This window comes from Hymenobacter glaciei, assembly GCF_039539585.1.
GTDB lineage: Bacteria > Bacteroidota > Bacteroidia > Cytophagales > Hymenobacteraceae > Hymenobacter > Hymenobacter glaciei.
In genome coordinates this window covers 400517-458187 of the sequence record NZ_BAABDK010000017.1, presented here as the reverse complement: position 1 = coordinate 458187, position 57671 = coordinate 400517, and the positions used below count along the sequence as shown (strand labels likewise).

The 57671-nt window shown below is 60.7% G+C and carries 54 protein-coding genes (2 of these 54 running past the window's edge); 32 read left to right on the top strand and 22 right to left on the bottom strand.

All coding sequences use genetic code 11. The annotated features are described in order from the left end of the window. Positions 1-370 carry the 5' portion of a 3-hydroxyacyl-CoA dehydrogenase family protein gene (locus tag ABD837_RS12645; protein WP_345054949.1) on the bottom strand. The gene continues 23 nt to the left of window position 1, outside the view, so only the first 370 of its 393 coding nucleotides appear in the window; it begins with the start codon at positions 368-370; the stop codon falls past the left edge of the window. A 373-nt stretch (positions 371-743) separates the two neighbouring features. Here ABD837_RS12645 and ABD837_RS12640 point away from each other — a divergent pair, with 373 nt between their 5' ends. The 5 genes from ABD837_RS12640 to ABD837_RS12620 all read left to right on the top strand — a co-directional run bounded on the left by ABD837_RS12640 (position 744) and on the right by ABD837_RS12620 (position 6244). Next, complete coding sequence (locus ABD837_RS12640) at positions 744-1127, top strand: RidA family protein (RefSeq protein ID WP_241936650.1); 384 nt, start codon at positions 744-746, stop codon at positions 1125-1127. A 60-nt stretch (positions 1128-1187) separates the two neighbouring features. Continuing rightward, complete coding sequence (locus ABD837_RS12635; protein ID WP_345054944.1) at positions 1188-1379, top strand: hypothetical protein; 192 nt, start codon at positions 1188-1190, stop codon at positions 1377-1379. 190 nt (positions 1380-1569) lie between these two features. Then, positions 1570-3117: a glutamate--tRNA ligase gene (gltX, locus tag ABD837_RS12630; RefSeq protein ID WP_345054941.1), complete on the top strand. Its 1548-nt coding sequence runs from the start codon at positions 1570-1572 to the stop codon at positions 3115-3117. A gap of 335 nt (positions 3118-3452) precedes the next feature. Next, positions 3453-5522: a tetratricopeptide repeat-containing sensor histidine kinase gene (locus tag ABD837_RS12625; protein ID WP_345054939.1), complete on the top strand. Its 2070-nt coding sequence runs from the start codon at positions 3453-3455 to the stop codon at positions 5520-5522. Positions 5523-5857: 335 nt separating this feature from the next. Further along, a complete protein-coding gene (locus ABD837_RS12620; RefSeq protein WP_345054936.1) occupies positions 5858-6244 on the top strand; it encodes a hypothetical protein in 387 nt (128 codons plus the stop codon). A gap of 50 nt (positions 6245-6294) precedes the next feature. Here ABD837_RS12620 and ABD837_RS12615 read toward each other — a convergent pair whose 3' ends face one another. After that, entirely contained in the window at positions 6295-6903 is a 609-nt protein-coding gene (locus ABD837_RS12615) for a toxin-antitoxin system YwqK family antitoxin (RefSeq protein WP_345054934.1), read from the bottom strand. 154 nt (positions 6904-7057) lie between these two features. Between ABD837_RS12615 and ABD837_RS12610 the strand changes: the two genes are divergently transcribed. Further along, on the top strand, positions 7058-7840 hold the full coding sequence (locus tag ABD837_RS12610) for a TIGR00266 family protein (RefSeq protein ID WP_345054932.1): 783 nt from the start codon (positions 7058-7060) through the stop codon (positions 7838-7840). Between the two features lie 12 nt (positions 7841-7852). Here ABD837_RS12610 and ABD837_RS12605 read toward each other — a convergent pair whose 3' ends face one another. From ABD837_RS12605 to lptB, 3 genes are all read right to left on the bottom strand, one after another. Next, positions 7853-8089 carry a hypothetical protein gene (locus ABD837_RS12605; RefSeq protein ID WP_345054928.1) on the bottom strand — a complete coding sequence of 79 codons (237 nt, stop codon included), beginning with the start codon at positions 8087-8089 and terminating at the stop codon, positions 7853-7855. Positions 8090-8243: 154 nt separating this feature from the next. Further along, positions 8244-9791, bottom strand: a complete 1548-nt coding sequence (locus tag ABD837_RS12600; RefSeq protein ID WP_345054925.1) for a GH3 auxin-responsive promoter family protein — start codon at positions 9789-9791, stop codon at positions 8244-8246. A 174-nt stretch (positions 9792-9965) separates the two neighbouring features. Further along, positions 9966-10697, bottom strand: coding sequence for an LPS export ABC transporter ATP-binding protein (gene lptB / locus ABD837_RS12595; protein ID WP_345054921.1), 732 nt, complete (start codon positions 10695-10697; stop codon positions 9966-9968). 153 nt (positions 10698-10850) lie between these two features. On the opposite strand from lptB, the gene ABD837_RS12590 reads away from it, so the two are divergent. Continuing rightward, positions 10851-12224 (top strand): OmpP1/FadL family transporter, encoded by a 1374-nt coding sequence (locus ABD837_RS12590; RefSeq protein ID WP_345054918.1) that lies wholly within the window; start codon positions 10851-10853, stop codon positions 12222-12224. A 37-nt stretch (positions 12225-12261) separates the two neighbouring features. After that, complete coding sequence (locus ABD837_RS12585; RefSeq protein WP_345054916.1) at positions 12262-13713, top strand: SGNH/GDSL hydrolase family protein; 1452 nt, start codon at positions 12262-12264, stop codon at positions 13711-13713. 84 nt (positions 13714-13797) lie between these two features. Here ABD837_RS12585 and ABD837_RS12580 read toward each other — a convergent pair whose 3' ends face one another. After that, on the bottom strand, positions 13798-14775 hold the full coding sequence (locus ABD837_RS12580; RefSeq protein ID WP_345054913.1) for a YpdA family putative bacillithiol disulfide reductase: 978 nt from the start codon (positions 14773-14775) through the stop codon (positions 13798-13800). Positions 14776-14890: 115 nt separating this feature from the next. Between ABD837_RS12580 and ABD837_RS12575 the strand changes: the two genes are divergently transcribed. Next, positions 14891-15805, top strand: coding sequence for a class I SAM-dependent methyltransferase (locus ABD837_RS12575; RefSeq protein WP_345054910.1), 915 nt, complete (start codon positions 14891-14893; stop codon positions 15803-15805). 12 nt (positions 15806-15817) lie between these two features. Here the strand turns inward: ABD837_RS12575 and ABD837_RS12570 are convergent, their stop codons facing one another. The 4 genes from ABD837_RS12570 to ABD837_RS12555 all read right to left on the bottom strand — a co-directional run bounded on the left by ABD837_RS12570 (position 15818) and on the right by ABD837_RS12555 (position 20566). Further along, entirely contained in the window at positions 15818-17464 is a 1647-nt protein-coding gene (locus ABD837_RS12570; protein ID WP_345054908.1) for a carboxylesterase/lipase family protein, read from the bottom strand. 137 nt (positions 17465-17601) lie between these two features. Then, complete coding sequence (gene htpG, locus ABD837_RS12565; RefSeq protein ID WP_345054905.1) at positions 17602-19419, bottom strand: molecular chaperone HtpG; 1818 nt, start codon at positions 19417-19419, stop codon at positions 17602-17604. Positions 19420-19588: 169 nt separating this feature from the next. Then, positions 19589-20062, bottom strand: coding sequence for a hypothetical protein (locus ABD837_RS12560; protein WP_345054903.1), 474 nt, complete (start codon positions 20060-20062; stop codon positions 19589-19591). 15 nt (positions 20063-20077) lie between these two features. Then, positions 20078-20566 carry a hypothetical protein gene (locus ABD837_RS12555; RefSeq protein WP_345054900.1) on the bottom strand — a complete coding sequence of 163 codons (489 nt, stop codon included), beginning with the start codon at positions 20564-20566 and terminating at the stop codon, positions 20078-20080. A gap of 174 nt (positions 20567-20740) precedes the next feature. Here ABD837_RS12555 and ABD837_RS12550 point away from each other — a divergent pair, with 174 nt between their 5' ends. From ABD837_RS12550 to ABD837_RS12500, 11 genes are all read left to right on the top strand, one after another. Beyond that, complete coding sequence (locus tag ABD837_RS12550) at positions 20741-21091, top strand: hypothetical protein (protein WP_345054897.1); 351 nt, start codon at positions 20741-20743, stop codon at positions 21089-21091. 98 nt (positions 21092-21189) lie between these two features. Then, on the top strand, positions 21190-23652 hold the full coding sequence (locus ABD837_RS12545) for a TonB-dependent receptor (protein ID WP_345054894.1): 2463 nt from the start codon (positions 21190-21192) through the stop codon (positions 23650-23652). 121 nt (positions 23653-23773) lie between these two features. Further along, positions 23774-24349, top strand: a complete 576-nt coding sequence (locus tag ABD837_RS12540; protein ID WP_345054891.1) for an RNA polymerase sigma factor — start codon at positions 23774-23776, stop codon at positions 24347-24349. Between the two features lie 3 nt (positions 24350-24352). Then, positions 24353-24616 (top strand): hypothetical protein, encoded by a 264-nt coding sequence (locus ABD837_RS12535; RefSeq protein WP_345054889.1) that lies wholly within the window; start codon positions 24353-24355, stop codon positions 24614-24616. Positions 24617-24798: 182 nt separating this feature from the next. Continuing rightward, complete coding sequence (locus ABD837_RS12530; RefSeq protein ID WP_345054886.1) at positions 24799-25494, top strand: ClpP family protease; 696 nt, start codon at positions 24799-24801, stop codon at positions 25492-25494. Between the two features lie 61 nt (positions 25495-25555). Next, on the top strand, positions 25556-26533 hold the full coding sequence (locus ABD837_RS12525; protein WP_345054884.1) for a cation diffusion facilitator family transporter: 978 nt from the start codon (positions 25556-25558) through the stop codon (positions 26531-26533). 353 nt (positions 26534-26886) lie between these two features. Continuing rightward, positions 26887-28140, top strand: coding sequence for an MFS transporter (locus ABD837_RS12520; RefSeq protein ID WP_345054881.1), 1254 nt, complete (start codon positions 26887-26889; stop codon positions 28138-28140). 114 nt (positions 28141-28254) lie between these two features. Then, on the top strand, positions 28255-28659 hold the full coding sequence (locus ABD837_RS12515; protein ID WP_345054879.1) for a hypothetical protein: 405 nt from the start codon (positions 28255-28257) through the stop codon (positions 28657-28659). 112 nt (positions 28660-28771) lie between these two features. Beyond that, a complete protein-coding gene (locus tag ABD837_RS12510; protein WP_345054876.1) occupies positions 28772-29218 on the top strand; it encodes a DUF6526 family protein in 447 nt (148 codons plus the stop codon). A gap of 109 nt (positions 29219-29327) precedes the next feature. After that, positions 29328-29630, top strand: a complete 303-nt coding sequence (locus ABD837_RS12505) for a DUF4286 family protein (protein ID WP_345054873.1) — start codon at positions 29328-29330, stop codon at positions 29628-29630. A gap of 120 nt (positions 29631-29750) precedes the next feature. After that, complete coding sequence (locus ABD837_RS12500) at positions 29751-30323, top strand: arylesterase (RefSeq protein ID WP_345054871.1); 573 nt, start codon at positions 29751-29753, stop codon at positions 30321-30323. A 119-nt stretch (positions 30324-30442) separates the two neighbouring features. On the opposite strand, the gene ABD837_RS12495 is transcribed toward ABD837_RS12500, so the two are convergent. Then, the gene (locus ABD837_RS12495) at positions 30443-31366 is read right to left on the bottom strand and encodes a DUF72 domain-containing protein (protein ID WP_345054868.1); all 924 of its coding nucleotides are present in this window, start codon (positions 31364-31366) and stop codon (positions 30443-30445) included. Between the two features lie 92 nt (positions 31367-31458). Further along, positions 31459-32046, bottom strand: a complete 588-nt coding sequence (locus ABD837_RS12490; RefSeq protein ID WP_345054865.1) for an LURP-one-related family protein — start codon at positions 32044-32046, stop codon at positions 31459-31461. 417 nt (positions 32047-32463) lie between these two features. On the opposite strand from ABD837_RS12490, the gene ABD837_RS12485 reads away from it, so the two are divergent. The 6 genes from ABD837_RS12485 to ABD837_RS12465 all read left to right on the top strand — a co-directional run bounded on the left by ABD837_RS12485 (position 32464) and on the right by ABD837_RS12465 (position 38526). Continuing rightward, complete coding sequence (locus ABD837_RS12485) at positions 32464-33327, top strand: septal ring lytic transglycosylase RlpA family protein (protein ID WP_345054863.1); 864 nt, start codon at positions 32464-32466, stop codon at positions 33325-33327. 198 nt (positions 33328-33525) lie between these two features. Continuing rightward, entirely contained in the window at positions 33526-35979 is a 2454-nt protein-coding gene (locus ABD837_RS12480; protein WP_345054860.1) for a penicillin acylase family protein, read from the top strand. A 304-nt stretch (positions 35980-36283) separates the two neighbouring features. Then, positions 36284-36520 carry an energy transducer TonB gene (locus ABD837_RS24995; protein WP_425554343.1) on the top strand — a complete coding sequence of 79 codons (237 nt, stop codon included), beginning with the start codon at positions 36284-36286 and terminating at the stop codon, positions 36518-36520. Continuing rightward, positions 36454-36852, top strand: a complete 399-nt coding sequence (locus ABD837_RS12475; protein WP_345054858.1) for an energy transducer TonB — start codon at positions 36454-36456, stop codon at positions 36850-36852. The genes ABD837_RS24995 and ABD837_RS12475 overlap by 67 nt, the downstream gene beginning before the upstream one ends. 138 nt (positions 36853-36990) lie before the next feature. Then, the gene (locus ABD837_RS12470) at positions 36991-37347 is read left to right on the top strand and encodes a hypothetical protein (protein WP_345054856.1); all 357 of its coding nucleotides are present in this window, start codon (positions 36991-36993) and stop codon (positions 37345-37347) included. Positions 37348-37452: 105 nt separating this feature from the next. Next, a complete protein-coding gene (locus ABD837_RS12465) occupies positions 37453-38526 on the top strand; it encodes a TonB family protein (protein WP_345054853.1) in 1074 nt (357 codons plus the stop codon). 98 nt (positions 38527-38624) lie between these two features. On the opposite strand, the gene ABD837_RS12460 is transcribed toward ABD837_RS12465, so the two are convergent. The 4 genes from ABD837_RS12460 to ABD837_RS12445 form a co-directional block, all read right to left on the bottom strand. Continuing rightward, positions 38625-38864, bottom strand: a complete 240-nt coding sequence (locus tag ABD837_RS12460; protein ID WP_345054851.1) for a hypothetical protein — start codon at positions 38862-38864, stop codon at positions 38625-38627. 184 nt (positions 38865-39048) lie between these two features. Beyond that, on the bottom strand, positions 39049-40626 hold the full coding sequence (locus ABD837_RS12455; RefSeq protein WP_345054848.1) for a DUF1501 domain-containing protein: 1578 nt from the start codon (positions 40624-40626) through the stop codon (positions 39049-39051). A 101-nt stretch (positions 40627-40727) separates the two neighbouring features. Next, entirely contained in the window at positions 40728-42452 is a 1725-nt protein-coding gene (locus ABD837_RS12450) for a DUF1800 domain-containing protein (RefSeq protein ID WP_345054845.1), read from the bottom strand. A gap of 236 nt (positions 42453-42688) precedes the next feature. Beyond that, positions 42689-43402, bottom strand: coding sequence for a C40 family peptidase (locus ABD837_RS12445; protein ID WP_345054843.1), 714 nt, complete (start codon positions 43400-43402; stop codon positions 42689-42691). Positions 43403-43736: 334 nt separating this feature from the next. Between ABD837_RS12445 and ABD837_RS12440 the strand changes: the two genes are divergently transcribed. Beyond that, entirely contained in the window at positions 43737-44087 is a 351-nt protein-coding gene (locus ABD837_RS12440; RefSeq protein WP_345054840.1) for an eCIS core domain-containing protein, read from the top strand. 352 nt (positions 44088-44439) lie between these two features. Further along, positions 44440-45255 carry a hypothetical protein gene (locus ABD837_RS12435; RefSeq protein WP_345054837.1) on the top strand — a complete coding sequence of 272 codons (816 nt, stop codon included), beginning with the start codon at positions 44440-44442 and terminating at the stop codon, positions 45253-45255. 90 nt (positions 45256-45345) lie between these two features. Here ABD837_RS12435 and ABD837_RS12430 read toward each other — a convergent pair whose 3' ends face one another. The 6 genes from ABD837_RS12430 to ABD837_RS12405 form a co-directional block, all read right to left on the bottom strand. Then, positions 45346-46272: a helix-turn-helix domain-containing protein gene (locus ABD837_RS12430; RefSeq protein ID WP_345054834.1), complete on the bottom strand. Its 927-nt coding sequence runs from the start codon at positions 46270-46272 to the stop codon at positions 45346-45348. Between the two features lie 158 nt (positions 46273-46430). Further along, positions 46431-47591, bottom strand: coding sequence for an acyl-CoA dehydrogenase (locus tag ABD837_RS12425; RefSeq protein WP_345054832.1), 1161 nt, complete (start codon positions 47589-47591; stop codon positions 46431-46433). 196 nt (positions 47592-47787) lie between these two features. Next, positions 47788-48813 (bottom strand): hypothetical protein, encoded by a 1026-nt coding sequence (locus ABD837_RS12420; RefSeq protein WP_345054830.1) that lies wholly within the window; start codon positions 48811-48813, stop codon positions 47788-47790. Between the two features lie 76 nt (positions 48814-48889). Continuing rightward, positions 48890-49756 (bottom strand): class I SAM-dependent methyltransferase, encoded by an 867-nt coding sequence (locus tag ABD837_RS12415; RefSeq protein WP_345054827.1) that lies wholly within the window; start codon positions 49754-49756, stop codon positions 48890-48892. 216 nt (positions 49757-49972) lie between these two features. Then, the gene (locus ABD837_RS12410) at positions 49973-51340 is read right to left on the bottom strand and encodes a TonB family protein (RefSeq protein ID WP_345054825.1); all 1368 of its coding nucleotides are present in this window, start codon (positions 51338-51340) and stop codon (positions 49973-49975) included. Next, a complete protein-coding gene (locus ABD837_RS12405; protein WP_345054823.1) occupies positions 51318-51725 on the bottom strand; it encodes a BlaI/MecI/CopY family transcriptional regulator in 408 nt (135 codons plus the stop codon). Before ABD837_RS12405 ends, ABD837_RS12410 begins: the two co-directional genes overlap by 23 nt. Before the next feature lie 295 nt (positions 51726-52020). On the opposite strand from ABD837_RS12405, the gene treF reads away from it, so the two are divergent. The 4 genes from treF to ABD837_RS12385 all read left to right on the top strand — a co-directional run. Continuing rightward, entirely contained in the window at positions 52021-53577 is a 1557-nt protein-coding gene (gene treF, locus ABD837_RS12400) for an alpha,alpha-trehalase TreF (protein ID WP_345054820.1), read from the top strand. A 137-nt stretch (positions 53578-53714) separates the two neighbouring features. Beyond that, positions 53715-54269: an RNA polymerase sigma factor gene (locus ABD837_RS12395; RefSeq protein WP_345054818.1), complete on the top strand. Its 555-nt coding sequence runs from the start codon at positions 53715-53717 to the stop codon at positions 54267-54269. Between the two features lie 503 nt (positions 54270-54772). Continuing rightward, on the top strand, positions 54773-55984 hold the full coding sequence (locus ABD837_RS12390; RefSeq protein ID WP_345054816.1) for a hypothetical protein: 1212 nt from the start codon (positions 54773-54775) through the stop codon (positions 55982-55984). Positions 55985-56678: 694 nt separating this feature from the next. Beyond that, positions 56679-57671: the beginning of a T9SS type A sorting domain-containing protein gene (locus ABD837_RS12385; RefSeq protein WP_345054815.1), read on the top strand. It continues 1272 nt past the right edge of the window; 993 of the gene's 2265 nt are visible here — the first part of the coding sequence; it begins with the start codon at positions 56679-56681; its stop codon lies beyond the right edge, outside the window.

Here is a 57671-nt window from a genome sequence, read left to right as displayed (position 1 = left end):
GCAGGGCCTGCCGTTTGAGTAGCGGGCAGACTTTGTAGCGTTCGTCGTGGGTATCCTGCCACAGAGCCTCAAGCACAGCATACACGCGCTCGACCCCGATGGCGTTGGCCCAGGCGAAGGGGCCTTTGGGGTAGTTGGTGCCCAGCTTCATGCCGAGGTCGACGTCCTGCATGGTGGCGGTACCTTCCTGTACGGTGAAGCAGGCTTCGTTGATAATCTGGCAGATGACGCGGGGCGTAACCAAACCCACGCGGTCGGCTACCACACGGTAGTCGGTGCCAAGGGCGGAGCAGGTTTCGGCCAGCTTCTCGCGGTTAGCTTCATCGTAAAGGCTCACTTCGAGCAGCCGGCGGTTGAGGAGCGTAGGCAAGCCGCAGAAGCCAAAAAGCATTTGGGTTGGCTGCCCATTTAAACCTTCATGATGAGCATCTGCTAAAAACTCCCTAAGGATTTCGATAAAAATTGGACACTTGGTGTCCTTGAGCAGATAATATTGACTTCTACTGGAAAGAGCATCACAAAAGCAAAACGCTACGTTAGCCGTGATGATTGCAAGATTAAGTGCTTGCTGAATAGGAGCCCATTGAGCATCACTCTCGTAATCTGCTTCGATGAAGCTGTACTCGTGCGTCGGCCCGAACTTCTCGCGGAATTCCGCTTCTACGTGGTGGCCGTCAATAACCAGAATGTGCATGGTTTCGGTAGTTACTTTGGGCCAAAGATACCCTAACCGACTCCGCATTATGGCCCACCAGATTATCCTCACCGACCAGGCTCCGGCCCCCATTGGCCCCTACTCGCAAGCCGTGAAGGCGGGCAACACCGTCTACGTATCGGGCCAAATTCCCTTCGACGCCTCCGGGCAGCTGGTGCCCGGCGACATCACGGCCCAGACGCACCAGGTACTGAAGAACCTGACCGCCATTCTCGCCGCTGCCGGCCTCACGCTAGCCGATGTGGTGAAGTGCAGCATCTTCGTAAAAGACCTCGGCGACTTCGCCACCATCAACCAAGTATACGGCTCGTACTTCGACGAAGCCACGGCCCCGGCCCGCGAAACGGTGGAAGTAGCCCGCCTACCGCGCGACGTGCAAGTGGAGATTTCCTGCATTGCCGTCGGCGCATAATATCCAGCCGCCGCAGGCGTTGGGAGTAATTCATTTCCAACCTCTAACTCGACTCATCGCATGAAAGAACTTGGACTCGGCCTGCTCATTATTGGGCTTATTTCGCTGGTACTACCGCTGATTAACCCCAACGCGCACTACGTTTTCCTGAAATGGATTGACAACTGGGGCCCGACGATGGCCTGGGTCATCCGTGGCGGCATCACGCTGCTGGGGCTTGCCCTGTGGCTGGGTTTCAAGAACCGGGACTAATAAAGGCCCGAGTCATCCTCATCTGGCGGCCACGCGGTGAAGGACCTTATTACGTTCGCATCGTTTGGATTATTGCGAATCGCGCGGGCGCGACAAGGTGCTTTACCGCGTGGCCGCCAGATGAGGATGACTCGCGACAAGCCTTACCTTTGCAGCGCGTTCCGAACTCCGGGGCGCGCTTTTTTCCGTTATGACTGAAAGAGAAGTTCGGGTGCGTTTCGCCCCCTCCCCCACCGGCCCGCTGCACATTGGCGGCGTGCGCACGGCCCTCTACAATTACCTGCTGGCCCGCAAGTTGGGCGGCAAGATGCTGCTGCGCATCGAAGACACCGACCAGAACCGCTTTGTGCCCGGTGCCGAACAGTACATTCTGGAAGCGCTGGCCTGGTGCGGCATCGTGATTGACGAAGGCCAGGGTGTAGGCGGCCCCCACGGCCCCTACAAGCAGAGCGAGCGCAAGCCCATGTACAAGCAGTACGCCGACCAGCTCATCGCAGCCGGCCACGCCTACTACGCTTTCGATACGGCTGAAGAACTCGATGCCATGCGCGCGCGCCTGCAGGCCGCCAAGGTGCCTAATCCCCAGTACAACTCCATCACCCGCGCGCAGATGCGCAACTCCCTCACCCTGCCCGAGGACGAGGTGAAGGCTCTGCTCGACGGCGGCGCGCAGTACGTGGTTCGCCTGAAAGTGCCCCGTAAGGAAGAAATTCGCTTCCAGGACTTGATTCGGGGCTGGGTGGTGGTGCATTCCTCCGCCGTGGACGACAAGGTGCTGATGAAGTCGGACGGCATGCCGACCTATCACCTGGCCAACATCGTGGACGACCACCTGATGGAAATCTCGCACGTAATCCGGGGCGAGGAGTGGCTGCCGAGCGCACCGCTGCACGTGCTGCTTTACCGCTACTTGGGCTGGGAAAGCACCATGCCGCAGTTTGCCCACCTGCCGCTGCTGCTAAAGCCCGACGGCACCGGCAAGCTGAGCAAGCGTGACGGCGACCGCCTGGGCTTCCCGGTGTTCCCGCTCGAGTGGCACGGCACCGACGCCGAAACCGGCGAGGCAACCGTGAGCCGCGGCTACCGCGAAGATGGCTACCTGCCCGAGGCGCTGGTGAACTTCCTGGCTTTCTTGGGCTGGAACCCCGGCACGCAGCAGGAGATTTTCTCGATGGACGAGCTGATTCAGGCCTTTTCGATTGAGCGCGTGAGCAAGTCGCCGGCCAAGTTCGACCAGAACAAGGTGAAGTGGTTCAACGAGCACTACCTGCGCGCCAAGTCCAACGCCGAGCTAGCCCCCTACCTGCTCACGGCCCTGCACGAACACGCCATTGTGTGCTCACAGGAGAAAGCCGAGCAGATTGTGGGCGTGATGAAGGAGCGGGTGAGCTTCCCGAACGACTTCTGGCAGGAAGCCAAATACTTCTTCCAGGCCCCAACCGAGTACGACGAAGCCGTGGTAAGCAAGAAGTGGAACGCCCCCGTAGCCACTGCCCTCACGGCTTACGCTCAAGCCTTACCCACCGCCCCTGAGGTTACGGCCGAAGGCCTGAAAACCCTGTTCAACGATACCATGGCGGCCCAGGGCCTCAAGCCCGGCCAGGTGCTACAGGCTCTGCGCGTGGCGGTTACTGGTGCTGCTGCTGGCCCCGACTTGTTCGAGACGCTCGTGATTCTGGGCGTGCCCGAGGTAGCCGAGCGCCTGCACACCGCCGTGGCCACACTACCCACTGCATAACGCGCGGCAAGCTGCCGCAGGGTGGAACTGCCCTCCGATAACAGACGGGCCCGGGCTCCTGTTGATTTAATCAGCAGAAATCCGGGCCCGTCTGTTATCGGAGGGCAGCATGGTTTATACTGACTGCCAAGCGCATGTAACTGCGAAAGGGGAAGTAGTGCAGCACTGTTCGAGCCGGCAGTGCCGGCCGGCCATACACCCAAGCCGCAGCAGTGCAGCTTCGTTAATAGCGCCTTTACTTTACCTTTAGCTCGTTCGGTAACTACTGGGACTCATCACCCATATTTATTAGCAATGCCCGGCTTATTGGCTGGGCCGGCATTCAGGTAACGTCATTGGCGCGACTAGTTTCTTCTCTGCAGGTATTTAAACGCTGGCGGGTGGTCGGAGCGGTATGGGCCCTGCTGCTCGGGCTGGAGCCAGTTGCAGGCCAAGCGCTGCTAAGCGACTCGGTTCGGCCCGACCGGGCATGGCACCGGGGCGCGGCGCCGCTGGTGCGCACCTCGAGACTCAGCCAGCCCCAGCGCGTCGACAGCGTACGGGCGCTGCTGGCAGCCCACCCCCGCCCCGATACTATACGGCTTGTGCTGCTCACCCAGCTGGCTGCTGAAATTACGGTGATGGACGTGCGCGCCGCTGGTTCCACCCGCCGGGCGGCCAGCGCGCTGGCCCGCCGTGTTGGCAACCTCGATTTTTTGGATGAGGTGCTGCTGGACCTTGCGGACTACCACATAGCCCTGGCCGAGTACGACTCGGCACAGCCCCTGTTGCGCGAGGCTCAGCGCATATTCACCCGCCAGCACGACCTGGGCGGACAAATGCGCTGCCTGGGCCGCCGTGCCCGCATAGCGGACCAGCAAGGCGACTTAGCCCAAGCCCTCGACCACTGCCTGCAAGCCATGGCAATGAGTTCGACCGGCGACCAACGGCGCTTTCATATCAGCCTTAAGATTCATGCAGCCAGCCTCTACACCCGCTTGGGCGAGTACGCTACGGCCAATACGTATCTGCGCGAGGCCCTCGCCGTTTCCCGACACTACGAATACCCCGACCGCATCAATCTGATAATGGGCGAACTGGGCGAGTTGGCCCGCCGCCAGGGTCAGTGGGCCAGGGCCCGGTACTACTACAACCTGAGCATTGCCGTTAGCCGCCAGATTGTGGTAACCGACCAAGCCACGGTGCGCACCGTCCGCTTCCATCTGGCCGACGTGACCGAACGCCTGGGCCGGCGAACCGAAGCACTCGCTGAGGGGATGGCGGCCCTGCACGATGCCGCGGCCGCCCACGATGTGCTGCTGCTGCCACAGCTCCAGGCCCTGCTGGGCCGAACCTGGCTGCATCTGCATCGGCCCGATAGCGCCCTGGCCTACGCCGAACGCGCCCGTCAAACCAGCCAGCAAATGCATTCGCTGGAAGGCCTGCGCGCCGCCTACGAAGTACTGGCGCAGGCGCAGGCCCAACGCCATGATTGGGCAGCAGCCTACCAGAGCCAGCTTCGCTTCGATGCGTACGACGACAGCCTGACCGGTACCGACGTGAGCCGGCGCACGGCGGCCCTCCGTTTCAACCATGAAGTGGCACAGCACCGCGTCGACCTCAAGCTGTTGGCCCAGGGCCGGGAGTTGGACCACTTACGCCACCAACGCCTAGTGGTGGGCTTGCTGCTGGTGGCTGTGCTGTCCGCCCTGGGTGGCACAGCCCTGCTGTGGCGCTACCGTCAGCGCCAACGTCAGCGTGAAATTGCCCTGCGCAACCGCATTGCCGCCGACCTGCACGACGACGTAGGCACGTTGCTGAGCCAGATAGCCATGCAAAGCGGCCTGTTACAGGAGGGGCTGGCTGATGCGGCCGGACAACGCCTGCAATTGGGCGAAATAACCGAAGCCAGCCGTGCAGCCGTGCGCCAGCTGAATGACGTGGTGTGGAGCCTTGATACCCAGAACGACCACCTGCCCGACCTGCTCGACCGCATGCGCGACTACGCCTCTGAGGTATTGGGCGTAGCCGGCATAGAGGCTACCTTCGACTTTCCAACGGGGTTGCCCGACCAGCGCCTGTCGGCGCTGCTGCGCCGTAACCTCTACCTCATTTACAAAAAGGCCCTGCACAACGTGCTTCAGCACGCACCCAGTGCCACACTCGTAGTCGTGAGCCTGCGCTGCGTGGCTGGCAGCCTGCCTCAACTTGTATTAGAAGTGCGCGACAACGGGCAGGATGGCACCGCCCCCAATTCCGAGCACGGCCAGCGTACAGGTCAGGGCCTGCGCAGCATGGCCACGCGGGCCGAGGCCATGGGAGGGGCAGCTACTGCCGGCCCAGTACCCGGTGGAGGCTTCCGGGTACAGGTGGCTGTACCGCTGGCCAGCCCCCGCCGGTCGTTTGGACTGAAAATCGGCTCCTGACAAACGGCAGGAAATGCGGCCATTTGAAGCAGTAAGGCATTTTATTATGATAAATTCGGCTTCGTCATGGTAGAATAATAGCCTGCCACCTACGACGTATTACAGAATGGCGCGCGGCCTGAATTTGCAGGCGAGGCATAGCCGCTCGGTTGCAGGGTTGGCCGCGCATTTACGGCATCCGGCGAAGCTACGCTAGCTGCAACGCGGAACTATTGGTGAGGGGCCGACACGCATGGTAGCGGGCCCCAACCGTTTTTTGGAATCTCGGTATTACCCAAGTGGCCGGTTTTCGCGTAGAGTAGTGCAGTATTTCTCCTGCTTTCGCGTTCCGCATCATGGCCAAGAAACCCGTTAAACCCAAAAAAACCGCCGCCGACCCTGCTAAGAAAGCCCGCGTGCACAAAGAGCTCGAAGGCTTCGAGATTGGGGTAAACCCCTTAGGCGAAATCACTTCTAATTACAGCATTGAGCAGATTAACCAGTTTCTGGGCCGCCACGTGCGCGACAAGAAGCTGGTTGACCGCGCCGGGCAGTTTGGCGAGAAGCCTGGCGAGGGCGATGCCGATGAAGATTTTCCCATTGAAGATGGCCACCAGGAGGTTGAAGAGTCTGATGAGGACTTTATTAAGCGCACCAGCCGCGAGGCCAAGCGCAAGAAAATCGTGGACGACCCCGAGAAAGAAGCGGCCGAAACCCGCAGCGAGTTGCCGCAAGACGACTAACATGCAATGGTTGACGACTAAGCACTAACCGTTAATCATCAACCACTACTTTACAGCGTACTCGTCGTTCCTACGCGCAAGCCCTTATCGAAGGATTCTACTTTGATGAGTTGGCCGTTGGAATAAGTTTCGACCCGGCTGCGCTTGTCGTGCTCAAACAACTCTACTTGTGTGAGCTGGCCCTGCTCGTACGTTTCGGCCCGTGTGATATTGCCATCGACGTAGGTTTGCACCGCAGCTATCTGGCCACCGGGCTCGTAGCTCGTCCAAGTGCCATACCAGTAGAACCGTGGGGACTTGCCCGGGCCGGTGACCCACTGAGCGGGACCACGGCGGGCCAACTGGCCGTCGGGGTGCCAATAGCTCACTTCACAGTAGCCTTCTTTGCTGTACGTCTCCGTGCGGTCGAGCCTACCAGTGGGGTCGTAGTACTGAAACGTTTTCACGGGCCGGCCGTGGCGGTAGCGCCCGGCCGTGTAGGGGCGGTGGCGGCCATCGTCGTAGTAGGTACGCCAGCGGCCGGTTTCGAGGCCGTGCCGGTCGAATCGGTTACTTTTCCAGAAGGCCCATGCGGGCGGGGTAGTGGCGAAACGCGAGCCCGCGCAGCTTCCGAGCACAGCACTGAACGCGAGCAGCAATAACAGTTGAAAAGCACGCATAGACGAAACAGAAGAGGGTTGAACTATAAAGTTAGTTGAAAGACCCTTCTTCAACGCATCGCCCCCGAAATATTGTTCGACGCACTCACCAAGCCCACAAAATAACTGCCTACCTATATCTTTGGTCGTACCAACTTTCTTACCGGCTTCTGCTATGACCTCGCACGACGTTGATTATCGCATTCTGGGCTCCGATATTCAGGTTCTTGAAATTGAGCTTGACCCCAACGAAACCGTGATTGCCGAGGCCGGCGCCATGGTATACATGGAAGAGGCCATTGCTTTCGAAACCAAAATGGGCGACGGCTCCGAACCCGAGCAGGGCTTTATGGGCAAGCTGTTTTCGGCCGGCACCCGACTGATTACCGGCGAGTCGCTGTTTCTAACGCACTTCACGCACCGGGGCAGCTATGGCAAAAGCAAGGTGGCTTTTTCGGCCCCTTACCCGGGCACCATCATCCCGGTTAACCTGCGCGAAATGCCCCAGGGCCTCATCGTACAGAAAGACGGGTTTCTGGCAGCCGCGCGGGGCACCAAAATCAGCCTGCACTTCAACCAGAAATTCGGGGCCGGCTTTTTCGGGGGCGAGGGCTTCATTTTACAAAAGCTCACCGGCGACGGCAAAGCATTTGTGCACGCCGGTGGCACCATTATCGAAAAGCGCCTCAACAACGAACTGCTGCGGGTAGATACCGGCTGCGTGGTGGCTTTCGAGCCGGGTATCGACTTCAGCGTGGCCCGGGCGGGCGGCCTCAAGTCGATGATATTCGGGGGTGAGGGGCTGCTGCTGGCCACGCTGCGCGGCACTGGCCGGGTGTGGCTGCAATCAATGCCCGTTAAAAAGCTTATTCAGGCGCTATCGCCGATGGGCGGCAATGCCCAGAAAGAAAGCGGTGGGGTACTCGGGGGCCTGCTTGGCGGCATGCTCGACGAGTAATAGCGGGCGCGGCTAGTGCATTGCTTCCGTCATGGACGGAGGCGTAGTGGTATCGGAAGACCCTTTCATGGCGATGCCCAGTGCAACCAACAGGACCAACCCTACCACCACAGCTACCCGAATCAGGAACTTCTGGTCGCTGTTTTCGTCGTGCTTGCGCCGAGCTAGTTCGCGGCGTTGGCTACGGGTTTTGTAGGGCCGTTGATACGCTGATTTATGGCTGGCCGAAACTTCAGTTGTCGAAGACATACAATTGATTGCGGGTGGGGTGCAATAAGGACAGTAGTATTATTACGGTAATATTACCTCTTAAGATGGCATTGTTTATAATAAATCTATCGACGGCGCAAATAACTAGCCCAATGTGCCACTGTGGTCGCCAAATGGCGAAATTTGTTTTGGGCTAACGATTGTGCAGCCCGCGCGCAGCCGTTTGCAGCACCGCCTCCAATACCTCGCGCGAATTGAGCAAGCGCGGCACCTTGTGCTGCCCGCCCAGCTTGCCCTGCCGGGCCAGCCACGCCTCGAAAGTACCGGCCGGCACCGCGTGCAGGCGCGGGGCAGCCAGCGCCAAACCCCGGTGGCGCTTGGCGGCGTAGTCCGAATTTAATTCGCCCAGCGTAGCATCGAGCACCGCTCCGAAACGGGCCAGGTCGGGCACTGTGTTGCCTACAAATTCTACGGCCCACTCGTGGCCGCCACGCGAAGCCGCGTTGTCGGCGGCGAACCACACCGGGGCAGCCGTGAAATCGCGCACCGCCGCGTGGGTGGCACGGCAGGCGGCGGCCATGGCCGCCTCGGCGTTTTCAATCACCACTTCTTCGCCAAAGGCATTGAGGAAGTGTTTGGTGCGCCCCGTGATGCGTACCCGATACGGCGCCAGCGAGGTAAAACGCACGGTATCGCCCACCAGATAGCGCCACAGCCCGGCGTTGGTACTGATGACCAGCGCATACGGCTGGCCCAACTTCACCTCAGCCAAGGGCACGGCTTGGGGTTCGGGCACGACCCACTGGTCGGCGGGCAGAAATTCGTAGTAGATGCCGTGGTCGAGCAGCAGCAATAAGTCCTCATTTCCGGGCTGGTCCTGCAGGGCAAAGTAGCCTTCCGAAGCGTTATATATTTCGAGGTAGTGCATGCGCGCATCCGGAATGAGCTGGCCAAACAACTCGCGGTAGGGCCCAAACGCCACTGCCCCGTGCAGAAACAGCCGCAGCTGTGGCCATACCTGCAGAATATTGTCGGCTCCGGCCAGCGCTACCACACGGCGCAGCAGCACGACCATCCACGTGGGCACGCCGGCCAGCACGCGCACATCCTGCCGCAGTACGTGGTGGGCAATGCGCTCGATTTTTTCCTCCCATTCGCTCAGTAGCGCTAAATGCAGCGGCGGCGTACGCAGGGTTTCGGCCCACCCCGGCAACTGCGCCATGATGACGGCTGACACATCGCCCACCCGCGACGCCGGCTCCTGGGGCCGGAAGGGGTTGGGCCCCAGCGCCCCACCCAGCGAGAGGGTTTTGCCGGCCAGCAGCCGCTCACGGGGATAGAGGTGGGTACTCAGGGCCAGCATATCACGGCCGGCGCGGTAGTGGCTATGGTGCAGGGCTTCCTTCGTGACGGGGATAAACTTGCTGCGCGCGTTGGTGGTGCCGCTGCTTTTGGCGAACCACTGCGGCCGACCGGGCCATAGCACGTCGGCACGGCCCTGCAGGGTCTTTTCCAGCTCGGGGTAAAGTTGCTCGTAGGTGCTCACGGGCACGCGTCGGGCAAACTCGGCTGTACTCAACCGCTCGCCGTAGCCGTAGCGCTGCCCCCACTCGGTATGCTGCGCCCTGACAAGCAACCCGTGCAACAGCTGCGCCTGCGCTTCGTGCGGCTGCGCCCGAATGCGCGCCAGCCGGGGCAGGCTACCGAGCTGCACGGTGCGGGCGATGAGCTGGTCGAGCATTTTTGTTAGATGTGGAAATATACTGATGTAGGAATGTAAGAATGCCTAAACGGTCCAGCAAGCCTGGCGCTGTATAGAAATTTTGGCACCGCAATAATCAAATAATGAACTACAGACAAGCCGATTAGGCTCGTTCGGCCACTTTTCACATTCGACACATTTTCAAATTAAAAACTACACATTGCGCTTGAGCTCGAAATTCTTGCCCAAGTACACGCGGCGCACGGTTTCATCGCCGGCCAACTCTTCGGCGGTGCCGGCTTTCAGCAGCTTGCCTTCGAAGAGGAGGTAAGCCCGGTCGACAATGCTGAGGGTAGAGTTAACGTCGTGGTCGGTGATGAGCACGCCAATGCCACGGTGCTTGAGCTTGGCCACAATGCCTTGGATTTCCTCGGTAGCAATGGGGTCTACCCCCGCAAACGGCTCGTCGAGCAGCACAAACTTGGGGTCGACGGCTAAAGCGCGGGCAATTTCGGTGCGGCGGCGTTCGCCCCCGCTCAGCACTTTGCCCAGGTTTTTTCGCACGTGGCCCAGGCTAAATTCTTCGAGCAGTTCCTCAACTTTGGCCTGGCGGGCCTCCTTTTTCATGCTGGTCATTTCGAGCACCGCCATGATATTTTCCTCCACGCTCAAGTCGCGAAACACGCTGGCCTCCTGGGCCAGGTAGCCAACGCCCAGCCGTGCCCGCTGGTAGATGGGCATGGTAGTAATTTCCGTATCATCGAGGTATATCTTACCACTGTTGGGCTTTACCATCCCCACCATCATATAAAAACAGGTGGTTTTGCCGGCCCCGTTGGGCCCAAGCAGGCCCACGATTTCGCCCTGCCCCACGGTCACCGACATGTCGTTGACGACGGTACGAGCTTTGTATTTCTTAACAAGATGGTCGGCGCGAAGAATCATGTGGGCAAAGGTAAGCGGCAACCCGGAGGCAGGCTGCGGCGAAAGCGAACGCAAACGGAAGCATATTTATTCGGCACGCCGAGTAGTTGGCTTGAATTTTTCCGCTACTTTTAAGGCTCAAAACCAACCACCCACCTCCACACTTTTTTAATTATGACAGTAAAACGACTACTCCTCGCGGGGGGCGCGCTGCTAGCCAGTGCGTCGGCTGCTTCTGCCAGCGGCTTTCAGGTGTATTTGCCGGGCCACAAAAGCAATGGTATGGGTGGCGTCGGCGTTGGCTTGTCGCTCGACCAGTCGGCGATGTTCCTCAACCCTGGTGCCTTGGCCATGGTGCGGGCCAACGGGGTAGTACTCGGAGCGAACGCCACGTTTGCGCGGGTAGCCTTCCGTTCCGAAAACGGCGGTCCCCAGCGTGACCTGCAGCCCACAGTGACCACGCCGTTTAACTTTTACGCCTCCTTTGGGCCGAAAGACGGCAAGTTTAAGGCAGGCATCGCCGTGTACACGCCCGCCGGCTCGAAACTGGTGTATGCCGACGGCTGGGAAGGGCGGGCGGCACTCACTCAAATCGACCTGAAGTCGGTATTCGTACAGCCCACCCTGAGCTACGCCATCACGCCGCAACTGAGCGTGGGTGCGGGCCTCACCATTCTGGCCCTGGGCTCGGTGAACCTGCAACGCGACATTTCAGCGCTACCCTACCCCGGGGCTACAATTGAGCTGGATGGCAAAACCAAAACCCAGTTCGGGGTCAACGCCGGCATCATGTTCAAGCCCAGCGAAAAGCTGAGCGTGGGCATCAGCTACACTTCCAAAGTGAATGCGATGGTGGAGGACGGTACCGTAACCGTTAAAGGGTTGCCCGATGCCACGCCCGGCAGCCCCAGCTATTCGGCCTCGCGCCGCATCAACCCCGGCTTCACGGCCACCAATTTTGCTGCGTCGCTGCCCATTCCGGCGCACGCGGCCATTGGCATTGGCCTGATGCCGACCGAAAAGCTCACCATTGGCCTCGATGTGGTGTGGACGCAGTGGAGCGCTTACCGGGAGCTGCGCTTCGATTTCAGCGGCAACAATGGCAACGGCGACTACGCTGCCGTGGGCACGCCGGGCCAACCCGGCTCTTTTCCGGCCAGCACCGGCACCCCCGGCCTAGTGGGCGGCAACAACACGTCCATCTCGAAGCGCAACTACCAGGACGTGCTGGCTTTTCGGTTAGGTGCCCAGTATAAAGTAACCGAAGCGCTGACCGTGCGCGGCGGCGTGGTTTACGACCAGAGCCCCGTGCGCGACGGCTACGTGACGCCCGAAACCCCCGACAATGACCGCCTAGCCCTCACCACCGGCTTGAGCTACGATGTGTCGGAGAAGTTCGGCATCGATGCCTCTTACCAGTTTATCCAGATTCTGAAGCGTACCCAAACGCAGTCGCAGTTGCTCGACAACGGCACCACCGACCGTGTGGCCGGCACCTACAACTCCTTCATTCATGTGCCGGGCGTAGGTGTGCATTACAACTTTTAAGCGTTTCATTTCCCATCGACTTTAGCTCATCGCCGACATGAACTCATTTTTTAAGTACACCGCGCCCGCCCTTGCCCTGCTGGGCTTGAGCCTGGGCGGCTGCAAGCCCGACTTGGAGGACAGCCCCAAATCGAGCAACGGACAGGCTGATTTTTCGCGCTACATCGCCGTGGGCAACTCGCTCACGGCCGGCTACGGCGACAACGGCTTGTACCTGGAGGGGCAGCTGAATTCTTACCCCAGTATCCTGGCTCAGCAGTTTGCCAAGGTGGGCGGGGGTCCGTTTGCACAGCCCCTGTTCCCGGCGGCCAATGCCAACGGCAGCGGCTATCTGACCCTGGGCGGCTTCAACAGCGCCGGCTCGCCCATACTCGTGCCCGTGCCGGGCAATGCGGGTTCGGCGGGCTCGCCCCTGCTCACGCGCTACACCGCCCCCGACAACCAGAACCTGGGCGTGTCGGGCATTCGCGTGGCCGATGTAACGACGGCTGACTACGGACGCCTGACTTCCAGCAGCAATGCCGGTAACTTCAACCCCTTCTTCGAACGCCTACTTTCGGGTGCGGCTTCGACCACTTATTTGGATTACGTGAAAGAGCGGGTGGCCACCATTAGGCCTACGTTCTTCACCAACTGGCTGGGCAACAATGACGTGCTGGGGTATGCCACCTCGGGCGGCACCGGGGCTCCGCTTACCGGCGACGCGGAGTTCACGACCAAGTACACGGTCGTAACCGACGCTCTGACGGCGAACGGGGCCAGCGGCTTGTTGGCTACCATTCCGAACGTGGTGAACGTGCCGTATTTCACGACGGTGCCGACGGCTGGCATCATTGCTCAGATTAGCGCGGCACCCGTGCCGGATGCCACCAAGACCCAGCTCACAGTTGGTCTGCAGCTCACGCCGGCCCAAGCGGCCACCATCCGCTTCGGGCTTTTCGTGCAGGCGCTTAACGCGGCCGGCACGGCTACCGTGACGCGCGAAGCGACAGCGGCTGATTTTCTCTTGCTGCCCGCCAGCTCGGTCATCAATACGCCTTCCACTACCACTAATCCCACGCCCCGGGGCTTGGGCATTGTCATCTCGGGCTTGAACGCAGCGCAAACCGTTGGACTGGCGGCCGCGGCTCCGCCGAATCCGCTGCCCAGCTCGCTGGTGCTCGACGCCGTTGAAGCCGGCCTGGTGCAAACCCGTACCACGGCGCTGAACGCCATCATTGCCAACGTTGCGCAGCAGAAAGGCCTGGCGTTGTTCGACGCCAACACGTTCTTCAACGGCGTGGCCCGCACTGGTATCATCGTGAATGGGGTGAGCAACACGGCGGCCTTCATTTCCGGCAACCTGTTCTCGCTCGACGGCGTGCACCCCACTCCCCGCGGCTATGCCGTGGTAGCCAATGAGATGATTCGGGCCATCAACGCCAAGTATGGCTCGACAGTACCCGGCGTAGACCCCACCACTTACCGTGGCGTGAAGTTTCCTAAATAAGGAAAACACCATCGTCCCGCACCAAAAAAGCGCCTTTCCTTTGGGGAGGGCGCTTTTTTATTTCAGACATCTACCGCTTGCCCGCTATGCGGGCCAATGAACAGCCGGCTTCGCCAGGTGCGCGGCAATGAGCTGGGCGTGGTGCCGGCCGTTCTCAATAAACCAACGGCTGGTGGCGCGGCCGCCGCACACGGTACCGGCCACAAACAGGCCGGGCCGCGTGGTTTCGTGGGTGGCGGGGTCGAAGAGGGGCGCACGGGCTTCGTCGGCTGTGTCGGGCTCCACCCCAAGGCGGCCGAGCAGGGCCTCATCGGGGTGGTAGCCGGTGAGGGCGTAGACAAAATCGGTAGGAATACGCAGCGGGCCGTCGGGCGTGAGGACTTCGATGGCTTCGGGCGTGATGGCCGTGACGGTGGCATTGAAATGCGCCGTGATACGCCCCTCGGCAATGCGATTGATGAGGTCGGGGCGAATCCAGTATTTCACGGAATTGCTGATTTCGGGGCCGCGCACGATGAGCGTGACCTTGGCTCCGGCGCGGGTCATTTGCAGCGCGGCCTTGGCCGAGGAGTTTTTGGCCCCGATGACCACGACGTGCTGCATCACGTGCTGGTAAGGCTCTTTGTAATAGTGGCTGACATGGGGCAGGTCTTCGCCGGGCACATTGAGCGGGTTGGGCAGGTCGTAGAAGCCGGTAGCCACAACGACATTGCGGGTCGGGATTTCGCCTTTGTTGGTGCTGATGGTGAAATTGCCCTGCTCGCCATCCAGCTTCAGCACCTTTTGGTGCAGCCGGATGTCCAGCTTTTCGTCGCGGGCCACGCGCTGGTAATAGTCCAGGGCGTCTTCGCGCAGGGGCTTGTAGTGGGCCGTGGGAAAGGGGTAGCCCCCAATTTCGAGCAGCTCGGGCGTGGAGAAAAACTCCATGTTGGTGGGATAACCGACCAGGGAATTAACCAACGCACCTTTTTCTACGATGGCCACTTTGAGGCCTTTGCGCTGGGTTTCGAGGGCGCAGGCCAGGCCCACGGGGCCGGCACCAATGATGAGAACGTCGAGCATAATGGTGTAGGGGCGGGGCTTGCCACCGCCCGTCGTTGAACGATAAGCGTTGATATAACGAGGGACCTGGACCAAACGTCCGGGCGAGGACAAGCCCCGCCCCTACCTTTGCGCCATGCGTACCTGCGACTTGTGCGGCAGCACCACTTTCAAGAAGCTGCCCTTTTACTACGAATTTGAAGGCCAGCGGCTGCAAGGCACCCAATGCCGCAGCTGCGACCTCATGTTTCTGGACCCTCAGCCTACGCCCGCGCAACTGGAACGGCTCTACGGCAAGGATTATTTCACCGAGCGCCCCAACTACGACCGGACCCAGCAGGAAGTCGTGTTCATCGAAGATGGCCAAAAGCAGGCTGCTTTAAACCAGGTTCGGCCCGACAAGTTCACCAACTACATTTTGGCCAAATACCCCGGCCGCCGGTTCTGCTACCTCGATGTGGGCTGCGGCCCCGGCTACACCCTCAAAAGCCTTGAGGCTTTGGGCTGGGAGGCTCATGGCCTCGAAATATCCGAGCACGCCGCCGACTTTGCCCGCCGCGAGCTGCACTTGCCCGTGGTAACCGGCAACATCGAAACCACCGAGGACTTCCACGAAAACCAGTTCGACCTCGCCTACATGGGCGATGTGCTAGAGCACCTGCTATCGCCCAGCGCCACGCTGGCCAAGTTCCACCGCATCCTGGAGCCGGGCGGGCTATTGGTACTGGCCCTGCCGGCCACCCTCAACCTGCCCACCGTGCGGCTGGGTTTTGCGGCCTACGGCGTGCTGGGCAAGGAACGCAAAATGGACATTCCGCCCTATCACCTGTTCGAATTCACGCCGGCCACCATCACCAAAATGCTCAAGCAGCAGGGGTTCGAAGTGGTAGAGCTGCTGAATCCCGTGAAGCCGCCCAAAAACATTCGTCTGGGCGGCAGCGTGGTAGAAAAGGTAAGCAAGCTGGCCGGGCAGTACCCCACGTACTATCTGAACAAGCTAACGGGCCGGTTCGGCGACCGCATGTTTGTGGTGGCCCGCAACGTAAAGTAGCTAACCAGCAGGTTACTTCTGCTCCAGAAACAGGTAGCGCGGCCGGGTTTGGTCGGGCTCCACGCGCGTTTGCACGTCCAGACGCAGCAATTGCCCGCCGGCACCAGCGCTGGTGGCAGGCCAGCTAACCAGGCCTGCGCCATTAGGATTGCCGGTTTTGATGAAGTTGACGAAATAGCGCTGCGTGGTTTTTGACACCTGGTAATCGTCAGGAGTCCAGGCGAATACTTTGTTGGTGGCCAGGTTACCCAAGGCGTATTCTATCTCGGCTGAATGCACAGCGCCACGGGCCGGCGGTACGGGCGCCGCGGCGGCATCACCTTTCACGACGCCGCCGGCCAGACCGGTGGTGGCGTTGCCCATGGCCGGCGTCATGGCCGGGCGGGACCGGGCGTACAGGTAGCGATACACGGACCTGCCGCCGGTTTGGGCCTGCACATCGGCCCACTTCCAGGTGCTGTAGGCTATGAAACGGTCGCTGGCCAGGTCCGTGGCCGACTGTTCGGCTTCGGCATCAGTGGCGGCCGGGTAAAGCTGCAGGGCTTCGGCCGCGCGGTTGCCGTAAAGCTTTTGCACGGCGTAGCGGAAGTTTTCGGCAGTAGGCGCCGAAGGGCCCATCAGAAACTGAGCATTCATTTCCTGCGAGTTCCAGCCCACTAGCAGCGGCACCTTGGCCTGCTGGCCGGCAGCATAAATTTCGGCTGGCTGCCGGGGCAGGAAGTAGCCGTCCACGATGGCCGAAAAGCGCGGGGCATTGGGTTTGCCCGCCGCCTCCAGCAGCTGCTGAGCCGGCAGCGCCCGCAATGCGGCCAACGAGCTGGCGCCGATGGTGGCGGCAAAGTCGGTGCCTACTTTCTCGGCCTCGGCCAGTGCGGGCAGGGGCTGCAAGCCCAGCAGCGAGCCGCTTTCGCCGATTGCGCCCACCATCAGGTCTTTGCCCAGCGGCGAGGCCAGCTGGGCGCTGACCGAGTAGGAGCCCGCCGACTCCCCGGCGATGGTGACGTGCTGGGGGTCGCCACCAAAGGCCCCAATATTTTGCCGCACCCAGCGCAGCGCGGCCTGCTGGTCGAGCAGGCCGTAGTTGCCCGACGCCTGGTTCCGCGATTCCTTAGTCAGTTCGGGGTGGGCCAGAAAGCCAAACACGCCGAGCCGGTAGTTCACCGTCACGGCCACAATGCCGTTGCGGGCCATGCTGGCGCCGTCGTAGCGCGGCTCGGAACCATCGCCGGCCAGAAACCCGCCACCGTAGAAATACACCAACACCGGCAGCCGCTCCCGCGCCGATTTAGCGGGCGTCCACACATTCAGGTACAGGCAGTCTTCGCTCACGCCGTTGGAGCGAAAATTCATGTCGCCAAAAATGGGCTGCTGCATGGCGCGGGGGCCAAACTGCTTGGCTGAGCGCAGGCCTTTCCACGGATGCACCGGCTGCGGGGCCTGCCAGCGGAACTCGCCCACCGGCGGCGCAGCGAAGGGCACTCCTTTAAACATTCGGATTCCGTTAGTCGCCACCGTTCCCACCAGCCGCCCACCGGCCACCTGAGCCTGGTCGGGAGGTAAATGCACGGCTGTTTTTCCCACGGCTTTTTTCACAGTTTGAGCGGTAGCTGAAGTGGCCAGCAGCCCGGCAGAGAGGGCCAGCGCAAAGAATGCTTTCATGGCAGAAAGCTACGAAAAAGCCCCGCTGCCGGGTGAGGCAACGGGGCTTTTTCGTAGGACGCAGCCTTTGCTGCGTCGATTCTATGCGCAGTTAGCGCGTGCCAGCCATCAACGACCGACGCAGCAAAGGCTGCGTCCTACAGCAACTCCGTGCTGCGCTTCACAAAGGCCGTGAGGGCTTCGCCTTTCAGCATGCCCTGGGCCAGCAGGGCAAGGTCGAACGCCTGCTTGGCCAGCTTGTCGCCGCCGTCGGCCAGCACCTTGCTTACCAGCGGGTGGTTGGCGTTCACGGTCACGTCGTACGACTCGGGGAAGGCGCCGAACATCTGCATGCCGCCGCCGCCGCCGGTGCGCTGCATGTCTTTCATGCGGCGCATGAATTCGTTTTGGGTGATGACCACCGGCGCATCCTGCGGCGAGAGGGCCGCCACCTTCACGTGCATGGCCGGGTTAGCAATGGCCGTGCTGAAGGTTGCTTCCAGCTTTTTGGTGTCGTCCTCGCTCAGCACACTTTCGGTGGTTTCGTCCTTCTCGATAAGCTTGCTCACCGTGTCGGCATCCACGCGCTTGAAGCTGGTCTTTTCCAGCTTCTGCTCCAGCTGGCCCACAAAGTGCGGGTCGAGCACCTGGTCGAAGTTCAGCACGTCGTAGCCGCGCTCCTGGGCGGCCGCCACGAAGCTGTGCTGGTGTTCGGCATCGTTGGTGTAAAGCACCACGGTGTTCTCGTTCTTGTCCTGCTGGTTGGCCTGCACGTGCTCGGTGTACTCGCTGAGCGTAAACAGCTTGCCGTCCACGTTCTTCAGCAGCACGAAGTCCTTGCCCTTGTCGTAAAACTTCTCATCACTCAGCATGCCATACTTCACAAACATGCCGATGTCGCCCCACTTCTCCTCGTAGCCGGCGCGGTCCTGCTTGAACAGGCTGCTCAGCTTATCGGCGACTTTCTTGGTGATGTAGGTGTTGATTTTGCGCACCGCCGCGTCGGCCTGCAGGAAGCTGCGCGATACGTTCAGCGGAATATCGGGCGAGTCAATCACGCCGTGCAGCAGCATCAGAAACTCCGGCACCACGTCCTTCACCTCGTCGGTGATGAACACCTGGCGCGAATAGAGCTGGATCTTGTTGCGCGAAAACTGCAGCTCGTCCTTCACTTTCGGGAAGTACAGAATGCCCGTCAGGTTGAATGGATAGTCCACGTTGAGGTGAATCCAGAACAGGGGCTCGTCCATGCTCATCGGATACAGCTCCTGGTAGAATTTCTTGTAGTCCTCGTCGGTCAGCTCCGAGGGCTGCTTGGTCCAAATCGGGGTGGTTTGGTTGATAACCTCACCTTCGAACTCAATCGGGATGGGCAAGAACTTGCAGTACTTGGTGAGGATGGTGCGCAGGCGGGCTTCCTCCAGAAACTCATCCGAATCTTCGGCCACGTTGAGCACCACGTCGGTGCCGCGCTCGGCCTTCTCGGTGGTTTCGAGCGTGAAGGAGGTGCTGCCGTCGCAAGTCCAATGGGCGGCTTCGGTGCCGTCCTGGTGGCTCTGCGAGAAGATTTCAACCTCCTTGGCCACCATAAACGCCGAGTAGAAGCCCAGGCCGAACTGGCCGATAATCTGGTCTTTGGTAGCGGCGTCCTTCTCCTTGTACTGCTCCACAAACTCGGTGGCGCCGGAGAAGGCAATCTGGTTGATGTACTTCTTGATTTCTTCGCCGGTCATGCCCAGGCCGCGGTCCGAAATCGTGATTTTGCGGGCTTCCTTGTCCACCGTGACGCGCACTTTCAGCTCTCCGAGTTCGCCTTTGTACTCGCCCAGTTGGGCCAGGCTTTTCAGCTTTTGGGTGGCATCAACGGCATTGCTGACCAGTTCCCGCAGGAAAATCTCGTGGTCGGAATACAAGAACTTCTTGATGATGGGGAAAATGTTCTCGGTGTGGATGGAGATGGAGCCGGTTTCTTGCATGATATAAAATGGAAACGGTTGATTACAGACGGAATGGCCGGGCGCACAGGCGCCAGCCCCGGCCTGGCGGTTCTTCAAACCATGTTCCAAGGGGTGGGGCGCTGTCAGATTGACAGCGAACAGCGGCGCACCTTAGGCTTCCGCCACCGGGCCCTCCGGCTGCGGGCTACTACCTGCCGGAGGGCCCGTGCAGGCCAAATTTTGCCGATTCCCATTCTGTAACCAGCCGTTTGCCTACGGCAGTATCGCCTTGCGTAAACCAGTCCAGGGCTGCGAGGGCATCTCCAAACACCTGTAACTGGTAACGCATGAGGTGCCGGCCTACCCAGAGCATTGCCTCCACGGCCAGCTGATTGTGCAGCTGGTTGGAGGGATACATGACGGCCACGGCGCGCAGCGGCCGGCGCGACACGCGCGGAAACCAGTGCACTGACATCCAGAGCTCGTCGCGCATCTCAACGGGCGGCATGCCTTGAAAATCGACTAAGACGTAATGGGGGTGTAACTCTTCCACCAAATCGCGGCAGTAGCGCATGCCGGCCCGCAGCAAATGCGCCAGGGGTGCACCAACCCACTGGAAGCGCATAAGGCGCAATTCCGGGTCGTACTGTACCTGAAAGCGGTGCTGTACGGGTAGCATCACGGCTCCTGCAACCTGCTAGATTCCAGGACGACTGAAGCGGGTTACCGATTCAGGGTCTGGGGCATGCACGGCATCCCATTCGGCCATCACCTCGTGCAGGCGGGGCGAGAAGTCGCTGAGCCAGCGCATGCCCGAGCTGGCATTAGGAAAAAACTGAATGTCGAACTTAATAAACGGCCGTACCAGCGCCAGCATCGAGTCGATGGCCAGCTGGTTGTGCACGCGGTGGCGGTTGTTGATGAGCACTACGCGCTCCAAAGGCAATTTCACAATGCCTGGCATCCAGTGCGTGCCCAGCCACAGCTGGTCGTACACGGAGATGTCCGGAAAGGTATTCATGTTGAGCAGCAGGTTGCGCATACCCAACTCCTGGTCGAGGCGCAGTAGTTTCGTGGCGCTGTCCCGTAGATTGCGAGAATCGTCACCAGACGCCCATTCTACGCGCAACAAGCTCAACTCCTCGTCGTATTGTATAGAAAAATCAGAAATTGAGGTAATTATCACGATAATAAAAGGCTAAATCGCCACGGGACGCGAAAGATACAATGCCCGGGCGAAATCTTGCGTTTTTGGAGGGCCATTTCCTCGTAAAAGTTATTTTTTTATTCCCCTCAGATGAATTGCGCCGCTGTCTTCCTTCCTTTTGTACAAGCGACCATTTAGTTGCATCTTTGCATTGTGCAAACACCCCGTATCCTTCTAGCTTGGCTGTTGCTGCTGTGCCTTGTGCGCACGCTGCTGCCCGAGGCGTGGGTGTTGGCGTTGCACCGCCACGAGCACACCACCGTTGAGCCGGCGCAGGCGGCGGCATTCCGGCGCACCGGCAAGGCCCTGCTTAGTGTGCAGCACCAGCACTGCCCGATAGAGCAGTTCTACGATGTGGCCTACCAGGCGGCCACGCCCGTGGCCCTGACCTGCCCCCGTGTAGCTCCGCGCTACATGGCGGCCCCGGCCCTGCCGCCCGTGCGGCCAGCCGCCGGCGAGGCGCTCTTTGCGCGCTCTCTGCGGGGGCCACCGGCTCGCGCCTAAACCCGGCGCTTTTTTCATTTTTTGGTAATAATTCGCCTCACCCGCGGCCAGGCCCCTTTGGGCTGGCTCGCGGGCCGGGCTGTTTTTGAGATATACTCATGTTTTCAACTTTTTTCCGCTCATTTATTTGTGTGGCTTTGGCCAGCGGGCCAGCCGCGGTTGCAGCGCAGGAACTGCCGGCTACTCCGCGCGGCCGGGCCACAGCCCCTCCGCTCACCGGCCGCGTGGTCGACGCCGCAACCGGCGAAGCCCTCCCGGGCTCTACCGTGTTGTTTGAGGACCTAAAACAAGGCACTGCTACCGGGTCCGATGGCTCGTTCCGCTTTGCTAACCTGCCGCGCGGACGCTTCACGGTGCAGGTGCGCTCGCTGGGCTACAACACCGTGACGCAGGCCGTCGACACGGGCAGCGGCCAGCCGCTGGAGTTTAAATTGACAGTCGCAGCCACCGAAATCGGGCAGGTGGTGGTGACGGGCGTATCGCAGGCCACGCAGCTGCGGCGCTCGCCGGTACCCACGGCCGTGGTCGACCGCACGCGGCTGAACCAGACCTCGGGCTCGAACCTGGTGGATGCCATTGCCCACACGCCGGGCGTGGCCCAGATTACGACCGGGGCGGCCATCAGCAAGCCGGTGGTGCGCGGGCTGGGCTACAACCGCGTCATCACCCTGAACAACGGGGCCCGGCAGGAAGGCCAGCAGTGGGGCGACGAGCACGGCATCGAAATTGACGAGTTCAGCGTGGACCGGGCCGAGATTATCAAGGGCCCGGGCTCCCTGCTCTACGGCTCCGACGCCATGGCGGGCGTCATCAACTTCGTGGCCCCCGACCCCATTGCGGAGGGACGCATCAAGGGCACGGCCACGGCCAATTACCAGACGAATAACCACCTGCAAGCCTATTCCTTCGAGAATGCGGGCAACCTCAATGGTTTCAACTGGCTGGCCCGCGGCACCCGCAAGGTGGCCGGCAACTACCAGAACCGTTACGACGGCCGGGTGTATAACTCGGGCTTTAATGAGTGGGACGCCAACGGCTACGTGGGCCTGAACAAAAGCTGGGGGTACTCGCACCTCACCTTCAGTTCTTTCAACCAGCGGCTGGGGCTGACGGAAGGAGCCCGCGACCCGCAAACCGGCCGCTTCCTGAAAGACGTGCCCGATGCCGCCGGTACCGACACCGAAGCTGTGCCCGTGACCGACGCCGACCTGCGCGGCTACGGCCTGGCGGTGCCCCAGCAGCAGGTAAACCACTTGCGCATCGGCACCGACAACAGCTTCATTATGGGCGAGAGTGGCGGCCGGCTGGGCCTGCAGGTGAGCTACCAGCAGAACCTGCGCCGCGAATACGGCAACGTACTCGACCCCAGTGAAACCTCGCTGTACTTCCAGCTGCGCACCGTGGACTACTCACTGCGCTACTTCCTGCCCGAGCACAACGGCTGGAACCTGACCGTGGGCACCAGCGGCCTGCACCAGCAAAACCGCAACCTGGGCGTGGAATTCCTGATTCCGGCGTACCGTGTGAACGAAGCCGGCGTGTTTGGTGTGGCCAAAAAAACCATTGGCTCGCTCGACATCAGCGGCGGGCTGCGGTATGACGTGCGCCAGATTGCGGCCGACCGGCTGCAGCTCGACAGCGACGAACGGCCCAGCACCGACCCCACGGCCGAGATGAAGTTTCCGGGCTTCCGGAGCTCCTTCCGCAACTACAGCGGCAGTTTGGGTGCCGCGTACAATGTGAACGAGAAGCTGACGGTGAAGGCCAACCTGTCGCGCGGTTTCCGAGCGCCCAACATTGCCGAACTGGGTTCGAACGGCCAGCACGAGGGCACCATTCGCTACGAAATTGGCAACGACAACCTGGCCGCCGAAACCAGCCTGCAAGCCGATGCCGGCGTGAGCTACGTGACGGACCACGTGCGCCTGGGCATCGATGCTTTTACCAACAGCATCAGCAACTACATTTTTACGCGGCGCCTGCTGGCGGCCGGCGGGGCCGACTCGCTGCGCGACGGCAACCTGGCCTACAAGTATGCCCAGGGCCAGGCCCGTCTCTACGGTGGCGAGGTCAGCCTCGACTTCCACCCCCACCCGCTCGACTGGCTGCACTTCGAAAACTCGTTCTCGATGGTGCGCGCCCGCCAGTTGAACGTGCCGGCCGAAGAGCAGTACCTGCCCTTCATCCCCGGCGACCGGCTGCAATCGGAGCTGCGGGCTAACTTCCGCCGCTCGGGTAAGCGCATCACCAACCCTTACGCCCGCCTGCAGTTGGAGCACACCTTTGCCCAGAACCGCTACTACTCGGCTTTTGGCACCGAAACGGCCACGCCGGGCTACACACTCGTCAACGCCGGCGTGGGCACCGATGTGGCGTCGGCCGCGGGCCGCACGTTGTTTTCGCTATACCTCACGGCCAACAACCTCTTCGATGTGGGCTACCAGAGCCACCTAAGCCGCTTGAAATACGCCGACTACAACGCGGCCAACGGCCGCACCGGCGTCTTCAACCAGGGCCGCAACGTGAGCGTGCGGCTGGTGGTGCCGCTTTCGTTTAAGTAGCCGCGCTGGCGGTACTGCAGCTATTTGTACTGGCCGCCTTCCTTTGGGAGGCGGCCTTTTTTTGCAGGTGGCAGGTGATAGTCGCGCCGAAAGTGGATTAACTTACTACAGACCTGCTCCAATGACTGCTTCCCTCCTATCCGCGCCGCCTGCCTACACGCTCCGCCAAGCTCTGCTAGCCGACCGCGAGCGCGCCCTTACGCAGCTTTACCGCCGGGCCTTTCCGCCGGTGCGGCGGCTGGTGCAACGGCAGGGCGGTTCGGCCCAGGATGCGCAGGACGTGTTTCAGGATGCGTTGGTTGTTTTTTATGAGCAAGTTGTGGGCAACAAGCTTGTGCTTACGGCGTCGGCCAGCACCTACCTGGTGAGCATTGCCCGCCATCGCTGGCAGCACGAGCTGCGCCGCCGGGCGCGCCTGCCGCACGAAGCCTTGCCTGAAGGGGTGGATATGGCCGCTGAGGAAACAGAGGCCACTTTGGGGCCGGCCTTTGCGGTGCTCGACTACGTGGAGCGCCTGGGCACGAAATGTAAAAACATGCTGCTCAGCTTCTATTACTTCCAGCAGCCGCTGGCCCAGATTGCCGAGGCTAATGGCTACCGCTCGGTGCGCTCGGCCACGGTTCAGAAGTTTAAGTGTCTGGAGCGGCTGCGCGAATCGGTGCGCGCCGCATTCCGGGCCGAAACCATCGAATACTAAGCCATGCGCCCCGCCCTATCACGTCTGCAGCTAATCGAGCAGCAACTCCTGAACAGTCCCGCGGCCCTGCCAGCCGACGAATGGCACCTGCACCAGCTTCTCGACGGCGAGCTGGCGGCTGATGCTGCCGCCCAGCAGCAGCTATACGATGGCCTACGCACAGCAGGCCGCCAGCAGCTACGGGGCGAATTGCGCCAGATTCACGCGCAACTGTACACCGGCCCCTGGGCCTGGCTGCGTAGGCTGTGTGCTATCGGAACGATGTAGAGACGCGACCCATCGCGTCTCGGCGTTGAACGATAGTTGCTGGACGACTGCCAAACGGCACGAATGCCGAGACGCGATGGGTCGCGTCTCTACACATCGAAACCCTCCTTTACGGGCCTGCCTTCCCCATGCTTTTCTGGCAAGGCTGGCCGCGTCATGCCCTTTTCCAACCCACTACTCCTATGCTCAATCAAACCGAATTTCGAAAATTTGCCGTGCACGGCCGCGGCCTCAATGGCCTGGCCATCGACCAGTACCTGCACAAGGCCGAAGGATTGGCCCGGCCGTTTATTACCAACATGACCCGCTCGGTTATTGAGGAACGTCCGCAGAACTTCCGCGAAATTGACGTGTTTTCGCGGCTGATGATGGACCGCATTATATTTCTGGGGCAGGCCGTCGACGACAACATTGCCAACATCATCAACGCCCAGCTGCTGTTCCTCGAATCGGCGGATTCGCGCAAGGACATCCTGCTGTACATCAACTCGCCGGGTGGCTCGGTGTACGCCGGCTTTGGTATGTACGACACCATGCAGTACGTGCGGCCCGACGTTGCTACCATTTGCACGGGGCTGGCGGCCAGCATGGGGGCGTTTTTGCTGTGCGGCGGGGCCATTGGCAAACGCTCGGCCCTGCCCCACGCCCGCATCATGATTCACCAGCCCTCGGGCGGCGTGCAGGGCCCCTCGGCCGACATTGAAATTACGGCCCGCGAAGTGGTGAAAATCCGACAGGAGCTGTACGGCATCTACGCCGAGCGCACCGGCAAAACCTACCAGCAAATCCACGACGACTCGGACCGCGACTACTGGCTACGCGCCGACGAGGCTAAGGAGTACGGACTGATTGACGAAGTGCTCACCCGTCAGCCGTAGCTTGCCGCACCCAAAGCCGAAGGGGCACGTTTACTGCACAGTTCCTACGGTTTCTCGCGCCATGCCCCACGACCATTCCGCTCACGGCGGCCACTCCCACGCCGGCCACCAGCACGCCACTCCACCGGCCGGCGGCGCTTTTAGCGCAGCCTTCGCCATCGGCATTGCCCTCAATCTGGCCTTCGTCATCGCCGAAGCAACCGGCGGGCTGTTGGCCAACTCAGCCGCCCTGCTATCCGATGCCGGCCACAACCTGAGCGACGTGCTGAGCCTGGCCCTGGCCTGGGGCGCGGCCTGGCTGGCGGGCCGCCCGGCCACCCGGCGCTACACCTTTGGCTACCGCGGCGCCACCATTCAGGCCGCGCTGCTCAACACGGCCTTGCTCTACGCCGCGCTGGGCTTTATTCTCTGGGAGACCGTTGAGCACCTCCGCCACCCCGCGCCGGTAAATGGCCAGTGGGTAATGGCACTGGCTGGCGTGGGCATCCTCGTCAACGGCATCACGGCCTTACTTTTCCGCAGTGGCCAGAAGGCCGATGCGAACGTGCGCGGCGCCTACCTGCACATGCTCACGGATGCGCTGGTGAGCGTGGGCGTAGTGGCCGGCGGCGGCCTGGTGCTGCTCACTGGCTGGACCTGGCTCGACCCGGTTATCAGCTTCATCATCCTGGGTATTGTGGCCTTTAGCTCGTGGGGGCTGCTGCGCGACAGCCTGCGCCTGAGCCTGCAAGCCGTGCCTGATGGTATCGACCCCGAAGCCGTACGTGCCTACCTGCTGGCCCAGCCCGAGGTCGAATCTGTGCACGACCTGCACATCTGGAGCCTCAGCAGCTCGGGCCACGATGCCGCGCTGATGGCTCACCTCGTGCGCCCCGGTGGGGCCGATGCGGCCTGGCTGGGCGCGCTCACCAAGGGCCTCGAAACCGAATTCCACATTCACCACAGCACCGTGCAGGTCGAAGACGGCGCGCTGCCCGGCGGCTGCCACAGCCACTGCGAGGCCCCCGCGCCGGTAGGTGTGGCAACCGCCGAGCTGTAGCGCGAACTTTTAGTTCGCGCCCCCGAATTACACCCCCAACAACGAGAGGACGAAAACGCACCGTTCGCGCAACGATTCTTATACCCCAAGTAAGATTTTGTCCGGACCAAATATAAATTCGTCGGCACCGAGTATAAATTCGTTCGAACCGAGCAGGATTTCGTCAAGACGGAGAAGCCGTTAGCATGCGCCGAGCATGATTTCGTTTAGGCCGAGTAGGACTTCGTTCGACCCAGGCAGCAAGTAGTCGCTGCTGAGGCCCATTCCGAATGGGTAGTGGGGGTTTTCGGGGCTGCCGCTGGCAAATCCGCCGCCGCCGCTCATCTTGCGGACGCAAACCACGTCGCCACTTCATGCCAGCTGCCCTTCCCACCCCCAAAAACACCGTTCTCACCGCCGCCGTTATCGTGGCGGCGCTGGGCTATTTCGTTGATATCTACGACCTGATTCTCTTCAGTATCGTGCGCGTCGGGAGCCTTACCTCGCTGGGTATCAAGCCCGGTACGCCCGAAATGACCAACCAGGGCTTGTTCCTGATAAACATGCAGATGGGCGGCATGCTGCTCGGCGGCATCCTGTGGGGCATTCTGGGCGATAAGAAGGGCCGGCTGTCGGTACTGTTCGGGTCGATTCTGCTGTACTCGCTGGCCAACATTGCCAACGGCTTCGTGCAAACCATCGACCAGTACGCTTGGCTGCGGCTGATTGCCGGCATCGGGCTGGCGGGCGAGCTGGGCGCGGGCATCACGCTCGTGAGCGAAAGCCTGCCCAAAGAAAAGCGCGGCTACGGCACCATGATAGTGGCCACCATTGGCGTGAGCGGGGCCATGCTGGGCTATTGGGTAGCCGAAGGCTCAGGATTTGGTTGGCGCAACGCCTATTTCGTGGGTGGCGGGCTGGGGCTGGCGCTGCTGGTGCTGCGCGTGAGCGTGTTCGAATCGGGCATGTTTCAGCAGGTGCAGGCGCAGGCCGAGGTTGTTCGAGGCAACTTCTTTAGCCTGTTCAGCAACCCGGTGCGGTTAGGCAAGTACTTGCGCATTTTGCTGATTGGGGTGCCGCTGTGGTTTGTGGTGGGCATTCTGGTGACGCTGGCGCCGGAGTTTGGGAAGGCGCTGGGTCTCACGGGTGAGGTCACGGCCGGGCTGGCGGTGTTCTGGTGCTACTTCGGGCTGGTGTTTGGCGATTTCCTCAGCGGCATGCTCAGCCAGCTGTGGCACTCGCGCAACAAAGCGTTGCAGCTTTTTCTGGTGTTTTGCGCTACCCTGGTGGGCGTGTACTTGTTTGGGGTGAAGGGCGCTTCGCCTACCGTTTTCTACGGCGTGTGCTTCGTGCTGGGCATGTCGGTGGGCTTCTGGGCACTGTTTGTGACGGTGGCGGCCGAGCAGTTTGGCACCAACATCCGGGCCACGGTGGCTACTACGGCGCCCAACTTCGCCCGCGGGGCAGTGGTGGGGCTAGTGCCGGCCTTCAAATACCTGAGCGGGGCACTGGGCGGCATTATTCCGGGCGCAGCCGTGCTGGGTGGCCTCACGCTGCTGGTGGCGTTCTGGGCCGTGAGTACCCTGCCCGAGAGCTATGGCAAAGACCTGGACTACGTAGAGGAATAGCCGCTACGGTACTGCTTAAACTGCCCCCGCTATTTCTTAGCGAACGTTCCTGAAAACCTTGGCAGTATCGCGGCGTACACGGCTCGTACCTATTGGGCCACCCAGTCCTTCCCCATGAAAAAGTTCTTCGGCCTGATGGCCATTCTCGCCGTTTCGGCCCTCTCTGCCCAAGCCCAAACCACGCCGGTGCCTGCCCCCACCGACCCCACCATGGTGCCGGCCCTCACGCCCGAGCAGCAGGCCCAGCGCGCCGCCGATGCCAAAGCCGCTTACGACGCCCAGAAGCAGCAGTCCAACTCCAGCGACCAGGCGGTGCGCGACAGCAAAAGCCAGCTCCAGCAAAACGCCAACTCGCAAAGCGACCTGAAAAAGCAGCTGAAAGAGCAGCGCAACCAGGAAAAAGCGCAGAAAGCCCAACTCAAGCAGCAGCGCAATGCAGCCAAAGAAGCCAAGAAGCAGGAGCGCGCCGCCCGCGACATGGCCAAAGCCGAAAAGAAACGCGCCAAGGAAATGAAATAACCAAGCGGTTATTCCGTCGTATCCTAAAAAGACTCCAGCTTCGGCTGGAGTTTTTTATTGCCCGGCTTACGGCCAACCAGCCTACTTTCGCCCCACCAAACAACCCTTCCGTATGGCTACGCCCACCAAAAACACCCCCATGTTCTACCCGTGGCACCATTTTGTGCTGGCGCCGCTGGCCCTGCTCATGGCTGGCTACGCCATATTACGCTACACCAAAGTGGCCGGCGACGACGACCAGACGGCCCGACTCTGGTTCACGGTGGCCGCCCTGGCGGTCATCGGCCTGGGCGTGCTCATAATGCTGCGCCAGCACTACGCCCTGCAGCTGCAGGACCGCATTTGCCGGCTCGAAGTGCGCCAGCGCTACTTTGAAGTGAGCGGCCAGCGCTTCGCCGCGCTTGAAAAGCAGCTCAGTCTGGCCCAGATTCTGAGCCTGCGCCTGGCCGGCGATGCCGAACTGCCCGCCCTGGCCCAAGCCGCGGCCGCCGAAAAACTCAGCCCCAAAGACATTCAAGCTCGTATCACCGACTTTCAGTTCGACACCATGCGCGTCTGATTTCAATGGGTGAATGGGCAAATGCGTGAATGGGTGAGTGATTTTCTCTCCTTGCTAATCCGGCTTTTTCATTCACCCATTCACGCATTTGCTCATTCACTCATTGCCCATGATTCTCTACAACGTGACAACCAGCATCGAGCCCGCCATCGCCGACGAATGGCTGGACTACATGCGCTCCACCCACATTCCCGAGGTGATGGATACCGGCTTCTTTATCAAAAGCCAGCTGCTGCGCCTGCTCAATGAAGAAGACAACGGCATCACCTACGCCACTCAGTACTATTGCATTAGCCTGGAACAACTAGAGGAATATCAAACCCTCTGTGCGCCTGCCCTGCGAGCCGACATGGACAAGCACTTTGCGGGCAAGTACGTTTCGTTCCGCACCATGCTGGAAGTGGTGGAATAGCCTGGCAACTCTAAAAAGCCCCTTATGCAGCGCGCAGCGAAGCATAAGGGGCTTTTACAGGTTCTATTCGGGCCTTTTTCAGGCACGAAAACGGCCTCCCTGCTGTTGAAACAGCACTCCATGAAAAACATCATCTTCTTCGGCGACAGCCTCACGGCCGGCCACGGCCTGCCCGCCGCCCAAAGCTTTCCCAGCCTGTTGCAGCAGCGCCTCGACGCCCAGCAGCTTCCCTATAAAGCCTATAACTACGGGGTGAGTGGCGAAACCAGCGCCGGCGGCCGCCAGCGCCTGGCTACTGTGCTGGCCCGTCATCCGGTCGACGTATTCGTGTTGGCCCTCGGGGCTAACGATGGCATCCGGGGCATCCCCGTTCGCGAAACTAGCCAGAACCTGCAGTTCATCATCGACGCGATGAAGCGCCAGTTCCCGCTCGCCCAACTTGTGTTGGCTGGCCTGGAATTTCCGTTCGACCTCGGCCCATTGGGCGGCCACCGCCTGGCGCACTACGCCGGCGAATTCAAAGCCCTGTTCCGCACCCTGGCCGACAAAAATTCGCTGCCCTTCATCCCTTTCCTGCTACAAGGGGTGCTCGGCCGCCGCGAGCTGAACCTGGCCGACGGCGTACATCCCAACGCCGCGGGCCAGCAGATTTTGGCCAACAACGTGTGGCAGGTATTGGGGCCGTTGCTGTAGCGTAGCACGCAGCCTTTGCTGCGCACGCGAGCACAGCGAGCCGCCGCCGCCATCACGTATGATGCTCGCTACGCTCGCGTACGCAGCCTTTGCTGCGTGCTACGTCGGCTAGTTGCTGGCTAGCCAAACAAGCTTCCCTGCACCGCTTGCGGGATAATACGCGGCGGCGGCACGGCAATTCCAATGAGGCCCTTCAGCTTTTCGAGCAGGTATTGCGCGAAGATGGGCGCGTGGCGCACATCCTTCTGGTGGATGAAGAAGTAAACTTCGTGCACGCCCTGGGCCACCCAGGCGGCTATTCGCTCGGCCCAGGCATCGGCTCGCTGGTAGTCGGTGCTGTGCAGGCCGTGCCCGTTGAAGCGAATAAAGGCCGTGGGCGTCGTCAGACGCATGGGCAGCACATCGCGCCGGCCCGCTACGTCGGTTATCACGAGGGTCTTGTTCAGGGCTTCGAGGGTAGCGAACACGGCATCGGCCAGCACCTGGTCGGCAAACCAGCGCGGGTGCCGCAGCTCCACGGCCAGCGGCACGGTTTCGGGGAAATCGAGCAGGAAGCGCTCCAGGCGCGGCAGGTGCTCGGGGCCGAAGTGGGGCGGCAGCTGCAAAAAGGCCCAACCCAGGTTCTCACCCAACCCTTCGAAAGCCCGCGCCGTAGTCACCACCAAGTCATCGGCTTGGAAAAGCTCCCGCTCGTGGCTGATGCTGCGCGGCAGCTTGGGACAGAACTTAAAGCCTGCATCCGGCCCCACGGCCTCGCGCCAGCGTCGCACGGTGGCAGCATCTGGAATGCGGTAATGCGTGGTATTCAGCTCGATGCTATTGAACTGCTGCGCGTAGTAGCGCAGGTAGTCGGGCTCCTTGGCACCAAGCGGGAAATAAGAACCCAGCCACTCCTTATTGGTCCAGATGGGGCAGCCTACATATAGGTTAACCGGCGTGGGCTGCGTGGAACGGGCCCGGGCCAGCACACGGGCCGTTTCGGGGTGGTCGGGCGGAAAGCCAAAATCAACGTAGTGCAGGTCGGGCAGGCGGCCAAAATCCATGGGGCAAAGGTAAGTTCGTTGTCAGTTGTTGGCGGTCAGTTATCAGTTGGAGGCCATCCAGGCACTAACAACTGACCGCCAACAACTGACCGCTACTCGGCAAACACCATATCGATGCAGAGGGCCGCAGCCAGCACCAGGCGGCGCACATCGTCGGTGGACGCTACCGTGGGTTCAATGTTGATGACGTAGTTGTCGGCCGACGTGAACAGTTCCTTGCCCAGCCCCATCCATTGCTTCGTCACAAGGGCAATCTGTACATCGTTGCGCATAAACTTATACTCAAAGCTGGTGAGCTTGCCCTGCACCGTGCACACCACTTGGTCGTTGGTATCGAGCAGGTCGAGCTTGCCGCCCAGGCTCAGCAGGCGCTGCCGGAAGCGGCCCAGCAGCACGTCGTTGCCATCGAGCACCTGCACCGTGGAGCGGAATATCGATACGCCGCGCTTCAGGCGCAGCACCAGGCTCTGGCCCGCGTCGCGCACTTCGATGTCAAAAGGCGTTTGGGTTTTGTATTTCGTGAACCGGAACATCTTGGTGAAGAAGCCCAGGTTGGGCTCGCGGCACTCGAGCAGCGGCTGCTGCGATTGCAGGTCGAGGATGTCGTAGCTATTGGCTGCTTTCAGAATGCCGACGTGCTCTTTAACGAGGAATTGATTGCGAGAAAAAAGGGAGTTCATGGAGAAAATGTGCTGTGAAGGAAGCTGCAAGTATACCCGGTTCCTGCTGCGCGATACCTCGAACTCTTGCCTCAACATTCGGCGACTTGAATGAACGAGGTGCCAGCCAACCGCTTACAAAAAAATCGGGACTTGTGCAACCCGGTTTCAAAGGTAGCCGTGGCGCCGATGCCCAAATTTTATACCCGTCGCATAATCTAATTTTAGCGTCGGCGCAAGGGTTGGAGGGTGGTTGGGCAAAATATAGTTTCAGGCACCTCATGGCGGGTTTTACAGAACCATCTTAGATTAATTAAATACAAGTTTTATGGGAAAAGGATAATTTTTAGCCCAAATGGATTAGTAGCGCGCGGCTGTTTTTTAGCATTGCATGGTGGGTAGGCCTATGTTTGTCCTGCTCACCATCTGCAAAATCGCATGATTTTAGTTCGACGCTCTGTAATAACCGCCCTCTCCAGCTGTCTTTTGTTGCTGCTGGGTTTTGTGTACACGCCGGCGCTGGCCCGCGTGCCTCGTACCACTTCCACGGACCCCACCGCCACTACCAGCAGCACGACAGTGCTCCGTGGCCGGGCCTCCTGGTACGGCAGTTACTTCCAGGGCAAGCGCACTAGCAGCGGCGAGCGCTACAACCGCCACGCCTATACCTGCGCTCACAAAACCCTACCCTTCGGCACCCGCCTGCGGGTAACCAACGTGAAGAATGGCAAGTCCGTCATCGTGCGGGTTTCCGACCGCGGCCCCTTCCGCCACCAGCGCATTCTGGATTTGTCGGAAGCCGCCGCCCACCCATTGGGCATAGTTGATTGCGGCGCCGCCACCGTTGTAGCTGAGGTAGTAGCCGACAATACCCCCCTCGGGCCAGCTACACCCCCCGCCAACCTGGCCACCCTCTACGACTCCGACCCCAACCCTGACGCAGCCTACACAACATATAAGGTAACCACCAAGGCTGCCAGCACCGAGGCTGCTCTTGTGGCCGCGGCTCCCGTAACCACTGCCGAAGTAATCGACGTGGCCGAATCGGTAGATTGCCCCGCCGGCTTCCTTATTCAGGCCGGCTCGTTTGTTGATGCCGCCAATGCCCAGGCCGTGCAGGCGCGCATCAAGGCGCACCTCCCCGAAGTTACCGTTACCATTGCCCAGGATTTGGTGGATGGCCGCCAGCGCAGCCGCGTGCTCGTGGGCAACTTTGGCGAGCGGCCCGAGGCCGAAGCCGTCCGCCAACAGCTGCTCTTATGGGGCATCGGTGGCCTGGTACGCGAAGTAGCGCTGCGGTGAGTGATTAGTAGAGAGTCGTAACTATAGAGTAGTTAGACACGCAGGCATCTTCATTCTTGAAAGCCTGCTGAGAGAAACGCCGCACCCGCCCGGAGAAGCAATTGACGCCATTGTCGTTACTTGCTACCCCGAGCGGGTGCGGCGTTTTCATTAGGCCCACCCGAGTCTTATTACTCACTACTTGCTACTCTTTGATATATGCTGAAAGCCCTGCTGGCCTTGGCCGCGAGCATTACGCTGGCGTGGATGCTCAACACCAAGCAAGGTGACCTGCCGCCTTTCGGCAAGCTGCTGAGCCCGTACCGCGGCTTTTGGCAGAACGGCGAGCGGCCCGGCGACTTCCCCGAGCGCCAGACGCTGGCCCTACCCGGCCTGCGCCAGCCCGTGACGGTGCGCTACGACGACCACCGCGTGCCGCATGTATTTGCCCAGAACGACGCCGACCTGTACTTCGCCCAGGGCTACCTCACGGCCCGCGACCGCCTTTGGCAAATGGAGTTCCAGACCCACGTAGCCGCCGGGCGGCTAAGCGAGATTGTGGGCCCGGCCCGGCTCGAAACCGACCGGTTTTTCCGACGCATGGGCCTGCCCTTTGGTGCAGCAAACTCGCTGAAGGCCATGATGGCCGACCCGGGCACGCGCACCGTGCTGGAGTCGTATTCGGCGGGCGTGAATGCCTACATCGGCCAGCTCACACCCGCTACGCTGCCCTTCGAATACAAGCTGCTCGACTACCAGCCCGAGCCCTGGCAGCCCCTGAAGTGCGCGTTGCTGCTTAAGTATATGGCCTGGGACTTGAGTGGCCGAACCGACGATTTGCGCATGAGCAATATCCTGCGTCAGTATGGCCCGGCCGTGGTGAAGGACCTGTTTCCGGACTACCCCACCCGCGAAGACCCGATTGTGCCGGTGGGCACGCCGCTCGATTTTAAGCCGATGCCTGCTCCGGCGGTGCCCAAATCCTTCGAGGCAGCCTATGCCACCCAGCAGCTGCGCAGCGAGCCCGATGCCGAGCTGGGCTCCAACAACTTTGCGGTGAGCGGCTTGAAGTCGGCTTCGGGCTACCCGCTGCTGGCCAACGACCCGCACCTGCAGCTGAACCTGCCCAGCATCTGGTACCAGATTCAATTGAATGCGCCGGGCCTGAACGTGTACGGCGTCACGATTCCGGGGGCGCCGGCCGTCATCATTGGCTTTAATGAGAACGTGGCCTGGGGCGTGACCAATGTGGCCGCTGATGTGCTCGACTTCTATCAGCTAAAATTTAAGGACAACACACGCCGCGAGTACTGGCACGACGGCCGCTGGAAACCCGTGCGGCGGGTGGTCGAGCACATTAAGGTGCGGGGCCAGCCCGACCGGCTCGATACGGTGCTTTACACCCACCACGGCCCGGTGGTGTACGATAAGGCTGAAAAGCCCTTTCACCCGCAAACGCCCATTGGCCACGCCATGCGCTGGACGGCGCACGACGGCGCCAACGAAGTGGGCACCTTCGTGCGCCTGAACCACGCCCGCACCTACGCCGACTACACCGCCGCGCTGGCTACCTACGGCTCGCCGGCCCAGAACTTCATTTTTGCCGACAACGAGAAGGACATTGCCATTTGGCCCAACGGCCGGTTCCCGCTGAAATGGCGCGACCAAGGCAAGTTCATCCTCGATGGCACCGACCCCGCCTACGACTGGCAGGGCTGGATACCAGCCGCCCAAAACCCTCACGTAAAGAACCCGGCCCGGGGTTTCGTAAGCTCGGCCAACCAGTTTTCGACCGGTCCCGACTACCCCTACTACCTCAACTGGAGCTACGCCAGCTACGAGCGCGGCCACCGCATCAACCAGCGCCTGGCTGCCATGACGCAAGTGACACCCGACAGCCTGCGCCAGCTCCAGAACGACGTACTCGACTTGAATGCCCAGCTGATGCTGCCCCGCCTGCTAGCCCTGGTGAGCGACCCGGCGCTGGGGGCAACTCCGCCCGTTGCGACCTCGCCGGAAGGCCGCATACTGGCCGAACTGCGCCGCTGGCCTTACCAGTACACGGCCGATGCAGTGGGCCCCACCATCTTCAACCTGTGGTACGCCAACTTGGTAAAGCGCCTCTGGGACGATGACTTCCCGCTCGGCCCCACCGGCCCTGCCCTACGCTATCCCAGCCGCGACCGCACCAACACCTTGATTTTGAGCGAGCCGAATTCGCCCTGGATTGACGACCGTCACACTTCCGCCCGGGAAACCTTGCCCCAACTGGCACTACAGAGCCTGCGTTACGCCACCGACTCGCTCACCCGCAAGTTTGGGCCGCTCTCGCCCAAGTGGCACTGGGCCGCCCAGAAAAGCACCGACGTGCTGCACCTGCTCCAGCTGCCCGGTTTCGGCGAGATGGACCTGGACTGCGGTGGCGGCGCGGGCATCGTGAACGCCACCTCCGAGCGCAACGGCCCCAGCTGGCGCATGGTGGTGGCCCTGGGCCCGCAGGTGCGCGCCTACGGCGTGTACCCCGGTGGCCAAAGCGGCAACCCCGGCTCGCCATTTTACAACAACCTGCTGGAAACCTGGCGTGTGGGTCAGCTCGATGAGTTGGTGTTCCTGCGCTCGGCTGCGGAGGTCAACCCACGGGTTGCCACGGCCTGGACGCTGCAAGGGCGGTAGCTTGCATACTTCATCGTTATTTCAAGGCTTTTCTACCATTGCCATGCACGTTCGTCTTTTGCCGGCAATTTCAACCTCTTGTCGTTGGAGTGGCTTTTTATTTGTCCTGCTTTCGCCTGCTTTGGCTGTTGCTCAGTAACCAGCGGCCTCGCAGCCGTCTCAGCATACTGAACTCATCACAAGCCAGGGCTATGCAGTTGATGACCGCATGCCGGAGCTAGCTCCGGGCGGTGGGGGCGCGGCTGCTATTATCTGAGCTATTCAAAATGAGGTGCGTTACCCAGCCACGGCGCTTCGGTTATAGATTGAGGGCATCGTACTGGTGGAGTTCACCGTCGACCAGACGGGGGTGGCACAGAATGGCCGAATCATCCGCCACGTCGCGGGTGGCTGCGATGAGGCTGCGCTGGCGGCTGTGCGCAAGCTTCCGCGTTTTAATCCAGGCACGCAGGGCAGGGCGGCCGACCAGTTGCCATGTCGGTATCCGTCCCCATCACCTTCAGGCTGCAAGAATCCAAAGCCGACCTGCTGGATACCCTGAAGCGCGTGTACCCCCTGGTAAACCAAATGCCGCACCTGCCAAACACCGAAGGCGGCGCAGCTATTTTTCGAACCATTCAGCAGGCGGTGGTGATGCCGGCGGAAGTAGCCAACGATACGCTCCGGCGCAAAGTATTCGTTGGTTTCACGGTAGGTCCCAGCGGGGTAATCCGCGACATTAAAATTGTGCGCGGCTTAAACACAGCCTGCAATGCTGCGGCCCTGGCTGCGGTGCAGAAGTTGCCACGCTTGGTCGGGGGCAAGCTCAACGGGGTTCCGGCTTCCGTTAGCCTTACCGTGCCCGTATTATTTGGCCGCCTGCCCAAAGAATAGTGCGCTACATGAACTTACTTCCCTTTCAGCTTTCAGTAAAGTTATTTGTTAATATTTTTATATATTTATAATTAATCAGCAGCCTTTCTGCCCAACGGCTACTAGTGGAAGAATTTTCAACCTTATTCCGCTGAAAAGATGGGCTCATTTCTCGTTTCGCCGATACCCAGTAATAGCTGTGCCAGCTACAATGCTTCAGGCATTGATTTCATCAGCAAAGCGCTGCGACCAGTCTACCCAGGCCTGGCCGCTACCAGCGGCATTTTAGCGGCCCCGAGCTGGACAACGACAACGCCCCCCTACTGCCGCCCCGCCCTGCAACTCATCGGCCCGGGCGAACAGTCGGAAAACGAGGAAGAAGATGCCGACGACCTGGAGCTGGAAAACGACGAAGACCACAGCAAGCTGCGCCTGGCCCGAGCCCAACCCACCGCCGAAGACGGCAGTACTGCCGCCCGCGGCGACGACGGCACCATCAACCCACCCTTTCCGTAATGACCAAGCAAACGGGTAGCACAGGTTTGGCTCTGGCCGTAAATTCGCGGCATGGATACCCGCTCTCCTCAGCTTCGGCATCATCGACTACCCCGACTGCGTGCAGTGGCGATATTGCTGGGCCTGTTGCTGCTCGCCAGCCGCCCCGCCAGCGCCCAGCGCTATGGCCAATATGCGACCGACACCACCCAGGTTTTCAGCTACGTCGACCAGCTGCCGACCCTACCCGGTGGCGGCGACCAGGTAGCGTTGGTGAAAGCCATTCAGAAGCAGCTGCAGCTACCGGCCGAAGTGCGCGAGAGCCGCGTGGAGGGCCGCGTGTTCGTGCGCGTGATAGTGGGCGTGAGCGGTGTGGGCCGCAAAGCCACCGTGGTGCAGTCGCTCAGCCCCGCCTGCGATGCCGCAGCTCTGGCCGCTGTACGCCGCATGCCACGGCTGCTGCCCGGTATTTACCAGGGCCAGCCGGTAGCAGTGATGCTTACCCTGCCAGTCATCTTTCTATCGCCGCGCCATGTGTATGCGGCCAACGAGGTGGCCCGGCCGGCACGCTTCCCGGGCGGCGACGCGGCGCTCGAGACCTGGTTGCTGCAGCACAAAATCATACCGGCCGAAGTAAAGCAGCGCGACCTGCAAGGCCGGGTCACGCTACGCTTTGTGGTGAAAGCCGACGGCCGTGTAGGCGCTACCGAAGTTATAAACTCCTTGTGCCCGGGCTGCGACGACGAAGCCCTGCGCCTCGTGCGCAGTTTTCCGAGCTGGGAGCAGGCCCTGGGCTACGACGACCAACCCGTGGCCCAATACCAGGTGCTGCACGTGTGGTTCCGGCCCGGCCCGCCCCCGGCCGGCTTGGCCCCACCCGTACCGGAAAGCCAGGTTTACAGTGGAGCCGAACAAATGCCGAACCTGCCCAATGGCAGCAGCGATGCCCAACTACAAGCCGCCATTCAAGAGCGCATTCACTACCCCGAGCATGTTGTGAGCGGCGACACGCAAGTAAGCTTTGTGGTGGAGCCCGATGGCCGCGTGACCCGTCCGGTCCTCCTCAACAGCCTAGGCATAGCCACCGACGAGGCAATTCTCGATGCTGTGCTACGGTTGCCGCGCTTCGAGCCGGGCCGCCAGCGCAGGCAAGTTGTGGCCGTGCGCCTGAAGGTGCCGGTCAGTATCGAAATTCGTTAAATATCACCGGCATTAAGCAGAAAAAGGCCGCTTGCCCAAACTGGGTAAGCGGCCTTTCGTGTTGGGGCCCGGGTCGAATGCCCGGCTCACTACAAAGCTTAGTTATCGTCGGTGGCGCGGCTGATGAGCACCACCGCTACTGCGGCCAGGGCAGCAATGCCAATTACCATTTGGGTCGGGGTAAACTTCTGCGAAGCTTTGCGCAGCAGTACGCCGCCGTGCTTCAGCAGGTCGTCTACGTGTTCGGTTTTGCCTTGGAATACGTGGTAGGCACTTTCGAAAGTGCGAGCCAGGTCTTCGGGCATAATTTTTTCGAGTTGTTCGAGTTGAGCTTCCATAATCTGGGAGGTCTTGAGAAGGAGTTGTGAAAGAAAGCCGGGCTAAAGCCTTGCAAGGCCTGTACGGAAAAGCCTGCGGCCGGGCTGCCTTTTTTCCGAGACACATCAAAAATAACTGCCCTGAGTTACGTCCAGCTCATCCGTAGCCAACCACAATCAGGGCCGGTTACATCCTGATTAACAACTATTCAACCACAACGATGCGTGAACCCGTGCGCTGGGCCTCCCGCACCTGGCAGTAATACGCCCCGGCCGCCAGCCCTCCCAGGTCGATGGGTAGAAACTGCGGCCCGGCGGCCAGCACGCGGTCGACTACGCGACGCACTTCGCGGCCCAGGGTGTCGAGCAGCACCACCTGTACCTGGCCACCGGCGCAGTCGTAGGCCACGGTGGTGCGGCCATCGCGCGGGGCCGGGTTCGGGTACACCGTGAAATCGGCTACCTCTCTGGCACTGGTAGTGGCCGTGGCCGTGCCGGGGCGCAGCACTGGCACGTAGGGGAAGCTCTGCCCGAAAAGTTGGCTGAGCGTGGCCGGCGTCACCTGGAACCAGTCTTTCAAGATGCTGGTGTAGATGCTGCGGAAGTCGAACTGCATCGGGATGTTGTCGTTCACGCCCGCACTGGCGGGCAGCGTCGGGTTAAGACCATGTATCATGGGGTTCACCTTCGAGCCAAACACCAGCAGCGGAGCGGCCGCGCCGTGGTCGGTACCGTACCCCGAGTTGGCCCGAATGCGGCGGCCAAACTCTGAAAAGGTCATGCCCACCACCCGGTCCTGAATGCTATGCCGCTGCAGGTCGTCCTGAAAGGCGCTTACGGCTTCGGCAATCTTGCCCAGCAGGGTGGCGTGGGTGCCGGTGGTGGTACCGCCCGTGGCGGGCACCTGCAACGTGTGGGTATCGAAGCCGCCCAACTGGCACACGTAGATGCGGGTTTGCAGGCCGCCGGCCACTAGCTGCGCTACTATTTTGAGCTGGTCGGCCAGCGCGTTCTGGCCGGCCGTGGGGTACAAGGGCGAAAGGTTTTGAGCGCGCCCGGCTGCCGCCTGAATGGCCGTGGTGTACACCTGCGTCTGGCTTACCACCTGCCGAATGAAGGTGAGCTCGTGCCCGGCCGGCGTATTCGGGGCAGCATCTACGCCGCCGCTAAGCAGCTGGTAGAACGACGACGTGCTGGCAATGGCCATGCCCATGTTCACGGTGGGGCCCTGCACGCAGTTGCTCACCACCGAGCCAATGCTGATGGCTAACGGGTCGGGGTTGGCGGTGCTGGGGTAGCCGGCAGGAAAGCCCGGGTACTCACCATTGAGGTAGCGGCCGGCCCAGCCCGTGGTCCAGGTCACGTTCGAGTCGGAGCCCGACGTCCAGATATCGGTGGCCCGGAAGTGCGAGAAGTTGGGGTTGGGGTAGCCCACGCTCTGCACCACGCCCAGCTTGCCGTTTTGGTACATGTTCTGGAGCGAGCTCATGGCCGGATGGATGCCCGTGGCCATGGTCAGGCTCAGCACCTGGTTCTGGGGCAGGGCCACGTTGGCGCGCGCCGCCATCAGGGCCGGGTACTGGTCGAGCGGGATTATCATGTTCAACCCATCGTTGCCACCCTGCAGCTGAATGATGACCAGCACCTTATCCGAAGGCGTGGTGGCGTTGGTGAGGGCCGCCAGCTGGGCCGAATACCCGTAGGCGCCTATGGGCAGCCCGCTCAAAAAAGCAGTGCCTACCGAAGCCGCTGCCGTAGTCTGAAGAAATTCGCGACGTTTCATAATTAAGCCGTTAGCTATTCGCCGCCAGCTATTAGCCAGCGGCGGCAATTGACGAATGGATGCTTGCGCGAGCCAACAGCTAATGGCTGCCAGCTAACAGCTTAAGACAGGTGATATTCAGCCAGGCCCATTAGCGCACGCAGCATGGCTTGCAGCTTGGTCGTCACGGCGGCCCTTTTGGCGGTGTTGGTGGGCGCGGCCAGGAAAGCCTGCCATTCCACGGTCCATTCGAAATCGGGCAGGCCCGGCAGCAAAGCGCCTTTCAGAAAGGCCAGCTGATTAGCGGTGAGAGAAATGGGCACCATCAGGCGCATAAACTCGTCGATAAGCAGGTTGCAGTCCGACGCCGTAGCGGCCGGGAACGACTGGGCCAGGGCCACCGGGTCAATCACAATTTTTACCCCGGTCCGGGTGTAGCCCGTGCCGATGAACAGGTCCGTGACCTGGTTGCGGCGGGGCAGCGTCACGGCGTTTATCCACAGTTCGTGGAACTGCGGCGTTTGGTAGTAGGCAGCCCAGCCGGCTACGTTGGGCGGGTCGCCCAGGGTCTGCTGCATAACGGCGCTTGCGGAATTCAGGTAGTTCCACATGCCATATTGCGCCGCTAGGTTGCTGGCGGCCGTCGGGAAAACCACTTGCATCTGCCGCATCAGTCCCACCGTAAAATCGAGGGGGCTTTTGATGAGGCACCCCATGTTAAGCACATCGAAAAAATGCTGGGAGCCCAGCAGTGCCCGCAGCACCGGCGTCACGTTGAAGTTATTCTGAATCAGAATAGTAGCCAAGGGCTGAATGATGTCGGTTTCCACCTGCGCATCAATCAGGTAGTACACGAACCAACGGTAGAGCTTGCGCACCAGGAAGCGCGCCGTTTCGGCCTGCTGGAATACGAGGTTCACCAAATCCTGGTACTCGGTGGCTCCGTTGGGGGCAATGCTGGCATTGCCGAAGGCACTCGAAAACACTTTGGTCGTGGCATCGTGGCGGCTGGCGGTATAGTAGCTGCCTATTGGCACGGTGGCCAGGTCGCGCCAGCCAGTAAGGACTTTGGCCGCCGCCTGCACATCGGCTTCGGTGTAGTGGGTATAGTTGCCCGGCCCGATGAGTGGCCCCTTGCCCACCGTGAACAGCTCCAGCAGCTCGCGGCCGTAGTTCTCGTTGGGGGCGCCGGCGGTGCTTTGGTTGCCATTGAGGTAGCGCAGCATGGCGGGCGTCACGGTTACGTCCTTGGCCAGCTGCTTCACGTTGCCGAGCGCGTGCTGGCGCAGTAGGCGGCAGTATTCGTAGCCCATGCGCGCATCGTTGATTTCAGCCAGCTCCACCACAAAATGGTTGTGCCAGAACAGCGTCATCTTCTCGGTCAGCGAGGTGGCCTGGTTCAGCAGCAGGCCCACCCACCAGTCACGCAGCGAAGCCTTGCGCACCCCCTCAAAAGTTTGATTGAAAACCTGCGCCACCCAAGTCTGGCCAATAGCCACGCTGGTGTCGGTGGCCGACACATTTACGGGCGGTGCTGGGGGAGCGGCTGGGGTCAGCAGCGTATTCAGCACGGCCGTGAGGCTGGAGCCAGCCGCCGCCAGTATCTCGGTGCGGGTAGGTCCGAACATGCTGCGGCGCAGCAGGTGGGCGGCTTGTGCGTAGCCCCATGTGCCTGTGTAGGGCGCCAGCGTGCTGCTGGTACGGGCCAGCCCTGTTGGCAGCGCCTTGTTGGCGTAGCGGCTAATAGTTTCGGGCGGCTCTGGTTGCGGCGTGGCCAGGCCAGCTGCGGCCCGCGCTGGCTTTTCTAGTACGGCCGAGTTTCGTTCGAGGAAATGTCTACGGTTCATAAAAAGCCACCATTAAATGAATCCTGAAAGCCCCGCTACTGGCCCAATACCGGCTCGTTGCCAACTTCTTAGCTCAGACGCCAGGCCCCTTTACAAGTTTAACAGATACTTGGCTTTATTTTGATAAATCGCAAACGAAATCAGTATTTTAAGCAAACAAAATCAGTATTTTAAGCAAACAAAAACGCCCAACCTATGCAGGTTGGGCGTTGTCGCAAAAGAAGATTTTTTATTGGTTACTCGGCGCGGGCCATCAGCGCTTCGGCGGCACGAGCGGCAGCAGCAGCTACGGCTGGCACGCGGCCGGCGGCGTAGAAGTTCTGGTGGTAGTAGGGCTGGTTCAGCGAGCTCACCATTACACCGCCGTTGCAGGCCGAGTGGGCAAATTTGCCATTCTTGAGGTAGATACCAACGTGGTAGATGGGACCGTGGCCGCGACGGAAGAATACGAGGTCGCCAGTCTGCATCTCGGCTTTGGCTACCCGCTGTGTGGTGCCGAACATGGAGCGCGACGAGCGCTGTAGCGTGATGCCGTACACCTCCTGAAACACGCGGGTCACAAAACCCGAGCAGTCGGTGCCGCGGTGCGAGTTGCTGCCGTAGCTATAGGGGGTGCCAATCCAGTCGGTTACCGTGCGCAGCAGGTCCTTGTTCTCGTCGAAGGACAGGTGCAGGCCCAGGGTCTGGGCGTAGTAGTGGTAAGCGAGCGAGTCGCGCGAGGCGGCCAATTCGGCGGGAGAGGGGGCGGGCTTTTCCGCAGCAGGTGTGGTGCCGGGCAGCGCGGGGTCGTTAGCAGTCACTTCCGTCATCAGGGCCGGAAACAACGATGCTTCGGCTGCGACCGGTGCCACCGAGGCACGGGACGCAGCCGAAGCATTGGCCGGACGTTCAAAGAAGAAGGAGAGAGCTAGCGAACCAGCGGCGAGGCAATACAGGAGGCTGTTTTTCATTGTCCGTCGTTAGAGGGTAGGGGCAAAATCCGGGTTCCGATTGGTGAGGAGGAAGAGCCGGCTAGTAGCTTTCTTAGGCGATAGGCAAGGCTGAATTCAGCCAAGTGAAGGAGTGAATAAGTAAGCACGGCCCGAAGAAGTTATATAAGCTTCAGTTCGGGTCGCTGGGTAAAACTAGGGCTAATAATTCAGACCATCATACTTTTTGATTAAAAAACTTCTATAATTCTCCAATAAATATAATATTATCAGGCAAAATCACCTATTTGCCTTGCAACCATCCTCACATTTGCTTCGTAAATGCGCGCCGCGCAATCCATCGTATCTTGCTCATATGCAAAACCTTCGCACCCATGTCAATTCACCCCTCGCCCGCATTGCCCGCTTGGTGCTTAAAGCCCCCCGCGTGGCCATGGTAGTGGGCCAAACGGTACACCTGAGTGGCACCACCCGCGAAGAGTTTCTGGCCGATGCCGAGTGGGTGGCCCACGAGGCCGTACACCTGCGCCAATACCGCGAACACGGCCTCCTGCCCTTCCTCTGGAAATACTTAATAGAGTCGGCTCGCGTGGGCTACTATCACAACAAGTTTGAAGCGGAGGCCCGCGAGGAAGCTCGTCGCGTTGTGCTCGCCGACCCCAACCACGTGCTGCGCCCCCTACCGCGCCACGCCCGCGAAGCTTAAGCTGCTCGGCTTGAACGAGCTTTACCCGGCAGCTGGCCGACCTTCATGGTCGTATCTTTTCCCGGAAAATTGTGTTTTCCTTGCCCCATAACGTGCCTGCGGTGGCTTTTGTGGTTGGTGCTGGCGTTGGCGGGCCATTGAGCAGCGGCCCAGCTTCGCGGCAGTTTGGCTATTCGCTCAGCGAGGCGGCCCATCAGTAAAAACGGTGAATGGGCTTATCACCATTTTGGAATGGCCCGGGAAAATAAAGGAACCTTTTGGTAACCCCACGGGGCTCGAATACGAATACAACCCCGCCTTCGCGCTGCGGCGCAGGGGCTTATTCCTTCACCTTACCATTCACCTCATTACCATGGATAACCAACAGAACCAATCGGGTAGCCCCATGCCCGGCGATGATGTCCGCGTACAGAATGCAGGTAATCCCACCGGTAGCACCGGCCTTGGCAACGATGCCACGGTTTCGGGCGCAGGCACCGGCCGCAAAGCCAGCTCGGCCCGTAGCAGTGCCCAGAGTGCTTCCAACCAAGGCCCAACAAACCAACAAGACGACAGCCAGCGCCAAGGCGAAGGCCAGCAAACCAACGCCCAGGAAGGCACGCTACTTGATACCGCACTGAACAGCGGCAAAAAGTGGATTGAGGATTCCGGTGTGCTCGACAGCGTAAACCAGTTGCCCCAGTCGCTGAAAGACCTTGGCACCCGCGCCTTAGACCGGGTGAATGGCCTCAGCACGACCCAGAAAGTAGTAGGCGGGGCTATTTTGGCTGCTGGCCTTGGCTGGCTGGCTACCCGCAAGGGCAAGTCGTCGGACAGCAGCGATAGTAGCGCTTATAACTACGGCCGCCAGCGCGACGCCGGTAGCTACGGCCGCCGCAACTACGGCTACCAGGCTCCCGATGCCAGCACCAGCCGTCGTCCGGCTGCAGGCACCAGCAGCCGCTCGGACAGCGGCTCGGCCTATGGCAACAGCGGCAGCCGCTACGGTAGCAGCGGCAGCTACGATGCCAACGCTAGCTCGGCCGGTAACACCGGCATCCATTCGGGCAGCGGCCGCGACGACAGCGGCGCCGCTTACGGCAGTGCCTCGGCTCGTACCGACCATGGTTCGCAGTCATCGAGCACCGATTCCCGCGCCCAAAACTCCGATTATCGCAGCATTGAATAGGCTATTGGCCTAGCGCATGAAAAAGCCCCGCTTCAAAACTGAAGCGGGGCTTTTTGCTGGGAAACGGGCAGCAGGAGCGCCTAATACTTACTAGATGTTCATGGCCGACTCGCGGCGACGCATTTTGCCGGCGGGAATGCCGAACATCATCTTGAAGCGGCGACAGAAATACGCGGTGTCTTTGTAACCCACTTCTTTGCCAATGTCGCGGATGCTCTTTTTAGTGGTGCGTAGCAGGAACACAGCACGCTCCATGCGCTGGTATTCGATGTAGTCCTGCGGGTTGATGTTGGTCAGCATCTTGAAATACTGGCCCACGTAGTCCTCGCTCACATTGGCTACGCCCGAGAGCACCTTGTTCGAAAGGTCGCCGCCCAGGTTCTCCTTGATGTAGTTGAACAGGTCAATCAGGCGCGGGTCTTTGAAGTAGGTGCTGTTGGTGGCCAGTTGCTCCACAAACATGTTGTTGCGCAGCACGTAGCGCACCACTTCCACCACAATGTTCTCGGTGTAGATGTTAATGAGGCGCTCGCGACCGGGCAGGTCTTGCATGCTCTCTTCAACCACCTTAATAACGAGGTTGGCCAGCTTGGATTGACCCGAGATTAGGAAAGCCGGCACGTCGAGCGAGGCGAAGAAGTTCACCGAGTCGAACACCTTGGCTTCGAAGCTTACAAAGCTGTGGCTTTCGGCAGCATCGCCAATGAGGTCGAGGTTATCATTGGAAGTAAAGAACTTATCCTTATTCGAAATGAGGTCGTCGTTGCTGATAACGCGGTTTTTCTGGTCGATGCCGTAGTTCACGCGGGTGGGCCGGCCACCGGGAATGAACAGCATTTCGCCTTCCTCTACAACCATCTGCTCCTCGCCAAAAGTCAGGTGGCCTTTATGCAGCAAAATAAGGTTGTTACCTACATCATAAGAATTGCGCACAGTGAAGGGCTGATGCAACACCAGGTTTTTCGCCTTGATGTAGCGCACGCCCAACGACTCAATGACTTTATTGTAATCTTCCATAATTTAACTGGTCAAAAAGACCGATGAAGGGACTAAATACAGTAGCCGGGTGGCTATCGCAGTGCAAGATAACACCTTGAAATTCACAAAAACAAGAAACCCAGCCGAAAAGCGGCTGGGTTTAGTGCAATGAATCTGTTTTTTAGGCAATTCCGACTTTATTTGAGCATTTCCCGAGAAATCACAATTTTTTGAATCTCAGAAGTTCCCTCGTAAATCTGGGTAATCTTGGCGTCGCGCATGAAGCGCTCCACGTGGTATTCCTTCACAAAGCCGTAGCCGCCGTGAATCTGCACGGCCTCCACAGCCGCGTCCATCGCCACCTTGGAAGCGAAGAGTTTAGCCATGGCGCCCGACTTGGCATAGTCGTGGCCACCGTCTTTATCGGCGGCGGCTTGCAGGCAAAGCAAACGGGCCGCGTCGACGTTAGTCGCCATGTCGGCTAGCTTGAACTGGATGGCCTGGTGCTGCGAAATAGGCACGCCAAAAGCCTTGCGCTCCTTGGCGTATTTCAAGCTCAGCTCGAGCGAGCCCGAGGCAATGCCCAACGCCTGCGAGGCAATGCCAATGCGGCCACCGGCCAGCACCTGCATGGCGAACTTGAAGCCGAAGCCATCGTCGCCGATGCGGTTTTCTTTGGGCACCTTCACATCGGTGAACATCAGCGAGCACGTGTCGGAGCCGCGGATGCCGAGCTTATTTTCTTTGGGACCTTGAATGAAGCCGGGCATGTCTTTGTCAACAATGAGCACGTTGATGCCGCGCGACTTCAGCTCGGGGTGGGTTTGGGCGATGACAAGGTATACCGAGGCTGTGGTGCCGTTGGTAATCCAGTTTTTAGTGCCGTTGAGGAGGTAGTAGTCGCCCATGTCTTCGGCGGTGGTGCGCTGGCTGGTGGCATCGGAACCGGCTTCGGGCTCGCTCAGGGCAAAGGCGCCGATGATTTCGCCCGAGCACAGGCGCGGCAGGTACTTCTGCTTCTGCTCCTCGGTGCCGTACTTCTCGAGGCCCCAGCACACGAGCGAGTTGTTCACGCTCATAATGACGGAGCACGATGCGTCCACCTTGCTGATTTCTTCCATGGCCAGGACGTAGCTCACGGTGTCGAGGCCCGAGCCGCCGTACTCGGGGCTCACCATCATGCCCATGAAGCCAAGCTCACCCATTTTCTTCACCTGCTCGGTGGGGAATTTCTGGTGCTCGTCACGCTCAATTACGCCGGCCCACAGCTCGCTCTGGGCAAAGTCGCGGGCGGCATCGCGCACGGCGAGTTGCTCTTCGGAAAGTTGGTAAATATTAGTGGAGGTGGCGGTTTGCATGGGATGGGAACGAGATGGGTGGGTGGGAATGCAAAAGTACGCCCGGGCGGGCGGTGGGCAAGGTGAGCAATAGCCAGGCTTTGGGCCAACGGCCAGCGAGCGTAAATGTTTACGCCCGCTAACTGACGGTTTCAACAAATAAGGCCCCGAATCGTTGCGGATTCGGGGCCTTGCCTACTTGACGAAGGACAAAAACTTATTGGTACTGAATGTACAGCGGCGAGGGCTTGAGGGCAATAACCTCGCTGGGCGTCATGATGTGGTGCGGCTTGGGGCGGGCGTCGTACTCGTAGAACAGCTTGAAGCCGGTGTACTGCACGGGCTCGGCCTTGATGTAGGCATCGTAGGAGTCCTTCTTCAGGGTGGGGTCGCCGTGGCCGTCCATGTGCATCACCACCTGCACGCGGGGGTCGAGCTTGATGTTTTTGTAGTTGCTCAGCATTTTCCGGGTGAAGCGGTGCACAGTGAGCACCTTGGGAGGCAGGTGGTTTTCGCTCACGATGCGGGCCAAGAAGTTGATGGTGAAGTTCACGTCCTTGGCATCGAGGGTACCAATGCGCTTGTTGGGGCGCACGCCGGGCATGGTAGCCAGGGAGAACTCGGGGTCGATGCCCAAATGCACGATGGGGTCCTTGAGGTACTGCTCCAGCTTGGGCAGTTCGGCCTGCAGGGTGCTGTGGCCGGGCTGCACATCCATAAACAGGATGCACTTGTGCTCTTTGGCCCAGCTAATTACTTCCTCAATGGTGGATTTAGAGTTCATCAGGCGCCATTTGCCGTCTTTGCCGGCGGTGCCTTGGGCCGTGATGGTAACGTTGTGCAGAGCAGCCTGCACCGGCAGGCTGGGGTCGGCGGCCTGCCACTCCTTCAGCACGCCCTCAAACTTGCGGAACATCTGCTCCTTGGGTTCGCGGCCCAGAATGCCCATGCCCTTAGAACGGATGTTGCCATAGAAGGCAATGATGCGGTGGCCCGGCAGAATAGCACCCGGCAGCTGCCCGGTTTTTTTGGCAATGCTGTCGGCCTTGAGCGAGTCGCGGCGCATGGCCAGCATCTTGATTTTGATGGTGTCGACGGGGGCCGGCTGGGCGGCTACGCTGTCGCCGGCGGACTTACCGCCTTTTTCACCCTCGTTGGGGGTGGTTTTGCAAGCGGGGAAGGCCATCATAGCCAACAAGCCCAGGGTGGCGGCAAACGCGCCGGAAGAAGCTTTTAACAACACGGATGAAGAGGGGACAAAACGGGCAATAGTAGCCTCAAAGGTAAGCCTTTCCGCGTGGGCTGCGGCAGGCGACCAATTAAAAACCAGTTAAATCCTGTCCGGGCGCGGTGGCTTGGTGCTGCGCTCCGCGCGACACCGGCTTCAGCACAACTTCGAACCAGGAGACGGGGTCGGCCAGCGGGTCGGAGGCTTTGGCGGGCAGCGGCGTGGGCGAATACAAGGCACATAGCGTGTTTTCGACCTGCACCAGCTGGCCCGAGGCGCTGGCCGGAAGGCCGTCGAGCAGGCCGGCCAATACCTCCCAACGGGGCTCGCCGGGCTGGCGGCTGGCATCGTGCCATACTACCGCAGTATTGGGACCTACCAGATGCTTGAAGACGCGGGTAGTATCGGTGCGCACCGCCTCGTAGCGGTGGTCACCGTCGATGAAAATGACATCGAACGGCCCGCCCAACGCGGCGAAATCGTAGCTAGCCGAGTTGCCGTGCAGGTGGCGCACATTGGGCAGCGGCTTCGAGAAAAAGCCGTGCAGGGCGATGTAGCGCTCAGGCAGACCGAGGGCCCGGATTTCGTCATTCGACAGATTCAGGGTGAAGACTTCGGCCGCCACTTCGGCTACGTTGGCAGCACTTTCGCCGCGCCAGGTGCCGATTTCGAGGTAGCGGCAGCCAGGAACGCGGCGGGCCAGGGCACGCAGCAGGAGCAAATCGGTCGGCAGGGAGCCGCCTTCGCGGAAGGCAAAGGGGCGCACCGTCGTATCATCCGGGCTCAGGAAATGGGCCAATGGCACCAAAGACAACCCTTTCTCGGTAAGCTGGCGGCCGGCGTGGGCAAGGGCGCGGCGCTGCCATTCGCCCACATCGCCGGCAATGACGTGGTTGAGCAACGAAGGCGTGCGGGCCAGACTGCGCAGGGCGCGCAGGGCGACGGATAGGCGGGACATGTGGCAACGGTCAAGTAAAGGAAGGCAACCGGCAGTGTTTCCTGGCCTTGATGACTGCCGGGCACGCGTCTGTTGGTTGACAACGTAAAAGCAGCTTCTGCCGCCTTTGCTGCCGAAAGTTAGGCGCAGAGCCCAATGCCCGCAGCCACAGCGCAGAAAGGCCCCGACGCGGGCCGGAGCTTTTCGAGCAGTTTCTCGGGCTGAATAGGTAGCTTACTATTTGGCCGGGGCAGTAGCAAATTTTATCGGCAGGGTCAGCGACACGTTTGCGGGGGTACCATCGGCCTGTCGTCCCGGCTCCATACGCGGCAGTTGCCGGATGGCGGCTAGTACGGCCTCATCGTATTCAGGCGCTAGGCCTTTAATGATTTTTGCAGCCTGCACCTCGCCTTTGTCATTCACAATAAAGGAAGCGAACACCATACCGGTATGTTGGCTCGCCACAGGCAGCTTGGGGTAGGCCACGCGCTGCTGAATAAAGGCCGCCACGTCGGCCATTGTACTGCCGCCCGGCAGCTGCGGCATGTGGTCGACGTAGGTGTATACTGCTGATGGGACCGGTGTAGCAGAGATTCTATTGCCAGCTTGTGGTACTGCCAAGGGCGGCGGTGGCGCAGAGCCTTCTTTATTGATGGCTATGGTTTCGCTTACAACATCGGCCGATGTGGCCGGCGGCGCGGCTTTTTCGCAGGCTACAGCAACGAGCAGCACGCCCAGCAGGGGCAGCGCGAGCCACTGTTTCCAGCGGCGAATGGGATTGGTTTTCTGAATCATGGCAATGCGACTGAGGGTTTGGGAATGGGAGAAGGAGTGCGCAAGCGGAACCGAGAAACCGAGGCGGCTGGCCACTTGCCGGGCCAGCAGTTGGGAGTAGGAAGTGGAAAGGGAAGGAGTAGGCGAAGGGGATTCGTGCAGGGCGGCTGCATCGGCCAGGTACTCGTGGGTGAGGGCCAGCGCCCGGGCACACAGATGCACGAAGGGGTTGAACCAGAGCGCGGCGCGCAGCAGCTCCAGCAGCAGGCGGTCGTAGGTGTGGTGCTGGCGCACGTGGGCCAGCTCGTGGGCCAGTACCTGGCGGGCCTCAGCGGGGTTCAGGCCCAGGGTTTCATCCCAGAAAACAACCCGGCCAAAGGAGCTGGTGGGCAGTTGGCCGTGGGTTTCGACCAAGGTGTAGTCGGCTTGAATTTTATGGGGCAGTTTCCGGGCTTGCCACCACAGGCGGCCCAGTTCGGCTCCCAAGCGCAGAATCATCACTGCCACGCCAGTTACATAAACAGCCAACAACCAAAACGCCCAGTTCGGATTGGCTGCCTCAACAGCGCCACCGGCGGCGCTTACCTGCGCGGCTGGCAGCAACACCGCCGCCACGCCGGCCAGGCCCGCCGGACCGGTGTCCCACCACCCCGCCGGCCACGCCAGCGGCAACAGCGGCAAGCCGGCGGCCAGCAGCGGCCCCAGTACCAGAAAGGCGCGGTTATAGGCGAAGCTGCGTTCCGAGCGCAGGGCCAGGCGGTAGCAGAGCCACCACGCGCCCAGCAGCGCAGTGCTGAGCAGCATCCAGTTAAGCAGGCTGATTTGGTTCATCGTTTTCGGTCGTTTGAGGGTGAGCGGCGTGGCGCAGCAACTCGTCGAGCTGGGCGGCGTCGAGGTTTTCTTCCTTGGCAAAAAACGAAACGAGGCGGCTGAACGAGTTGCCGAAGTGGCCGCCCAGCAGCTTGCGCAGTGAGAAGCGGCGGTAGTCGTCCTGAGCTACCAGCACGTGGTAGCGGTGGGTACGCCCGAAGGCATCGTGGCCCACAAAGCCCTTGGTTTCGAGAATGCGGATGATGGTGGAAACGGTGTTGTAGGCCGGTTGGGGTGCGGGCAGCTCGGCCAGCACGTCCTTCACGAAGGAGGGGCCGAGGCGCCAGAGAACCTGCATCACCTGTTCTTCGGCGCGGGTGAGTTCGGGGAAAGCAGCAGGGTCCATAAGGTCGGGTTTTACAGGGCAACGCAAACCTATAACTAATATTTTAGTTTACAAACTAAAATATTAGTTATTATTAACAAACTGCGTTGTAATTGCCCATAAGCGAAGCGAAAAACGCCAAGATTACGTAAGCAGCGCACAGCAACAGCCCACTTCTGGATTGCAAGAGTCTGCTCACTTACCTACCGTTATTCGCATGCTTAAACGCTTATTCTGCTTTTCACTGCTTCCGCTAAGTATAGGGCAGAGCTGGGCCCAGACCGAAAATGCCGCCCCCCGCACAACTCCGGTAGCTATGCCACCCGCTACTCCCAAAGCGGTGGCTCCCCAGCGGCAATCGCCCCGGCAGCTGTTTCCGGGCCTGTTCGAGGCGGTGCAGCTGGGCCGGATTTTTCCCGATAACAAGACGTTTGTGGATGCCGCGCCCAAGCAAGCGCCCGCAGTTATCCTGGCTACCTGGCGCCGCGAGAAAGGCCGTCCGGGCTTCCGGCTGAGAGATTTTGTGGAAACGCACTTCGCCTTACCCACCAACACCACGGCCGCCTTTACAACCAACCAACAAGCCGGCCTGCGCCACCACCTCGACACTCTTTGGACGGTGCTAGCTCGGCCCGCGGCGGCAGTGGCCGACTCGGCTGATTTACTCGCGCCGTTTCGCTCGCTGGTACCGCTGCCGCGCCCGTACCTGGTCCCGGGCGGGCGCTTTCGGGAGGTGTACTACTGGGATTCGTACTTCACGATGCTGGGGCTGGCCGAGGCCAACAAAACCCAGCTGCTGCGCGACATCGCCGACAACTTTGCTTACCTGATTGGCCGGTTTGGCTTCGTGCCCAATGGCAACCGCACGTACTACCTCACGCGCTCGCAGCCGCCATTTTTTGCCAGCATGGTGCAGCTGCTGGCCCGCGACCGCGGCAACGCCGAGCTGCTGCGCTACCGCCCCGCCCTCGAAGCCGAGTACCGCTACTGGATGCGCGGCAGCCAGCAGCTGAAGCCCGGCACCGCCGCTCACCGCGTGGTGCGCCTGCCCGGCGGCGCGGTGCTGAACCGCTACTGGGACGAGAGTGCCCAACCCCGCGAAGAGTCCTTCGCCGAAGATGTGGCCGCCGCCAAAAAGAGCCAGCAGCAGCCGGCGCAGTTCTACCGCCACGTGCGGGCGGCGGCGGCCTCGGGCTGGGATTTCAGCAGCCGCTGGTTTGGGGCCGGGGGCGGGTTGGGCAGCATCCAGACCACCGACCTGGTACCCGTCGACCTCAATTGCCTGCTGTATAACCTGGAAATGACGCTGGCCGAAGCGGCCCGCGTGGCTGGCCAGGAAGTACAGTCTCGCAGCTACACCGCGAAAGCTACGCAACGCAAAACTGCCCTTTTGGCCCTGAGCTGGGACACCAAAGCCGGCTGGTTTCAGGACTACAATTGGCGGAAGAAGCAACGCTCCCAGGTGCGCAGCTTGGCGGGCGTGTTCCCGCTGGCGTTTGGGCTGGCCACGCCAGCACAGGCCGAACGCGTGGGTGCAGGGCTGAAAGCCAATTTCCTGAAACCAGGCGGGCTCGTGACGACGCTCAGCAGCACCGGCCAGCAGTGGGATGCCCCCAACGGCTGGGCCCCGCTGCAGTACCTGGCCATTGAGGGCCTGGCGCGCTACAAGCAAAAGCCGCTGGCCTACACCGTAGCCCACCGTTGGGTGCGCCTGAACAGCCGCGTGTTTGCCCAAACCGGCAAGCTGCTGGAGAAATACGACGTGCTGAACGTGAACCGCCCCGCGGGAGGCGGCGAGTACCCGCTTCAGGACGGTTTTGGCTGGACGAATGGCGTGCTGCTGCGGCTGCTGAACCGGGAGAACGTGAAGTAAACTTGGGGCATAGCGGTGCTCTGAGCACTCCGGATGACCACAAGTTGAAAAAACTTCGCCTTACAGAGCAGCCTTTTCGGGTGGTAACTTGTCTGCCGGGTGGCACCCGGCCGGGCTGCTGCTGCTTTCCCGACTGAATGCCCCTTTCCACGGAACTGGATGAACTGCTTGCTGCCTGCCGTCGCCGCGAACCGGCAGCGCAGCGCGCCCTCTATGCCCGCTACGCTGGCCGCATGCTGGGCGTGGCGCGCCGCTACGTGCGCTCGGTAACCGAGGCGGAAGACATTTTGCAGGACGCCTTCGTGAAGATGTTCGCCCGGCTGGGCGAGTTCCGGGCCGAGGGCTCGTTTGAGGGCTGGCTGCGGCGCATAGTGGTCACTACGGCCCTCAACCACTGGCAAAGCGGGCAGCATCGCCGCCAGCAGGTGCTGCTCGACGACGTGCCGGAGCCCTTTGCCTCCGATGCCGATGCCTTCGACCGGATGACTGTAGTAGAGGTGCTCGCCCTGATGGAGCAGCTGCCCGACGGCTGCCGTCTCGTCCTCAACCTCTACGCGGTGGATGGCTACACCCACGGCGAAATCGCCGAGCTGCTCGGCATTCAGGAAAGCACTTCCAAGGCCCAGCTCAGCAAGGCCCGCAAACAACTCACTTTGCTGCACCAGCGGCAGACCAGCTACTTACGACTATGATACCCGAATCGGAAGAAAACCGCCTTGACCAGTCTTTGCGCAGCAAATTCGACGATTTCGACCTCCCGCCGGGGGCGCCGGTGTGGGCGGGTATCGAACAGCGGCTGACGCCGGCGCCTCGGCTGCGCCCGCGCCGCCGGCCGCTGCTGGTGCCGTTGCTGTTCGTGCTCACCGCCTTTGTAGCAGGGCTGGGCGGCTGGCTGCTGCCGCACCGGGCGGCAAGCGTAAGCTCTCAAACGGCAATGCGGAGCCCACGAGTGGTAAAGCAGCATTCTGAGATAACGAATCTGCTCTCTCCCTCTGAGAAGGAGGTTTCAAACGTCAGGACAGTAAAGACGAAATCAGCAAGAGCAAACTGGAACTCGGGCATGGTAACGGTGCGCTCCAGCATGACAAACCAGCGCCGGGCTTTGGCAAACCTGAATTCTGGAAAAGTAAACTTGAGTGCTGAATCGGCTGCCAAAGCGGCTGAAGGAACTCTGGGAAATGCTGACCTGCCTGCTTTGCCAACGGACAGCGCGGCCACTACGCAGGGTGGGACCATTTCTGCGGTTGCGGCCACTACCGAAGCCCTGCCCGTATCCCTGCGCTCCCTTGTTGCCTTGGAGCGGCAGACGCTGGTGCAGCTGCCGAGCATTGCCACCCTCGCGCCGGGCTCGCTGCCCGCCGACAGCCGCACCGCGCTCCTGACCACCCTGCGCAGCGAGCGGGCCGAGCTGTTCCGCCTGCAACGCCGCACCGACAGCCTTCTGCTGGCCCTCGGCGACCTGCCCAGTGCGCCCCAACTGGCCCGGGCCGACACAACTCAGCAGCGGGAAAGCAAAGACCAATTACCAAAAAACAACCGCTGGAGCCTGCTGCTGACGGCCACGCCTGAGCAAAATGCTCTGGCCCTGCAAGGCCCCGAAGGCGACAGCCTCACGCTCTTGCGTCGCAACCACGAAACCGGCCGGGCCGGCTTCAGCGCGGGCCTGCTGGCCGAGTACAAGCTAACGCCGCGCCTGAGTGTGGGCGGTGGCGTGGGCTACACGGCCTTTGGAGCCGACCTGCGTATCACCAATAAAACCACCGATTTGCAGGTGCGCTACGACTCGGTGACCACTACCACGGTTGGCGTATTCAGCTCGACGCACCACACCTATTCCATTCGCATAGTGCAGACGCCGCAACTCTCGCCGGTGTTTAATGCCAATGGGCAGGTAATTCGCTACGACACGGTGTACGTGCCGCGCCAGGATACCGTGTTCACGACCACGGTGCAGCACGACACGGTGCGCACCAATAAAACCACCGTCACGCCCAACATCACCAAGAAGGAAACCCTGACAACCAAACTGTTTCAGCCCAACTACCGCTTCTTTACCGTGCCCGTGCTGTTGCGCTACCGCTTGGCCACGCCCGGCACCAGCCGCCTGTGGACCGATGTAGCCGTGGGTGCGCAGCTACAGTTTTTCCTGGGCGGCACCCAGGTGGCCACAGACGACGGCGAGCATTTCCGAACCGAGAAAATCACCGTCGCCTCCAGTCCCTTCCGGGCCCTGAACGTGGCGCTATCGGGTTCGCTAGCGCTGAATTATGCCCTCACGCCGCGCCTGAGCGTGAGCGTGGCTCCGAGCATGCGCTGGCAGGCGCTGTCGCTGTACAAGCCCGAAACGGGATTGCGCCAGCAGGCTACTTCCACGGGGTTAATGTTCGGCGTGCGGTTCGGGCTGTAACTATTTTTTTGGCGAGCCGGCAGCCTTTTTGGGCCCGCGCTGGTCTGGGCTTTTGAAACGCGGTACTGCGGCCCGGCCGGCGCGGCACCGATGCTTGCTCGCCGGCGCGCCGATACGCGACCGGTTCCTTCCACCTCTTTTGTAAGCACAGCTGATGAACATGCTACGCCATTTCTACCTGTTGGTAGTGTTCGTATTTGCGACCGGACTCGGGACGGCGCAGGCCCAATCGTTTGAATGGGCTAAAAAAGTCCTCGGGGTTCAGGATACTGCCGTCATTGCGCAGGCAGCCACCACCGATGCGGGCGGCAATACCTACTTCGTCCTGGACCAAAGACGCGGCCTCACCATTGGCGGAGTAGTGTTTGCGCCATCGACAACATCGCAGGTTTTCGTCAAATACAACAGTTCCGGCACGCTGGTGTGGGCAAAACCATTGGTCAACATCCTGGTAAGTAGTTTGGCCACTGATGACGCAACGGGCGCCCTGCTTATAGTAGCTGGCAGTAATGGGGGGGGCACTTGGGATGGTGTAACTATTCCTTTTCGTACCCCTACTCTCTTCTATGGCAAATGCTCGGCAGCTGGCCAACTGCAGTGGAGCAATCCGCTGCCACCTGGGATTTCACAGAATGCCGGGTATGGAGGGGGAATAACAGCTGATAATGCCGGGAATGTCTATGTCACGCGCTTGATGGGGAATACCAGCGACATCGTAGCGGGCGTCACCGTTCCCGCCAAACACGCTTTTGTGCTCAAAAGCAATGGGGCGGGCGTTGTGCAATGGGTGCAGCTGGTTCACGCCGACACTGGTGGCACGTTCAACTTCCTCACCCTGGGAGCCAAGCCTGCTGGTGGCTGCCTACTGACTGGCACTTTTGGGAACTCGCCCCTTTACCTAGGAGCGGGCACCGGCACGCCCATTCTCACGCCAAACGTAGCTCAGACGCGGTTTGTCATCGGTTTCGACGTCAATGGCTCACTTCAGTGGAGCCAGCAACTCGAACCGGCCACCGTGCCAGCCCAATCCGTGTCACAGATTCGCATTAATGCGTTCGCAGCTGATGCCAATGATAATTGCTACATAACCGGCAATACCCTAAGTCAGATGCAGCTTGGCAATACGATGGTTAACCCGGGCTTTTACCTTGCTAAATACGATGCAGCCGGCACCTTGCTTTGGGTGCAGAGTGTGTCAGCGAGTGCCTCCGCGAACAACTACTCTTCTGGTACTTCACTAGTAGTCAACACCACCGGCATCACGGTGACAGTGCGAGCGCAATATATGCCATTGACCATTGGCACTTTGACTCTTCGTACTCCAAGTAATTTTGTGCACTTCAACAGCCAAGGGGTTGCGATGTGGGCGGTGCCAGCCGAAGTAGGGCCCAATACGCCTGCCTCACAGCCTTACTTTGTACCCAGCCTCACGGGCCAGGATGCAGCCGGAAACCTATACAGTCTCGGGACGACCTCGGTGATAGGTCCGAGCCTTACGCCAGTTGTTCAGTTAGGCACGCACACGGTAATGGGCAGGGGCCTCAGTATATCCCGCCTTAATGCCTACGCCAATACGCTGCGGGGCCAGGTGTACTTAGACCAAAACGCCAATGGCCAGCGCGACCCCGGCGAAGGCCTTATTCAACGGCAGCTCACCGGCGAACTCACCCAAGGTGGCGCAACCACG

Bases quoted from the DNA above. Each gene is read 5' to 3' on its own strand.
- ABD837_RS12640 (WP_241936650.1), top strand. From the start codon at position 744: ATGGCCCACCAGATTATCCTCACCGACCAGGCTCCGGCCCCCATTGGC.
- ABD837_RS12635 (WP_345054944.1), top strand. From the start codon at position 1,188: ATGAAAGAACTTGGACTCGGCCTGCTCATTATTGGGCTTATTTCGCTG.
- gltX (WP_345054941.1), top strand. From the start codon at position 1,570: ATGACTGAAAGAGAAGTTCGGGTGCGTTTCGCCCCCTCCCCCACCGGC.
- ABD837_RS12620 (WP_345054936.1), top strand. From the start codon at position 5,858: ATGGCCAAGAAACCCGTTAAACCCAAAAAAACCGCCGCCGACCCTGCT.
- ABD837_RS12615 (WP_345054934.1), bottom strand. From the start codon at position 6,903: ATGCGTGCTTTTCAACTGTTATTGCTGCTCGCGTTCAGTGCTGTGCTC.
- ABD837_RS12610 (WP_345054932.1), top strand. From the start codon at position 7,058: ATGACCTCGCACGACGTTGATTATCGCATTCTGGGCTCCGATATTCAG.
- ABD837_RS12605 (WP_345054928.1), bottom strand. From the start codon at position 8,089: ATGTCTTCGACAACTGAAGTTTCGGCCAGCCATAAATCAGCGTATCAA.
- ABD837_RS12600 (WP_345054925.1), bottom strand. From the start codon at position 9,791: ATGCTCGACCAGCTCATCGCCCGCACCGTGCAGCTCGGTAGCCTGCCC.
- lptB (WP_345054921.1), bottom strand. From the start codon at position 10,697: ATGATTCTTCGCGCCGACCATCTTGTTAAGAAATACAAAGCTCGTACC.
- ABD837_RS12590 (WP_345054918.1), top strand. From the start codon at position 10,851: ATGACAGTAAAACGACTACTCCTCGCGGGGGGCGCGCTGCTAGCCAGT.
- ABD837_RS12585 (WP_345054916.1), top strand. From the start codon at position 12,262: ATGAACTCATTTTTTAAGTACACCGCGCCCGCCCTTGCCCTGCTGGGC.
- ABD837_RS12580 (WP_345054913.1), bottom strand. From the start codon at position 14,775: ATGCTCGACGTTCTCATCATTGGTGCCGGCCCCGTGGGCCTGGCCTGC.
- ABD837_RS12575 (WP_345054910.1), top strand. From the start codon at position 14,891: ATGCGTACCTGCGACTTGTGCGGCAGCACCACTTTCAAGAAGCTGCCC.
- ABD837_RS12570 (WP_345054908.1), bottom strand. From the start codon at position 17,464: ATGAAAGCATTCTTTGCGCTGGCCCTCTCTGCCGGGCTGCTGGCCACT.
- htpG (WP_345054905.1), bottom strand. From the start codon at position 19,419: ATGCAAGAAACCGGCTCCATCTCCATCCACACCGAGAACATTTTCCCC.
- ABD837_RS12545 (WP_345054894.1), top strand. From the start codon at position 21,190: ATGTTTTCAACTTTTTTCCGCTCATTTATTTGTGTGGCTTTGGCCAGC.
- ABD837_RS12540 (WP_345054891.1), top strand. From the start codon at position 23,774: ATGACTGCTTCCCTCCTATCCGCGCCGCCTGCCTACACGCTCCGCCAA.
- ABD837_RS12535 (WP_345054889.1), top strand. From the start codon at position 24,353: ATGCGCCCCGCCCTATCACGTCTGCAGCTAATCGAGCAGCAACTCCTG.
- ABD837_RS12530 (WP_345054886.1), top strand. From the start codon at position 24,799: ATGCTCAATCAAACCGAATTTCGAAAATTTGCCGTGCACGGCCGCGGC.
- ABD837_RS12525 (WP_345054884.1), top strand. From the start codon at position 25,556: ATGCCCCACGACCATTCCGCTCACGGCGGCCACTCCCACGCCGGCCAC.
- ABD837_RS12520 (WP_345054881.1), top strand. From the start codon at position 26,887: ATGCCAGCTGCCCTTCCCACCCCCAAAAACACCGTTCTCACCGCCGCC.
- ABD837_RS12515 (WP_345054879.1), top strand. From the start codon at position 28,255: ATGAAAAAGTTCTTCGGCCTGATGGCCATTCTCGCCGTTTCGGCCCTC.
- ABD837_RS12510 (WP_345054876.1), top strand. From the start codon at position 28,772: ATGGCTACGCCCACCAAAAACACCCCCATGTTCTACCCGTGGCACCAT.
- ABD837_RS12505 (WP_345054873.1), top strand. From the start codon at position 29,328: ATGATTCTCTACAACGTGACAACCAGCATCGAGCCCGCCATCGCCGAC.
- ABD837_RS12500 (WP_345054871.1), top strand. From the start codon at position 29,751: ATGAAAAACATCATCTTCTTCGGCGACAGCCTCACGGCCGGCCACGGC.
- ABD837_RS12495 (WP_345054868.1), bottom strand. From the start codon at position 31,366: ATGGATTTTGGCCGCCTGCCCGACCTGCACTACGTTGATTTTGGCTTT.
- ABD837_RS12490 (WP_345054865.1), bottom strand. From the start codon at position 32,046: ATGAACTCCCTTTTTTCTCGCAATCAATTCCTCGTTAAAGAGCACGTC.
- ABD837_RS12485 (WP_345054863.1), top strand. From the start codon at position 32,464: ATGATTTTAGTTCGACGCTCTGTAATAACCGCCCTCTCCAGCTGTCTT.
- ABD837_RS12480 (WP_345054860.1), top strand. From the start codon at position 33,526: ATGCTGAAAGCCCTGCTGGCCTTGGCCGCGAGCATTACGCTGGCGTGG.
- ABD837_RS12475 (WP_345054858.1), top strand. From the start codon at position 36,454: ATGTCGGTATCCGTCCCCATCACCTTCAGGCTGCAAGAATCCAAAGCC.
- ABD837_RS12470 (WP_345054856.1), top strand. From the start codon at position 36,991: ATGGGCTCATTTCTCGTTTCGCCGATACCCAGTAATAGCTGTGCCAGC.
- ABD837_RS12460 (WP_345054851.1), bottom strand. From the start codon at position 38,864: ATGGAAGCTCAACTCGAACAACTCGAAAAAATTATGCCCGAAGACCTG.
- ABD837_RS12455 (WP_345054848.1), bottom strand. From the start codon at position 40,626: ATGAAACGTCGCGAATTTCTTCAGACTACGGCAGCGGCTTCGGTAGGC.
- ABD837_RS12450 (WP_345054845.1), bottom strand. From the start codon at position 42,452: ATGAACCGTAGACATTTCCTCGAACGAAACTCGGCCGTACTAGAAAAG.
- ABD837_RS12445 (WP_345054843.1), bottom strand. From the start codon at position 43,402: ATGAAAAACAGCCTCCTGTATTGCCTCGCCGCTGGTTCGCTAGCTCTC.
- ABD837_RS12440 (WP_345054840.1), top strand. From the start codon at position 43,737: ATGCAAAACCTTCGCACCCATGTCAATTCACCCCTCGCCCGCATTGCC.
- ABD837_RS12435 (WP_345054837.1), top strand. From the start codon at position 44,440: ATGGATAACCAACAGAACCAATCGGGTAGCCCCATGCCCGGCGATGAT.
- ABD837_RS12430 (WP_345054834.1), bottom strand. From the start codon at position 46,272: ATGGAAGATTACAATAAAGTCATTGAGTCGTTGGGCGTGCGCTACATC.
- ABD837_RS12425 (WP_345054832.1), bottom strand. From the start codon at position 47,591: ATGCAAACCGCCACCTCCACTAATATTTACCAACTTTCCGAAGAGCAA.
- ABD837_RS12415 (WP_345054827.1), bottom strand. From the start codon at position 49,756: ATGTCCCGCCTATCCGTCGCCCTGCGCGCCCTGCGCAGTCTGGCCCGC.
- ABD837_RS12410 (WP_345054825.1), bottom strand. From the start codon at position 51,340: ATGAACCAAATCAGCCTGCTTAACTGGATGCTGCTCAGCACTGCGCTG.
- ABD837_RS12405 (WP_345054823.1), bottom strand. From the start codon at position 51,725: ATGGACCCTGCTGCTTTCCCCGAACTCACCCGCGCCGAAGAACAGGTG.
- treF (WP_345054820.1), top strand. From the start codon at position 52,021: ATGCCACCCGCTACTCCCAAAGCGGTGGCTCCCCAGCGGCAATCGCCC.
- ABD837_RS12395 (WP_345054818.1), top strand. From the start codon at position 53,715: ATGCCCCTTTCCACGGAACTGGATGAACTGCTTGCTGCCTGCCGTCGC.